Source organism: Nonomuraea sp. NPDC002799, assembly GCF_053592075.1.
The window spans coordinates 282,740-339,771 of record NZ_JBSFVA010000007.1 but is presented as its reverse complement, the minus strand read 5'-3'; the positions used below and the strand labels follow the sequence as shown (position 1 = coordinate 339,771).

Here is a 57,032-nt window from a genome sequence, read left to right as displayed (position 1 = left end):
GCGAGCCGGCGCCGAAGAAATCCCGCAATGGCGCAACGCTACGGCCCGCGTACCGATATATAGCGAGGGGAGAGATTTCGGCGGCCGGCCGTACACCGCTCATGGGGGGACGTCCCACATGGCCAAAGTGCGTCAGAAAAAGCGTGCCCAACGTGCCCGGACCGCAGCCCCGCAGGCCGAGCAGCCGGCCGGGTCCGGGCGAGGGAAGGCGACGTGGACGTGGCTGGCCGGGATCCTCAGCGCCGTGATCATCGCGGCGATCGGGGTCGTGTTCACCACGTGGTTCGGCGCGCGCGGACCGGACACCTTCGACCGGATCGGCGGTGGACCCCCGATCACGGTCGGCTACGTGGCCATCGAGTACGAAGCGCAGGACACCGTCTTGAGGGAGCCGGTGACCGACCCTGGCGAACGCGTGGCTCTGAGGGCCAGCACGGCAGAGAAGGCACGTGAGGCAGTCCTGACCCGCCACCACCAGGCCCTGATCGACACCATGAACGTCATCGTGACTCTCGTCGGTAACCGCAGCAGCCTGCGCATCGTCGACATGAAGCCGCGCATCCTCACCCGAGGGCCGGTGTCGGACGGCGCACTGCTGAGCGCCAGCAGCGCCGGGGAGACCGACACCATCGAACTCGCCGCCGACCTGGATCAGAAGGCTCCCCGCTTCACCACGGACCAGGATCTGAAGGTCCCCTACTTCGCGAAGAAGCAGATCGACCTGAAACGGGACGAGCGGGTCACGCTCAGCATGACGATCAGCGGCAAGAAGGCGTATTACGAGTTCGATCTCCTGGTCACCGTGCTGGCGGAGGCCCGGACCGAGCAGATAGTGATCAACGGGCCGGACAAGAGCCCGTTCCGGCTCACCGGGGCCGCCACGTCCTATCGCTCCTACTACGGCGATTCCTCGTTGGGCGGCTGGGAGCCGCTCTCCGGCGAGCAGGTATGCGAGGTAGACCCGACGGCCAAGGGGTGCTGACGTGCAAGGACTCCGCACGGGTTCCGTCCTGCTGGCGCTCCTGCTGGCCTGCGCCGGCCTGGTCGCCGACGGGCCGCGTCTCCCTCTGGTGCCGGTCGCGTGGCGCCCGGCCTGGTCGACGCCCACCGGCGACGACGCCGCCACGCCGCTCGCCGCGGTGTCCGGCCAGGCCTTGGCCGTGGCGACGCGGCAGGGCACGGTGCGGGTCCACGATCCGCGTACCGGTGAGATCCTGCGGAACGTTCCGATCGACCCCGGCTTCCCCGCTCCCATCACCGGCGTCTGGGTGACGCCCGGAACGCTCGTCGTGTCGAAGGGCGCGGCCGACATACCCGGTCAGGGCCTGTACGGCTACGACCTGGCCACGGGCGCCGCGCTGTGGCAGCGAACGATCGTCATCTCTGCTCAGGAGATGTCTGAGGGTGTCGGTACGTACAACGGGCCGCAGGTCATGGTGACCCGCCGCGGCATCGTCATCGTCGAGCGGACGGCAGAGCCGTTCGACCTGCTCTCACTCGATCCCCGGTCCGGGAGGACGCAGACGCGTGCGGTCCATCCGGGACACTGCGACCTCGTGGGCGCCGCGACCGATCAGTCGCTGATGTTCCTCAGCTACTGCGCCGAAAGCCGCGTTCAGCTCGCCTCCGTGGATCCGCGCACCCTGCGACCGCAATGGACGCGCCCGATGCCGTCGGCCTTCTCGCTGCCGGACGATCCAGAGGTCGGAAACCCGCCACAGCTGGACGTCCAGGCCGGTCCGGAAGGATATGTCTACGCCATCTCAGGAGACGAGGGTTTCTTCTTCGCGCCAGACGGCCGGCGGCTGTCCACCGTCCGCGAAGCCGTCGCGGCCACCGGTCCGACGCAGGGGAACCGGCCGCTGTTCGTCGGCGCTTATCCGACGATCGACGAGTTCGGGGAGCTGAACCTGAGCGGATCCTGGCCCATGCCCGCCTATCTGCTTTCGCTGGACACCGGCACCGGCCGCATCGGCGGACTGCCGCTCGCCCTGCCCTCGTCCACCGCGTCCCTCGTCGGGACGATCCGCGACATGGCCTTCGTCCGTCACCAGGGTCTGATCACCGCCTACCGCCTCGTCCATGGGCTCTCCACCGAACGCGTCCTGTTCGGCGGTGTCCCCGTGAGCGCCTGGCCGGACGCCTGTTCCCTGCTGACCACCGGTGACCTGGGCATCGTGGCGGAAGGCTACCGCGCCGTCCCCGCGGCGAAGACGTTGTCCGGAGTCACGTTGCCGAAACCAGGAGCATGCGATTGGGTGCCGCCCACGGACGACGCGCCCGTCTTCACGCTTTCGGTCGAGTGGGTGTCCTCCTCGGTCGCGGACGCGCGTGGCCTCTTCACCGGGGCGGCCGCCTACGCCAAGGACACCTACGGTTTCGATCCCTTCGACGAGAGCGGCCGGCATTTCTCCTATGCCGAGATGCCGGCGTCCGGGGCCGTCGGCGTGACGGTCGTCAACGTGGGCCCGGTCATCGTCCGGCTGAGCTCTGCCTCGCGGCGGGCGCTCCGGCTCGTCGTCCCGCTGCTGCGGGACAACCTGCTGGCGCGCTACCAGCCGGGCGTCCGCGCACCCCTCCCCCCATGCAGGGCCGGTTGGGGCCACCCCACCGACGGAATCGTCTACACCGAGCCGGTGGTGGCCGAGGGCGTCGTCTACGCCGGCAGCGGCGACGGCACGCTGCGGGCTCTCGATGCCCGCACCGGAGCGGCGCGATGGATCGTCCAGACGGCCGGCCCCTTCTTGAGAAGGCCGGTGCTGGTGAAGGGAACCGTGTACGCCCAGAGCGGCGGCAAGGTCGTCGCCGTGGACGCGGCCTCCGGCCGCAGGCGGTGGAGCCACAGGATCAAGGCGGACTCCGGCCCCGTGGTGGCGGACGATGTGCTCTACACGGTCACCGAGGACTTCGAGGTCGTCGCCCTGGGCACGAGCAGCGGCAAGGAGCTGTGGAGGTTCCGGCCCGACGGCTTCGCGCTCAACACCGAGCCCGTAGTGACCGGCGGCGTCGTTCTCTTCGGCACCGACGACGGCGCCGTGTACGCCTTGGGCGCCTCCTCGGGCGAACAGCGGTGGCGTTTTGCGGCCGGCGGCGGGGAGCGCGTCGAGCTGGTGGTGGCCGACGGGGTCGTGTACGCCGCCGGCGCGAGCGGCCAGGTGCACGCCCTGGACGCGGCCACCGGAAAGGGCCGCTGGGCCTCCCGGGTTGACGGGGCCGTGCACTTTCCTCCGGTGGTGGCCGGCGGGGCCGTCTATGTCCGGGCCGGCGGCGGCGCCACGTACGCGCTGGACGCCGCCACCGGCAGGCGGTCGTGGCGCTTCCTCGCCCCGGGTGACGACCTCGTTTCCGGTCTGGGCCTCTCGGCCGCCGAGGGACTGGTGTACGTCGGCGGCGCCGACGCCCGGGTGCACGCGCTGGACGCGGCCTCCGGGGCGCAACGATGGAGCTTCCCGGTCGGCGAGGGCGTCGGCGCCGGCCCTGCGGTCACCTGGGGGACCGTCTACGTCGGCGGCGTCGACGGGACGCTGCACGCGCTCGACCCCGCCACCGGGGCGGCGCGATGGAGTTTCCGGGTCGGCGGCGACGTGCAGACCACACCCATCGTGGCCGACGGTCTGGTGTACGTCGGCAGCTCGAACGGCAACCTCTCAGCGCTGCCCACCGCTGGCGGCTAGTCACCGGCACCGCCGCCCCTCCTGGTCTCTGTGACCATCCAAAGGTTTCGTGACCACAGATACCGTGAAACCATGGTTACAGTTGCATTCACGGTGGAGGCTTGAGTGACGGAGACGGCGGGGCAGTGGGTGCTGCTGGCGTACCGGATTCCACGTCAGCCCTCGACGCTGCGGATCACGATCTGGCGCAAGCTGGACCGGCTCGGCGTGGCGCGGCTGGGGGACGGGCTGGTGGCGTTGCCCGGCGACGCCCGTACCCGTGAGCAGTTGGAGTGGATCGCTGAGGAGATCGGCGAGATGGAGGGCAGCGCCACGGTGTGGCTGGCCGTCGCCGGCAACGTGGCGCAGGAGAAGGCCATCGCCGCCGAGATGCGCGAAGCGCGGGCGGCCGAGTACCGAGCGGTGGCCGAGCAGGCCGCGGTCGCGGCGCGGGCCCGGCCGGGGGAGCGGAGCCGGACGATCAAGCGGCTGCAGGCCGAGCTGCGCAGGATCGGACGGCGCGACTTCTTCCCGCCTGCGGAGAAGGAGACCGCGCAGCGGGCCGTGCGCGCCTTGACGGAGACAGCCGTCATGGAGGGCGGCCGATGAGGTGGGCGACGCGGGCGGGAGTGCACATCGACCGGGCCGCGTGCGCCTGGTTGATCCGGCGGCACCTCGATCCTGAGCCGGAGTTCGTGTTCGTCGACGATCCCGCCCTGGTGCCCGCTGACGCGACGCCGTTCGACATGCGCGGGGCCGAGTTGTCGCATCACGGGGACGACTGCAGCTTCGAGACGGTTCTGCGCCGCTACGAGCTCGACGATCCGGTTCTGTGGAAGGTCGCCGAGATCGTGCATGAGGCCGACATCGACGACGAGCGGTTCGACGCGCCGGAGGCACGCGGCGTGGACGTGATCTTGCGCGGGTTGTCGATGATCTGCGATGACGAGCGGGTGGTGGAGATCACCGGGCCGATCTTTGACGGCCTGTACGAATTCCACCGGCGCGCGCTGCTGCTGGGGCGGGAACCGGCGTGAGCCCGGCCGTCCGCCTGCCCGCCCACCCGCCCGCCCGCTGAAAGGCCGCCATGACCATGGAAGCGACCCGCGACGTGATCCCGTTCCGGCAGGCCGTGCGGGCCTGGTTCCTGATCTCGCTGCAGACGTTCGGCGGCCCGGCCGGGCAGATCGCCGTCATGCAGCGCACGCTGGTGGAGGAGAAGCGCTGGATCGGCCAGCAGCGCTTCAACCACGCACTCAACTACTGCATGCTGCTGCCCGGACCGGAGGCCCAGCAACTGGCCGTCTATGTCGGCTGGCTGCTGAACGGCACCCGGGGCGGGCTGGTGGCCGGGACCCTGTTCGTGCTGCCCGGCATGCTCGCGCTGCTGATCCTGTCGGCCGTCTACATCCTGTGGCAGGACACCACGGCGGTGACGGCGCTGTTCGCCGGGATCGCCCCGGCCGTGCTGGCCATCGTCGCCCAGGCCGTCATCCGCGTGGCGAAGCGCTCGCTCACCCACCCCTTCTTCGTCGCCCTCGCCGTGGCCGCCTTCGCGGCGCTGGCGCTGTTCGGCGTGCCGTTTCCCGTCGTGGTCGCCGCCGCGGCCTTCATCGGGTGGCAGGTTCACCGGCTGGCCCCGCACGTCTTCCAAGCCGGCAACGGGCACGGTGGTGACGGTGGCCCGGCCCCGCTGATCCCGGACGACGCGCTGCACCACGCCCAGCCCAGCGGGCGGTCGGCAGGCAGAATCTTGGCCGTCGGGCTGGTCGCCTGGTGGCTGCCGGTGGCCGCGGTGGCGCTCATCCTCGGTACGGACAGCGTCTTCACCACCCAGGGGTTGTTCTTCTCCGGCACCGCGGTCGTCACCTTCGGCGGCGCGTACGCGGTGCTGGCGTTCGTCGCCCAGCGGGCCGTGGAGGTCTACGGCTGGCTGAGCCCGGGGGAGATGGTGCGCGGGCTCGCACTGGCCGAGACCACTCCGGGGCCGCTCATCATGGTGGTGCAGTTCGTCGCCTTCCTTGGCGCCTATCGCGACCCCGGAGCCCTGACGCCGTGGGGCGGCGCGCTGCTGGGGGCGTTGCTGACGACCTGGGTGACGTTCGTGCCGTGCTTCCTGTTCATCTTCCTCGGCGCTCCCTACGTGGAGCGGCTGCGGCACAACGCGGCCATCAGCGCGGCGCTGACCGGCATCACCGCCTCGGTGGTCGGCGTCATCGCCAACCTGGCGCTCTACTTCGCCGAGCACACCCTGTTCGCCGAGGTCTTCACCTGGGCATGGGGGCCGTTCAGCATGCGGCTCCCTGACCTCGGCACGGTGAGCCCCGTCGCTCTGACCATCACCGTGGCCGCGCTCGTGATGACGTTCGTCCTGAAGTGGCCGATGCTGCGCATCCTCGGTATCTGCGCGGTGCTCGGCTTGGCCACCGTACTGCTGTGACCGTCACAGGGGGAGCGGGAACGCGGCCGCCCCCCATCGAGGCCGCCACGCCTTCCACCCGTTCCGGCGGCGCTAGGCCACCTGCACCGGATGGGCGACGACCGCCCCGAACAGGTAGCCCAAGTCGTTGAATCGCGTGGTGGCCGGCTGCACGGCCCCGGTCTCGTCGGTGGCCCGGGCCAGCAGCTCCTGACGGCCGGGCCGCGGGTCGGGCCAGGCCGCCCGCCAGCGCGTCCACGCCGTGCCGCGCCCGGCGTCCAGCAGCTTCGCCGGCCGCCAGCGCGCGCCGCCGTCCGTGCTCACCTCCACCCGGGTGATCCGCCCGTGCCCCGACCACGACCTGCCGTGCAACGTGTACGGCGAGCCGGCCGGCACGCTCGCCTCCCACCCCAGCTCGAAGGCGCTCTTGGTGACCTGCTCGGTGAGCGGCGCGCTGCCCGTCTCCGGATATCCGGGGCCGAAGAAGCGGTAGAAGCGGGTGTCCCACGGCGAGGAGAGCGGCTCGGCGGACACCTCGATGTCGCCCACCCACTTGATCGAGGCGATCCCGATCCACGACGGCACCACCACGCGCACGGGAAAGCCGTGATCCGGCGGCAGCGGCTCGCCGTTCATCTCATAGGCCAGCAGCACGTCGTCCAGGGCCTTGCCGATCGGCAGCGGCCGGCGTACCCGGCCCAGGTTCTCGCCCCCGCTGACGAAGTCGGCGTCCAGCCCCGACGGCAGGACGCCCACCGCCTCTCTCGACAGCCCCGCCCGGCGCAGCACCTCCGCCAGCCGCACGCCACGCCAGCGCGCCACCCCGACCGCGCCGAGCCGCCACTGCGTGCCCGACGCCGGCTGTCCCTGCTGCGAGGCGAAGAACGAGCGCCCGTTGCCCGCGCACTCGATCGCGGCGTCCAGGGTCACCGACGGCAGCGACCGCAGGTGCCCGTAGCTGAACTCCTGCGCCTGCCGCACCCCGGACCCGTGCACGCGCAACCGCCAGGTCGCCGCGTCGATCAGTGGCGTGGCCGTGTGGTTGCGCACGAAGAACCGGTCGTTCGGGACGTGGAACCCGACGTCCCGCAGCGCCTCCCACCGGGTCTCCGCGTTCGTCCCGTACGAGATGAACACCTCCGGCGGCAGCGGCTTGACGATCGGCCCGGCCGCGTACCCCGCTCCCGCGTGGCTCGTCCCTGCCCGGCCGGCCCCCGCGTGCACGGCGCGCCGGTCCGTCGCGGCCGCTGCCCGGCCCGCGAGTGGGCCGCCCACGAGCGCGATCCCGCCCAGCGCCGGGATCATGCGCAGCAGCGTACGCCGGTCCGGCCGGTCCTCCCGCCCCGGCTCGTCCGCCCCTGCACGTCCCGAGTTCCCGTACGTCATGCGATCACCATTTCTCAGAGTCTTCCTACCAGTAGACAAGGAAAATCCCCGCCGTCAAGAGGACCGCAGTCTGCAGACTCTTTCGAGAGCTGCGCCGACCGTGACGTCAGCCCGTCGGTGTGGACGAGGAACTGAAGGAGAAGGTTCCGGCGCCCACGGCGTAAATGTCGTACAGGCCGCTGCGGCGCAGGAACGTCGCGCCGGTGGTCAGGGCGGAGCTGGTGCTGCGCTGCCGTGGCCAGGGGCACCCAGACCTCACCGCTGGTGCTGGACGGGACGGTGACCTGGAGATGGAACTGACCGGTGGTGTCCTGCGCCCACCTGACGGCCAGGGATCCGTTCGCCGTCGGTGCCTGTCCCCAGCGGGAACACGCCGGGCCGGGTGCTGGTGTGCTGGCAGAGACCAGCGCCGGCGTTCCAGAGCCGGGCGTTGATCGCGGTCTTGAGCGCGGCGGCCTTGTTGGTGTAGTCGGTGACCCTGGCCGCACTCCTCCTGCCGCCACGGGGGCCGCTACGGCCTGGACGGCGTCGACGGCGGCCAGGGCGAAGCCGTCCGCGTTCCGCTGGCCGACGGAACCCTGGTCAAGCTGCCCGTGGCGGAGGACTCCCCGCTGCTGCCGTCCCTGCTGACCCTGTCGGACGTGCTCGGCACCGGCCACCACGGCGCCGTCACCGCCGGAGTGACCCGCGGCGACCGCGTCCTGGTCATCGACGGCGGCACGATCAGCCGCCTGGGCGGGCCGCAGTACGAGCAGGGCCCGGTCGGTGCCGACCTGATCATGCGGAACATCACCTTGACCGGCGGTGTCTCACCGGCCCGCGCCTACATCGAAGAGCTCATGCCCGACATCCTGGACGGCACCATCGACCCGGGCCGCGTCTTCGACCGCACCGCCGGCCTCGACGACGTCCCCGGTGCCTACCGCGACATGGCCGAACGCCGAGCCCTCAAGGTCCTCATCCGGAACTGACCTGCGACAGCGGCGGGGAACGTGCGGGCGGCCGGGTCACGAACGCCCAGCCGTCCACGAGCCTGCCCCTGCGCTGCCGGCGCACCCCACCTGCGAATGCGGGCCCTTTCCGTCACACGGCGATGTCGGCCGAGGCGCCCCTGGGGAGCCAGCGGAGGCTCTCACGGAGAGTGGACGAGCCACTGGCGAGTTCCTGCTCGATGCCTTCCCGGTTCTCCCGGAAGTGCTGCCAGCCTTCGTAGTGGACGGGCAGGACGGTGCGCGGGGTGATCCCTTCGTGCAGGCGGACGGCCTGCCTGGCGGTCATCGTGTAGCGCAGGGGCCCGGTGATCGGGAAGCCGACGCCGCCCAGGTGGAGCAGGATCGTCCCGGCCCGCAGGCGGGTGGCCGTGTTGCGCAGCGCGCGGTGGTACACGGTGTCTCCGGTGATCCAGAGGGGTCCGTGGACCTGTCCGGGCCAGGTGAGTGCGAAGCCGATGACCTCGCCCACGATCGGCTTGCTGAACGGGGGGCCGTGCCGGCAGGGGGTGGCGGTGATGTCGATGGGCGGGCGTCCGGGGGCTCGCAGACGGGTCGCCTGCCCTGCTCGCAGGCCGCGAGCCGGATACGGCAGGGATCGGGCGCCCGAGGAGGTGGTCACGATCGTGCCGGCGGCCGGCAGCAGGGTCCGGCCGGTGTCATCGAGGTTGTCGCCGTGGTGGACGTGGGTGAGCAGGATCGCGTCGATGGGTAGCAGGTCGTCGGGGGCGATGGCCGGGCCGGTGAGCTTGCGGGAGGAGGCTCCCCAGCCGAAGGCGTAGGTCCGGCCTGGGGGATCGAACGTCGGGTCGGTCAGCAGGCGCCAGCCGTCGAAGTCGATGAGCACGGTCGGGCCGCCGATGTGGGTGAACCGGGCCTTCGTCATGGGGACGCGTCCTTCCGCGGGCCGGCTTCCGGAGGCTCGAGTCCGGAAGCCGGCCCCCGAGGTCAGGAGTGGTTCAGGGCCCAGGTGAGGGCGTGGTCAGCGATCTTCTCCCAGTCGTCCTGCGCGGGCATCAGGTGGGAGCGGCCGGAGTACTCGGCCACTTCGGTGATCGTCTTCGGCGACTTGTAGTGGGCGGCGTTGGAGCGCTGGATCTTGGGCGGCATGAGGTTGTCGTTCTCGCCGGCGATGAACAGCAGCGGCTTGCGCTTGTCGTTGTGGTAGTCGACCCAGTTGTCGTCCTTGCCGGGGTGGATGTTGGCCAGGGCGCTGCCCCAGAAGATGTTGCCGGAGGCGGGGATGTGGTAGCGCTCGTAGGTGGCGCGGGCCTGGTCCTCGGGGAAGGTGTTGGTGAAGGCGTAGCGCCAGTGCTCGTAGTCGAGGCCGACGGCCCTGTGGCGGTTGGCAGGATTCTTGAGTACGGGGAAGGTGGCCTTGATCTGGGACAACGGGATGATCTTGACGCCTTCGGTGGGGGCGGAGTTGATCGCCACCCCGGCGGCGCCGTAGCCGTGGTCGAGCAGGATCTGGGTGAACACGCCGCCGGCGGAGTGACCGATGATGATCGGCGGGGTGTCCAGGCCGCGGATCAGCGTCTCCAGCGACTCGATGATCTGCGGGACGGTGACCTGCTCGATCGGGGTGGGATCGGCGTTGAGGGCCTCCACCTCGACCTCGAAGCCGGGGTAGGCCGGGGCCAGGACCTGGTAGCCCTGGGCCTGGTAGTGGGTGATCCAGTGTTCCCAGCTCCGGGGCGTGACCCAGAAGCCGTGGATCAGGACGATCGTGTCGGGTTTCATGCCGGGCTCCTTATCGAGTGGTGGTGTAGGCGGACAGGACGACCGCGGTGGCGGCGTCCGGGTGGGAGGTCATGACGACGTGCGAGGAGCGGATCTCCTTGACCGTGCTGCCGGCGCGCTTGGCCATGAACCGCTGGGCGGCGGGCGGGATGACCTTGTCCTGGGTGGGGATGAGGTACCAGGACGGGATGGTCTTCCAGGCCGGGTCGCCGCTGCCGCCGGACAGGCCGCCGACGCTGCCGGGCCGCTGGGTGGCGGCCATCAGACGGGTCTGGTGCGCGGGCAGGTCGGCGGCGAAGACCGCGCGGAACTTCTCGGCGGTGATGTAGCCGTCGGTGCCGCCGGGCGTCCCGTCGGGCAGCTTGTAGTCGCGGGCCAGCAGCGCGTGACCCAGCTCGCTGCCGGGGAACTGGCCGGCCAGCTGCAGGGCGCTCTCGCCCTTGTCGGGGGCGAAGGCGCCCAGGTAGACCAGCGCCTTGACGTTGTCATGGCCGCGGGCGGCGTTGGTGATGACGATGCCGCCGTAGGAGTGGCCCACGAGGATGATCGGCCCGGTGACGGTGTCCAGGATGCTGGAGATGTAGGCGGCGTCCCCGGCCACGTCGCGCAGCGGGTTGGCCGGCGCGATCACGGGGAATGCGGCCGCCTGCAGCCGGGCGATCATGTCGTTGAAGCCGGAGGCGTCCGCGAACGCGCCGTGCACAAGGACCACGGTCGGCTTGGCCGTCGTGGCCACGGCCCCGGGCCGCGCGGCAGAGACGGCAGAGGCGGGCGCGACGGTGGCGGTCAGGCCGAGCATCAGGGTCAGGGCGGCGAGGCCAAGTCTCATTCCGCTGCGGGGGACGGTCATGGCGGGTTGCTCCTTCGATTCTGGTGCCGTCGTTGCAGCACGAGCATCCGGTGCCCACCGGGTGCCAGGAATCGGTTAATTGACTACATCTGGGCTGACCCCTTCGAGTGCGTCACGCAGTGCGGCCCGTGACGTGATGCCGAGCTTGGGGAAGATGCGGTACAGGTGGGCGCTCACGGTGCGGGACGACAGGAACAGCCGCTCGCCGATCTCCTTGTTGCTCAGCCCGGACGCGGCCAGCCTGGCCACCTCCAGTTGCTGGGCGGTCAGGCCGTGCGCGGCGTTGAGCCGCCGGGTGAGCGCCACGCCGGTGGCCCGCAGCTCCTGCTCGGCCCGCTGCTGCCAGGCCGTGGCGCCGATGCCGGCGAACAGGTCGGCGGCCCGGCGCAGCTCGGGCCGGGCCTCCCCTGGCTGCAGGCGGCGGCGTTGCAGCTCGCCCAGGGCGAGCCGGACCCGGGCGTGGTCGAACGGCCAGCGCTCGGTCCTCGGCAGCGCGAGCGCCGCCCGGAACAGCGCGACCCCTTCCTGGGGCGGGGCCACCAGCGCCTGCGCGGCCATGACGTGCAGGCGCAGCCGGGGCGCCCGCTCGACCAGGTTCGCGGCCGCGGCGGCATGCGCCTTGGCCTCGGCCGGCCGGCCGGTACGCACCGCCGACTCCACCAGATCGAAGACCGCCCACGGCGCGAACGCCACGTACGAGGGGATGACGCCCGGCGGGCTGATGCTCGTCCAGTACGCATAGGCGCTGTCGTAGTCGCCGTGCGCCATCGCGGCCAGCGCGAGGTTGCGGGCCGACAGGGACAGGTGCAGGCCGCTGCCGCGCGGCCCGGCCCACCGCTCCACGGTCTTGCTGTACTCACGGGCGCTGTCGGCGTCGCCGCGGGCGGCGGCGAGCCAGCCGAGGCTGCAGCGCAGGTCGTGGGCCAGGAGGTCCAGGTCGTGGCGGACGCACAGGTCGAGCCCGGCGTTGGCGGCGCTCTCGGCGTCCTCCCACCGGCCGGCCAGGAAGTGGTCATGCGCGGCGAGCCAGTAACCGCTGGCGGCGTGCGTCACCGCGCCCTGCCCGGTCTCGCCGTCGATCAGGTCCCGGATACGGTCCCGGTAGTCCGGTAGCACGTCCATCCAGGTGGCCGCCCGGCACAGCGCGGCCACCCGGCCCGGCGGGGCGTCGGCGGGCAGCGCGTCGAGCGCCGTGCGCACGAGCGCCGCCGACCCCTGGCCCAGGAAGACGTCGTGCAGCAGGCGGACGAGCTCGTCGTCGCAGCCGGTCACCACGCCGGTCACCTCCTCCCACTCCTGCGGATCCTGAGCGTACGAAGCAGCCGTCACCCTGACCAGGGTCCCCGCCCGGGGTGTGCCGCGCAGCAGGCGGCGCGCGGCGTCCAGGTCGCCGTCGCGCAGCATGAGGATCTGCGCTCTGGTGGCCAGGGCCTTGGCCGGGTCGTCGAGGTGGCGGCGCGCCTGCTCGAGCAGGTTCTGGGCCAGGTCGAGCTGCCCGCACTCGCCCGCCAGCTCGGCGGCCTGCTCCAGCCGCACGGCCCGCGCCGCGGGGTCCGGGGTGAGGTCGGCCGCCCGCCGCAGCGCCTTGACCGCCGGCCCGCTGCCGCCTTTGCGGCTCACCGCGCGGGCGGCCTTCTCGATCTCGGCGGCCACCCGCTCGTCCGGCTCGACGGTGGCCGCCGCCAGGTGCCACATGCGCAGCTCGGGGTCGTCCTGGTGCTGCTCGGCCAGGACGGCGTGCGCCTCGCGCGTCTCCTCCGGCGAGGCCGTCCTGATGATCGCCGATCTGACCAGCGGGTGGCGGAAGCGCAGCCCGGACGGGGTGGAGTCGCGGGTCACCAGGCCGGCCCGCTCGGCCTCCAGCAGCTCGTAGGGCGACAGCTCGGCCCGATGCTCCAGCCGGTCGCCGTCGAGGGCGGCCACCAGCAGCGTGGTACGGATTTTTGGCGGCAGCTCCAGCAGCCGGCCCGCGAAACCGGTCTCCAGCCGGGTGCGCAGGGACGCCCCGATGGGCAGCAACTCCACGCCGACGGAGGTCTGCGGCAGCTCGATGATGGCCAGGGGGTTGCCCGCGGCCTCAGCGAGCACACGTTCGCGCACCGACGGCGGCAGGCCGGGGTGGAGCAGGTCCAGCAGGTGCCCGGCCGCCTCGTCGGCGAGCGGCCCGACCTCCAGCATGTGGATGCCGGGCGTGACGCGCTCGGTGGCGGTCATCGGCCGGCGGGCGAAGACGGCCCGCAGGTCGTACGGCTGCAGCCGCAGCAGCACGAACATCATCACCTCGCGCGTGGGATGGTCCACCCAATGGGCGTCCTCCACGGCGATCAGCACCGGCCCGTCCTCGGCCACGGCCGCCAGCACCGCCAGGGACGCCACCGAGATCGCCAGCCGGTCGGGCGCCGGCCCGTCCCGCAGGCCCAGGGCGCGGCGTAAGGTGTCACGGTGGAAGGGCGCCACCCGATCCAGATACCCCATCACGGGTGCGAAGAGCTGGTGCAGCCCGGCGAAGGCGAGCTGCACCTCGCTCTCGAAGCCGCTGCCGCCCACCACTCTGACGCCCTGCCGCTCGGCGTAGGCGATCGTGGCCTGCAGCAGCACGGACTTGCCCACGCCCGGGTCGCCGTGCAGCACGACATTGGGCTGGACTCCCGGGGCACGGTCGATCGTCCGCCGCAGTGCGCCCAGCTCTGTGGCCCGGCCGATGATGTCCATGTGTTCGTCTCCTCGATGCAGTCAGGTGACCGATTGCCGCGATTCCCGCCGGCGGCATGCTGGGCGGGTGCCGCGACTACAGGTGGGAACGGACGTGAACCTCTTCTACGAGGACGTCGGCCACGGGCCGCCCGTCGTCCTGGTGCACGGCTGGCCCCTGTCGCTCCGGTTCTGGGAGCAACAGATCGGTCCGCTGGCCGAGGCAGGACACCGGGTGGTCTGCTACGACCGCCGCGGCTTCGGCCGTTCCAGCCGGCCCTGGCAGGGCTACGACGCCGGCACCTTCACCGCCGACCTGGCGGCCCTGATCGAGAGCCTTGACCTGACCGGGCTGGCGCTGGTCGGGTTCTCCACCGGCTGCGCCGAGGCGGTCGGCTACGCCGCCGCATCGGGACGGGTGGCCCGGCTGGTGCTGGGCAGCCCGGTGCTGTACCCGGACCCGCTCGCGCACGAGCTCCGGAGCGCCGCGCGGCGGCACCGCATCCCCATGCTCGACGACCTGCTGCTCAGATTCTTCGCCGTCGACGGGCACAACACGCTGGACGAGCCGACACGTCAGTACCTGCTGCGGCAGGCCGCGGACGCCTCCCCCAAGGGCACCGCCGACTCGCTGGTGGCGTGGGGTGACGCCGAGCCCGGCCCGGACCTGACCCACGTCACCGTGCCCACGCTGATCATTCAAGGGGAGAGGGACGCGTTCGTGCCCCTGGAGGACAGCGGGACGCGTGTCGCGCGGGCGATCGCGGGCAGCTCGCTCGTGACCATTCCCGACGCGCCGCACGGTGCTCCGCTCACTCACGTCGAGCAGTGGAATGAGCTCGTGCTGGAGTTCCTGGCGAGATGACGGCACGCGCCGACGGTACGTCGCGCGTGACGGACCGGGGTATCAGTCGCGTGACGTATATCCCAGGGCGTCGCGCAGATGCGTGCGCGAGGTGATACCGAGCTTGGGGAAGGCCCGGTACAGGTGCGTGCTGACGGTGCGGTGCGACAGGTAGAGCTGCTGGCCGATCTCGCGGTTGGACAACCCGGCGGCGGCCAGCCTGGCGATGTGCAGCTCCTGCGCGGTGAGCAGCTCGGCGGCCGGCGCGACGCGCAGGTCGCTGGCCTCGCCCGCGGCCCGCAGCTCCTGGCGGGCCTTCTCCCCCCAGGCGAGCAGCCCGAGCACGTCGAAGGCGTCGCGGGCGGCCCGCAGCGGCACCCGCGCTTCCTGGATCCGCCGCCGGCGACGCAGCCACATGCCGTGAGCGAGCAGCAGGCGCGCCCGGGCGGTGGGCCAGCGCGCCAGGTCGGCGTTCAACGCGGTGCGGTAGAGCGCGTCGGCGTCGGCGTCGTCGGCCAGCAACGCACGCGCGTGCCGCAGTCCCAAGTGCAGCAGCGGAGACGGGGTCCGGGCGGCCACCTGCTCCAGCTCCGCCACCGCCCGCCTGGCCGGCTCCGGCCGGCCGGCCGCGACGGCGGCCTCGGCCAGCTCGCTGATCACCCACTGCCGCCAGATCATGTGGTGGGCGGCGTCGCCCGGCTCGAACAGCCGCCACAGGTGCCCGAACGCGTCGTCGTACCGCCCGGCGCACAACGCGATCACGCCCCTGGCATGCTCGATCACCGCCACGGCCGAGCTGATGGCGACGGTGCCGAGCACCCGCTCCCCTTCGGCGGCCAGCGCCAGGCCGCGCTCCTCCTCACCGCGGAGCCCGGCCAGCAACGCCAGCATCCCCAGAGCCGAGGCCTGCCGGCGCGGCTGCGCGGTCTCGCGGGCCAGACGTTCGGCCTCCTCCGCGACCAGCAGCGCCCCGGCCCAGTCGCCGCAGAAGATCTGCCGCCACACCTGCGTGCTGAGGGCCCGCGTGAGCAGGCCCAGCCTGCCCTGGGTCCGCAGGTCGGCGATCGAGATCTCCATGAAGTCGCCGACCAGGTCGAAGGCGCCGACCGTGCTCGCCGCGAGGCCCAGCAGCCGGGTCACGGCCCCGTCCAGCCGGGTGTCGCGCACCTTGGTCAGGCGCTCGATGACGTCCGCCCCACGTTCCACCGCCCCCGCCGTGGCCAAGGTGACCAGCAGTTCCGGGTCGTCGTCGCCGGCCGCCAGCCGCTCGGCCAGGGCGATGACGCGCCGGCGCTGCTCCCAGCCGGGGTCACTCCACCAGCAGCGGATGGCCGCCGCCCGCACGAAGGTGAGCGCGAGCTCGCGGTCACCCGCCGCCTGCGCCACTTCGGCCGTCATCATCAGCCGCCGGACCCGCGCGAGGCCCTCGTTGCGCCCCTCGCCGAGCACCTCGCCCAGCCAGACGACCCTGGCACGCGGCAGCTCGCCGAAGACCGACGGCTTGGCCAGCGCGAGCAATTCGGCGGCCTGGTCGCCGCGGCCGAGCTCGAAGGCCAGTTCCGCCGCGGTCAGCAGGCGACGGGCACCGGCCGCGGGCTCCTCACTGACCTCCGCCGCACGGCGCAGGGCGGTCACCGCCACCGGGATCGCACCGCGCTGCCGGGCCCGCGCGGCCACCTGCTCCAGCTCGGTGGCGACGGACTCGTCCCGATGGGCGATCGCCGCGGCCCGGTGCCAGGCTCTGCGGTCCGGGTCGCGGCCGTGCACCCGGGCCAGCGCGGCGTGGGCGGCCAGACGATCGGTACGGCCGGCCTTCTGGTAGATCGCCGAGCGCACCAGGGGATGCCGGAAGCGGAGGGCCTGCTCATGGAGCTCCACCAGCCCCGCGTCCACGGCCGGGGCCAGCGCCTCGGCGGTCAGCTCGGTGCGCGTCACGATCCTGCCGCCCGCGAGAGCGTCGGCCAGGTCGTGGCCGTCGTTGGCCGCGGCCACCAGCAGCAGCCCTCTGGTGTGGGGCGGGAGTTCGGCCAGCCGCACGGCGAAGGCCTGCTCCAGGCGCGCGGTGAGCGGCAGTATCCCCACCTCGGCCGTGACCGTCCCGGCATCCAGCGCGAGCGGCAGCTCGACCAGGGCGAGCGGGTTGCCGGCCGCCTCGCTCAGCACGCGCCAGCGGATGCCGACGCTGAGTCCGGCGGCCTGGGCGTCCAGCAGCGCCTCGGCCGCGGCGGGATCCAGGCCGCCCAGTCTCAGCTCGGGCACGTCGCTGCCGTCCAGGCTGGTGGGGTAGCCGTCGCGCAGGGCCATCAGCAGGACGATCCGATCCGATCGCAGGCGCCTGGCCACGAACCCCAGCACCTCGGTGGTGGGCCGGTCCAGCCACTGGACGTCGTCCACCACGATCAGCAGGGGCCGAAGGGCCGCCGCGTCACCCAGCAGGTTGAGGACGGCCAGCGCCACCAGGAAGGGTTCGGGGTCGGCGACCTCGGCCATCCCGAACGCGCCGAGCAGGGCCTGCCGCTGGCGGGCGGGCAGCTGATCGGCGGCGCCGAGCATCGGCCGCAGCAACTGGTGCAGCCCGGCGAAGGGCAGATGCGTCTCGCTCTGAACCCCGGACGCGCCGGCCACCATCACCTCCCGGGCCTCGGCCCGCTCGGTGGCCACGGTCAGCAGGGCCGACTTGCCGATCCCTGGCACACCGCGTACGACCAGGGCGTCTCCGCGCTCGTGCACCCGGTCCACGAGCCCTTCGAGCCGCTCGACCTCGCGTTCGCGCCCGAAGAGCGAGATCACGCGACACCCTCCACCGGAGCCCGCATGATCGAATTGTCACATAAGTACGTCATGTGACGAATGACTGGTGTCTTGACTTCTCCTAGCATCGGCAGCGCTTCGCACCAGCCCTTGGAGCAGTCAATGATCAAACCCGTCCTGGCGCCGGCCGCCCAGGCCTTCGCCGATGCCACAGCCAGTCCTCCGTACCTGCACGGCATGCCACTCGAAGCGGGCCGCCGGGCGCTGGCCGATGTTCAGTCCCCGGACATCCGCGTGCCAGGCGTCATCCGGCAGCCGATCGCCGGGACGAGGCTCATCGTCTTCCGTCCCGAGAACGCCGAGGGCCCGCTGCCTGCCGTGCTCTACCTCCACGACGACTGGGTGTTCGGTGGCGAGCACGCCCACGGGCGGCTGGCTCGTGAGCTGGCCCGCGCGTCGGGGACGGCGACAGTGTTCGTCGACTACAGCCTCTCGCCCGAGGCCCGCTACCCCGTCGCGCTCGGCGAAGGCCAGGCGGCGCTGGACTGGGTGCGCGCGTACGGCGGCGCCTACGGCCTGGACGCCACGAAGATCGCGGTGGCCGGCGGCAATCTCGCCGCCGCGCTGGCCCTGGCCGCCGGTGGGCGCCTGGCCGCGCAGGTGCTGCTGTGCCCGGCCACGGACGCGTCCTGCGGCACCGGCTCCTACCGGACGTTCGCCGAGGGCTACTTCCTGCGCGCCGACGGCATGCGCTGGTGCTGGGACCAGTACACCGCGGACAAGGCCCAGCGCGCCGAGATCACCGCCTCGCCCTCGCGGGCCACGACGCGGGAACTGGCCGGGCTGCCGCCGGCCCTGGTCGTCACCGCCGAGGCCGACGTGCTGCGGGACGAGGGCGAGGCCTACGCCGCCGAGCTGCGCAGGGCGGGCGTGCCCGTCACCGCGGTGCGCTACCAGGGCGTCATCCACGGATTCCTCACGCTCAACGCCCTGCGCGGCACCCATGCCGCCCAGGCGGCGATCGATCAGGCCGGGCGCTTCCTGGCGCGGGTGCTCGGCACCGTCGACGGGAGGCAGCCGTGACAGGCAGACCGGTGACCGAAGCCGCTGTCATCGGCACCGCGCCGGAGCCTCTGCGACCTCTGCGACCTCTGCGTCGTCTCGTGCCGTCCGAGCGGGCATCCTGTTTCCGCGGCCGCACGCATCTTGGGTACACCGGGCCTTCCCCGTAAGCTTTGCGTGATCTCCACCGGCTCGCGGAGAAGGAGCGCTCGATCACCACTCCACCCGGCTTCGCGGAGGTGCTGCGTCGCCATCGGCACGCGGCACGCCTGACGCTGGAGCAGCTCGCCGAGGCCTCAGGGGTGAGCGACCGGACGTTGTCGGACATGGAGCGCGGACGCAGCAAGGGCCCGCAACACCGGACCGTCACCGCGCTGGCCGACGCCCTCGGCCTGGGCGACGCCGACCGCGGACAGCTCGTCGAGCTGGCGCGCGAGGGCCGCCTGCGCGACCGCTGGATCCGTCCGACCGGGCTGTGCGAGTTGCCCCGCTCCGTTGACGACTTCTCCGGCCGAGCCGCGGAACTGGCCTGGATCAACGAGCTGGTGCACGCCGGGGACGCGCCGGGCGCCGCGGGCGTGGGGCTCGTCACCGGCTCTGCCGGGCTGGGCAAGACCACGTTGACCGTCCGCGCCGCGCACACCCTCCGGCCGGACTTCCCCAGCGGGGTGTTCTTCCTCGATCTGTTCGGTATGTCTCCGCAGCCCCTGCCCGCCGACGAGGCCCTGGGCATGCTGCTCCACGCACTCGGCATCGCCGATGAGCAGATCCCGGGCGACGTCGCCGTGCGTGCGTCCTTGTACCGATCCCTGCTGCGTGACCGGCGCACGCTGATCGTGCTCGACAACGCCGCCTCCGAGGAGCAGGTCCGGCCGCTGCTGCCGGGCGGCGGCGCGGGCAAGGCCCTGGTGACCAGCCGCCGCCTGCTGGCCGGTCTGGAAGGGGTGCGCAGGCTCACCCTCGGGCCCTTGCCTCTGATGGAGGCCACCGAACTGCTGACCGGAATCCTGAAAGACCGCGGCGCCTCGGACGATGGACCGGCCGTCTGGCAGCTCGCGCAGATGTGCGGCGGCCTGCCCCTCGCGCTGCGGATCGCCGGAAATCGGCTGGTCAGCCGGCCCGGCTGGAACGCCGCCGACCTCGCCGCTCGGCTGACGAACGAGGAGCGCCGCCTGGACCAGCTCAGCGCGGGCGATCTGAAGATCGCCACCGCGTTCGGGTTGTCCTACGAGCAGCTCGCGGACTCCACGCGACGGGTCTTCCGCCGGCTCGCCCTGGTGCCGGGCCGCACCTTCGACGCCGCTCTCGCCGCCGTGGCGGGCAGCACGTCGATCGAGGGGGCATGGGACGCCCTCGACGAGCTCGTCGACCTCGGTCTGCTGCAGGACAGCACGTCGGGACGCTACCGCTTCCACGACCTGGTCCGGCTGTTCGCCCGCGACCGGCTCCGGGAGGAGGAGCCTGCGGCGGAGCGCGAGGCGCTCACCGCGACGATGACGTCGTGGCTGCTGCGGATGGCCACCACCGCCGGGCGGTGGTTCGAGCCCGGGTACGGCGATCCTGACCGAGCCGGCCCCGATGTCGCTGAGCTGTCCTCCCCGGAGAAGGCCGACCACTGGCTGCGCCTGAACGTGGACAACTGGCTGGGCGCGTTACGTCACATGGCGGGCATCGGCCGGTCCGCCGCCGTCCTCGACTGTGCCGAGTCGATGCACTGGTTCTCCGACCGGTGGATGCACGCGCCGCACTGGTACGAGGTCTTCACCCTTGGCGCCGAGGCGGCTGCCGCCCTGGGGGACGCGGCCCGGCAGGCCGGTCAGGTGAACTTGCTGGCCTGGGTCCATCTGGTGCCACGAGAGGACCTGGAGACCACACTGCGCTACACGGCCCAGGCCCTGGACCTGGCCACCCCCAGCGGCGCCACGGCGCAGATCGCCCTGGCCCACCACACCGCGGCGGGCGCGCTGCGACGGCTCGGGCGGCTCGATGAGGCCATCGCGGCCGAACTCCACGCTGCGCAGACCTTCAAGGCCGGCGGCGACATCGACCGCTACTGCCAGTGTCTCGGCGCCCTCGGCACCTGCCTTCGCGATGCCGGACGCCACACCGAGGCACTGGAGCAGTACCTCGACCTGCTGGCCCTGCTGAACGACGACCGGTCGGGGGTGACGCCGAGCGTCGCGGCGTTCATCCGGCCGATCGCGCTGGCCCGCGTCGGCGAATGCCTGGGATCGCTCGGCCGCAGGTCTGAGGCGATCAGCGAGCTCACCGAGGCGATCAGCCTGATGGAGCAGGCTCAGTTACCCGTCCCGCAGGCCCGCTCCCTGGAGACACTCGCGGCCTTGCTGGCCGAGGAGGGCCGGACCGGCGAGAGCCGCCGCACCTATGCCCGGGCGGCCGAGGTGTACGAGGCCGTCGGCGACGCCGAGGCGAGCAGCCGCTGCCGCGGCCTGGCGACCAACGCTGCGCCCTGACAGTTCCCGCGCTACTTCTGCGTGCTGTTCTGCGTGGCCGGGCCGCGGGCGCGCGACTTGGATGGAGTGCACCGGGACAGGCCCCGGGCCGCCGCTGCCCACCGCGGCGTGTAACGCGACCAGAGCGTCATCCCCGCATTCTCACGCTCAACGCCTGCGCGGCACCCATGCCGTCCATGCGGCGATCGATCAGGCCGGGCGTTTCCGATGCGGGTGCCCGGCCCTGAGGACAGGAGGCAGATGTGACAAGGAGACCGGTGACCAAGGCCGCTGTCATCGGCACCGCGCTCGAGTTCTACGACCACGCCCTCTTCGGCCTGGGCGCGGCGATCGTCTTCGACGAACAGTTCTTCCCATCCGACATGCCCCTCGCGGGCACCCTGGGCTCCTTCGCCGCGTTCGCGGTCGGATTCCTGGCCCGCCCGATCGGTGGTGTCTTCTTCGGCCACTTCGGCGACCGTACCGGGCGCAAGCCCATGCTGGTCGTGACGCTGCTGCTGATGGGGTTGTCCACGACCGGCATCGGGCTGCTGCCCACCTACGACCAGGTGGGCCTGGCGGCGCCGGTCCTGCTGGTGCTGCTCCGGCTGACGCAGGGCTTCGGCGCGGGAGCCGAGTACGCGGGCGCCCTCGTCATGGTGGCCGAGACCAGTGACCCCCGCAGGCGGGGCCTGTGGGCCTCGCTGCCCGGCGCGGGCGTCCAGCTCGGCATCCTGACCGCCACGCTGGTCTTCACCGCGGTCACCGTGCTGCCATCGTTCGAGACCTGGGGCTGGCGGTTGCCGTTCCTGCTCAGCCTGGTGGGCGTGGGCGGGGGACTGTTCCTCAGGTTCCGGCTGCCGGAGTCGGAGCTGTTCGAGCGCGAGCGTGCGCGAGGCGTGAGCCGTTTCCCGGCGCTGGAGGTCGCCAGGAGGCAGCCGCGGATCCTGCTGATCGCCTTCGCGGCCAACGCCCCCTTCGGGGCGATCGCCTACATCCTCAACGTTTTCATGCTGTCGTACGTGACCAGGACGCTCGGCCTGCCGGCCACGGTGGGGCTGTCCGCCAAACTGCTCGCCGCCGCGGTCGCGATCGCGGTCACGCCGCTGTTCGGGCTGCTGTCCGACCGCCTCGGCCGCCGCCCGGTCTTCATCGGAGCCGCGCTCTTCCTGTGCGCCTTCGCCTTCCCGATGTTCTGGATGGTCGACACCGGCCACCCCTGGCTGGTGATCCTCGCGGTCACGGTGGGGTACGGCGTCTGCGTCGCCGGGATGTTCGCCGTGCTGGCCTCCCTGCTCACCGAGCTGTTCGACACCCGCTACCGCTACAGTGGCGTCGCCATCGCCCGCGAGTCGACGGCCGCGCTGACCAGTGGCCCCGCCCCGCTCGTGGCGGCCGCCCTCGTGGCAGGCGCCGGCGGCGCGTCCTGGCCCATCGCCCTCCTGCTGGTGGTCTGCGCGGCGGTCACGGTCATCGCCGTCCTGCTCGCCCCGGAAACCCGCCGCCGCAACCTGACCGAGAACATCAGCGAACGGCCTGTCCGTGCGAGTCCGGTCATCTGACCGATCGCGCCGCCCGCATGTCCTGTGCGCCATGGTGAGCCTTCGGGCATGGCGCGCGCCGGGTCGGCGGTGAAGCCGGCCGCGACCTCAGCGGTACGGGCGGAAGAACAGCGCGGAGACGAGCTCATGGCGGTTACGCGTACCGGTCTTGCCGAAGATCGACTTCACGTAGTCACGGACGGTGTGCGGGGAAAGGTAGAGCTGACCGGCCACCTGACCGGCGGAGTAGCCGGCCAGGAGCAGCCCGGCGATCTGCCCTTCCCGCTCGGAGAGCCCGTAACCGCCCAGCACGTGCGCGGCGGCGTCCTCGGGCCGGCTGCGCTGGATGGACAGGGCCACCTTCGCCGGTGCGGGGAGCCGCCATCCGTGCATCGTCGCCCAGATGCCCGCGTGGGTGGGCAACTGCAGTGACGTCGTCTCGCCCTCGCGAGCCTTGGCGGCCAGGGCGAGCACGGCCGCCGGCAGCGGAGCGGGTGACGGAGCGTCGTCGATCAGGGTCGCCAGCAGTGCTTCGGCGCCCGGCGTCATCGACTCGATCCGGTAGGCGTCGTCGAGAAGCAACACGCCCGGATGGTCGGGGAGCAGGCCGGAGCCCTGTCTCCCGCCGAGCTGGGAGCGCAGCAACGCCCGCCGCACGCCGCGTGCGAGCCGATGACTCAGCTCGGCGACGAACCGGCTGTCCGCGGTGGTGAACGGCGCTGATCGCCGCTCGCGGAGGAACACGAACCCGCCCCATGCCCTGCCGCGATCCAGGAGGACGAGCCGTAGTTCGTGCGCGTACCCGGTCGGCCGGAGTATCTCGCGGAAGCGGGCACTGGACTCGGGTCGCCGCCCGGACGCCTCGGCGAGGATCGCCGCAGGCGACCCGCCGCGTGCCAGGTCGGCGAAGCCGTTGACGTCATCGTGCCGATACTCCAGTTCGAAGAGCCGTCCGAACAGCGTCGGCGAGAGGCCCGATTCGTGCACCCCGGCCGTCTTGACGAGCGTGGCCGGGTCGAGGGTGAATCCACACCAACCCTCCACCGGCAACGCCCTGCGCAGTGCGGCGGCCGTGCCCTTCAGCAGCCCGGTGACGTCTGGCGCGGTATCGGCCACTTCGAACGCGGCGCCCCGAGCCTGGCGCCGGACAGCACTGTTCACTCGTCGAAACTACCCCCTTGTCTGCGGGGTGCCCGTTCCGTCCGGCGCCCACCACACTTACCGGCATGATCTACGCACAGCAACCAGAGGACCTGCACGAGCTGTTCAAGGCCGGTGTCAACAACAAGGACATCGACGGCCTGATGGCACTGTACGAGTCGGACTCGCTCACGATCGACCTCGACGGCAACCGCGTGGAAGGCGTTGAAGCATTGCGCGCCATGCTGACCGGCCTGGTCTCCGCGATCGAGCACATGGAGGGGACCACCCGCAAGGTCATCGTCCACGGAGACTACGCGCTGCTGTCCGCCACGTTCCGGGGCAAGCTGGCCGGCTCGCCCGGGGAAATCACCGGCAGCAGCGGCGAGGTCGCCCGTCGGCAACCCGACGGCACCTGGCGGTTCCTGATCGACGATCCGGCCTTCGCCTAGACCCTGCCCATCAGCCTCAGCGGCGCGTGCGGGTCAGCATGACCAGCCCGGCGATGAACGATCCGAGCAGGGCCGGTGACAGGACCGCGAGGACACCCCACACCATGAGGCCGATATAGCCGAGCGCGGACGAACCGTACGTCGGGTCGGCGTCAGCGGCCACGAACAACCCCAGGCCGAGGACGACGCCGGCCACCGTGAGCGCGATCGGCGTCCACAGGAGCACGCGGGCCCACACGCGGTACGTCCGACTGTAGACACGCCGGGCCGACGGGACGTTCGGCTGGGGGGGATATCCGACGTTTTTCCTCATGTCGCATTTGTATCAGCCGCGTTGCCCCGTACCGCCAGGCTCGGCCGCGGTCTGGTGCTACGGTTGGCGCTTCAATACGCACATAAGGGGACGTATGTTCGGCATTGTCCGCCCGTGTCAGCACGTCCTGTGCAAAGGGCTCTACGCGGACTGGATGGGCCACCTGTGCGGGCTCTGCCTGGCGCTCCGCGACGAGCACGGACACCTGTCCCGTCTGGTGACCAACTACGACGGCCTGCTCGTGTCCGTCCTCACCGAAGCCCAGTCGCCCACGTCCACGTCGCGCCGGAGGGCAGGCGCGTGCGCGCTACGCGGCTTCAAGGGCGCCGACGTGGTGGAGTCCGAGGGGGTACGGCTGGCGGCCTCGGTGTCGCTGCTCCTGGCGGCCGGCAAGGTGAGCGACCACGTGGCGGACGGCGACGGCGTGTACGCCCGCCGCCCGGTGGCCGCCGGCGCCACCCGCCTGGCGGGCCGCTGGTCCTCGGCCGGCACGGCCATGGCCGGCACGCTGGGGTTCGACCCCACCCCGCTGACGGCGGCGGCCGGCCGCCAGGCCCTTCTGGAACGCGCCCCCGCCCAGGCGCCCCCGGGGAGCGGCGCGGCGCCCGGGTTACGAGAGTTGACGGGGCCTGCCGAGGACGCCGTGGCCGCCGCATTCGCGCACACGGCGGTGCTCGCGGGGAAGCCGCACAACCGCGAGGCCCTGGAGGTGGCCGGTCGCGGATTCGGGAGGCTGGCCCACCTGATCGACGCGGTGGAGGACTTGGCCGACGACCGGGCGTCCGGGGCGTACAACCCGCTGGCGGCCACCGGCACCGGCCTGGACGAGGCGCGCCGCCGCTGCGACGCCGCGCACACCGAACTGCGCGCCGCCGTGGACGGGCTGGACCTGCCCCGCCCCGGCCTGACGCGCGCCCTGCTGGTGCGGGAGACCGGCACCGCCGTCTCCCGAGCCTTCGCCGCCGCCGGAACGCCCGGCCCCGGCCACCCGCCCGGCGATCCCGGCGCGCCGCCGGGACGACGGCCGCCGAAGCGGGATCCCGGCGGGCTGCTGTCGATGGCGTGCGCCGCGCTGACCTGCTGCACGTGCGGCCTGTACCGGCCCGCCTGGGACGAGGAGCGCGAGGGCTCCTGCTGCGGGCGCTTCGACTGCTCCGGCTACGACTGCTGCGGCAACTGCGGCAACTGCTCCTCCTGCTGCCCGGGCGAGGACTGTTGCTGCTCCGGCTGCGACGGCTGCGGCTGCGACTGACCGCCGCGGGAGTCACGCCCGCAGGGCCTGGGCGATGAGCCGGATGACCGGTGTGCCCAGGCTTGCGGAGGGTCTGCGGCCGGGCCGGTGTGCGGGCGCCGGTTGGTGAGGCCGGCCGGCCGGCCACGTTCGAGGAGGCCGGTGACCACGTCCAGGGTACGGCGGGCGTCGCCGGAGGTGGCGAGGTCGGGTATCTGCAGGACGTAGCGGACCAGGAGCCGGGCGGCCAGGCCATCGCCGACCACCCCGGCGACGTCGAGAACGCCGCGCCGGCCACGCTGCGCACCCCCGCCTGAACCACGCGGACGTCAACGGAGTGACCAGCGGGCGATGTCCTCATCGAAGAGTTCGGCGTCGTCAATGCGGCGAGTTCTGACAAGATCTGTGCACGTGTTCTCGTTACGATGCGAGCGGCATGTGGCCGTGTGAAGCGCGTAGTCGGAGGACAACGTGTACGGCGTCGCGTGGTTCGGCATTCTCGGCCCGCTGGAGGTGACGGCGGCGGGCCGGCTGATGCGCATATCCGGGCGCAGCCAGCGAGAACTGCTCGCGGTGTTGCTGCTCAGGGCCAACCAGCTGGTCTCGATCGATCTGCTGATCGAGGCCGCCTGGCCGGACGCCGCCGCGCCCGCCAGCGCGAGGCGGCAGGTGCAGAACGCGGTGGGACGGCTGCGCAACACCCTGACCGGCGGCGGGCTTCCCGGCGACCTGATCGAGACCCGCCCCGGTGGATACCTCCTGCGCGCGATGGCCGACGAGCTGGACACGCTCACCTTCGACCGGCACGTGGCGGAGAGCAGGCAGGCGAGCGCGCAACACCAGTGGGACAAGGCGGTCGCCAGGTTACGCGCGGCGCTGGCCCTGTGGCGTGGCCAGCCGCTGCCGGATCTCGACAACCACCTGGTCGTGGCCGAGGCGCGGCGGCTGCAGGAGCGGCGGGTCGAGGTCCTTGAGGAATGCCTGGACTTCGAGCTGAGGCTGGGCCGTCATCACCAGGTGGCAGGGGAGCTGGCGGCACTGGCGGAGGAGCATCCGCTGAGGGAGCGCGTCTGCGCCCTGCTGATGCTGGCGCTCTACCGCAACGGCCGGACGGCGGAGGCGCTGCAGGCCTACCAGCGCACCCGACTGGAGTTCGTCTCCGAGCTGGGCCTGGAGCCCGGCCCGGAGCTGCGGCGCCTGGAGCAGGCGATCCTGACCAACGACGACTCCCTGAAGCCCGAGCCGACCGTGGTGAGCCCGGTCCGTCCGCGCCAGTTGCCGCCGGACATCTCGGATTTCACCGGGCGGGAGGACGTCGCCGACGAGCTGCGGGCGCTGTTAGGCGAGGACGGCACCACCAACGCGGTCGTCGTCGTGTCCATAGCCGGGCAGGGGGGAGCGGGGAAGACCGCGCTGGCCGTCCACGTGGCCCACGGGCTGGCCGGCCGCTATCCGGACGGCCAGCTCTACGTGAACCTTCAGGCGTTCCCGATGGCGCCGGCCGACGTGCTCGCCCGCTTCCTGCGCGCCCTCGGCCTCCCGGAGGCCGACATCCCCGAAGGGCTGGAAGAGCGGGCCGAAGAATACCGATCGCGGCTGGCCGACCGGCGGGTGCTCGTGGTGCTGGACAACGCGGTGGACGAGGCGCAGGTCCGCCCGCTGATCCCCGGAGGACGAGGATGCGGCGTGCTCATCACCAGCCGCCGCAGGCTGGCCGGGCTGCCGGGAGTGCGGCTGATCGAGCTGGGGGTCCTGGACCACGACCAGGCGGTGACCCTGCTGACCCGGATCCTGGGCCAGGAGCGCGTCGCCGCCGAACCGCGGGCCGCCCGCAGACTCGCGCTGCTGTGCGGCGGCCTGCCACTCGCCCTGCGCATCGCGGGGGCGCGGCTCCTCACCCAGAGCTGGCCGCTGGAGCGCCTGGCCGGCATGATGACCGACGAGCGCGGGCGGCTCGACGAGCTCTCCTACAGCGACCTCGAGGTGCGCACCAGCCTCGCCCTCAGCCACCGCGGCCTCAGCGAGCGGGCACAACACCTGCTCCACCCGCTGGCCCACCTGCACGCGCCGGACGTCGCCGCCTGGACCTGCGCGGCGCTGCTCGACATCGAGGTCGCCGAGGTGCGCCCGCTCATCGCCGAGCTGGTGGAAGCGCATCTGCTCGCGGTGTCGGGCACCCGGTACTACCTGCACGACCTGATCCGCCTGTACGCCAAGGAGAGCGGCACGCGGGATCCGGGTCCGGCCCTGGCCAGGGCCCTGGGCGGCTGGCTGGCCCTGGCCGAGCGAGCGCACATCGTGTTGTCCGGAGGCGACTTCGCCACGCTGCACAGCACCGCCGCACGATGGACGCCCGCCGTACGGGAACGGGAGAGAGCCATCGCCGAGGACCCGCTGGCCTGGTACGACACAGAACGGGTCAACCTCGTCATGGCGGTACGGCAGGCCGCGGACGCCGGTCTGGACGAGCTGTGCTGGGATCTCGTGGCGAGCTCCTACACCCTGTTCCTCACCCGGGCGCACAACGACGACTGGGAGGAGACGCTCAGGTGCGCCCTGGCCGCCACCCGCGGGAGCGGCAACCGCAGGGGAGCGGCGGTCATGCTGATGGGCCTGGGACTGCTGGGCGCCTACCGGCATCAGTACGCCGAGGCCGTCGTCGTGCTGGAGGAGGCGGTCGACACCTTCCGCGACCTCGGCGAGCTGCGCGGCCTGGTCTACGCCCTGGGGGTGGCGGCCCACGTCGACGGCATGCTCGGCCGCTACGAGCAGGCCGTCGTCCGCCACGAGGAGGCCCTGCGGACTCATCGCGCCCGGGGTGACCGCGGCGCGGAGATCCTCCTGCTCAGATCACTCGGCCAGCTCCTGGTGGAGATCGGCGCGTTCGACCGCGCCCTGCCGTACCTGGAGCAGGCGCTGGAGGCGGGACGCGCCGGCGACCCGCGCATCCGCGCCGAGGTGCTCTACTGGCTGGGCCAGCTCCGCCTCGGGCGCGCGGAGATCGATCTGGCCGAGGCGGCGTTCAAGGAGATGCTGGGCATCGCCGAAGAGCTGCGCGATCCCCGCGAAGAAGCCGAAGCACGCTACGGTCTCGGCCTGATCCGCCTGGAGACGGGGGCGCTGGGCGCGGCCACCGGGCTCCTGCGGGAGGCCCTGGAGCTGAACAGACCACTCGGCGAGCCGCTGACCGACGGCAGGATCCGGGTCGCGCTGGGCATGGTGCACCATCGGCGCGGGGAGCTCCGCCAGGCGATCGATCACCTGTCGGCGGCGATCAGGACCTTCGCCGACCTCGACACCCCGCTGTGGGAGGCCCGCGCGTGCCGGGCGTTGAGCGAGGTGCACGGCGACCCCGGTGCCGCGCGGGAGCTGCGGGAGCGCGCGCGTGACCTGTTCCGCAAGGTCGGATCACCGGAGGCCGACCAGATCATCCACTTATGGCGGACTTATGACGGCGAAAGTTCAGACTGAGCCTGTTTCGACTTCCCACCCCCCGGAGTCGTCGTGCTCAGCAGAATCCTCATCGTCCTCACCCTGTTATGCAGCGGCCTGACCTGCACCGCGGTCGAGGCCGTGGCCGGCCGCGCGGAGCCGGCGCCGGACTGGCGCACGGCGCTCGAGCGATCGGCGGCCCCGCCGGGCTCGCCACCGGTCAAGACGATCCGGTCGGCGCCCGAGGTGGACAGCACCTCGGCACCCGAGCCGCGACGCACCCGGCTACCCGCCGCGACGTCGGCCGAGGTGAAGCTGGGCGCGGAACCGCAGCGCGTCGGACCGCTGGAGGTGAGCGGGGCCGCCGGCACGACCGCGCGGGTGGAGGTGCTGGCCGAGCAGGCGAGCCTGTCAGGGCTGGTGTTCCGGATCTCCGCGGCCTCCAAGGTCTCCGTCGACTTCGGCGGCTTCGCCGAGCGCTATGGCGCGGGGTACGCCGACCGGCTCAAGCTCGTCCGGCTCCCGGAGTGCGCCCTGACCGCCGGCTGCGACCGCCGGCGCGCGCCCTCGCTCAAGGACGGCACCGACCGCCCGGTCGTGCCGTCGGTGAAGAACGGCACCAAGCTGAGCGCGGACGTTCCCGCCGGACTGTTCGTCGTCACGGCCGGCCCCGAAGGCGAGGAGGGCTCGTTCAAGGCGACGCCGCTGACACTGTCGGGCGACTGGCAGGTCGTCACGGGATCGGGGAACTTCACCTACACCTACGACGTGCCGCTGCAGAAGGCGCCCGCGGGGCCGACCCCGTCGCTGAGCCTCGGCTACTCCTCCGGCACGGTCGACGGCATGGTGTCGGGCAAGAACACCCAGAGCGGCCCGATCGGGCTAGGCGTGGAGTTCCTGGCCACCGACAACCAGGGATCGGTGCAGCTCACCGTGCCCACCGGCGCCGTGACGCCCAGTCACGTCAGGTCCTACCAGCCGTACGGCAAGCCGCGCGGCACCGACAGGACCGGCACCGACCGCGGCTGGATCGGCCAGTTCGAGGACGGCTCCACCGGCCTCAGCTACCTCAACGCCCGCTACTACGACCCCTCGATGGGCCGGTTCGTCTCCCCTGACCCGCTCTTCGACGTCGCCCGGCCACAGACCATCAACCCCTACGCCTACGGGCTCGGCAATCCCACGAGCTTCTCCGACCCCAGCGGCCTGATTCCCGACGCGTGCACCACGGGGGAGATCAAGTGCACGTTCAACGGCAAGGGCTGGATCAACGTCCAGCCCGTTGCAGTCGACCCCCGACCCGCCCCCGGCCGCCCAGGACATGTGCGCCCCAGGCAGTTCCGGGAACACCCATCCCTCCTGCGGGCCCAGGCCCGAGCGCGGCACCATCGCCGGCGGTGAGGACCTCACCGTCGAGGACCTCGCCGAGCGGGTGATCGACGGCGGCGACGCCGCGCTCGACGCCACCGAACTCGGCCTGGAGTTGTGCACCGACTCCCTCGGCTGCGCCCGGATCACCGGGTTCGTCGAGGCGACCAGCGACATCGGGTTCGCCACCGGCGCCATCGGCGTCGTCATCGACTGCGAATCGCAGGGCTGGACCAGCCAGGCGTGCGTCAAGGGCGCGATCCTGGAGGGCGGCCAGCTCATTCCGGGGGTGGGGGGTCGTCTTCCTCACCCTGGACGTGCTGGACCAGTTCGGGCTCGTGGATCCCGTCATCGACTTCCTGCAGCAGATGTTCACCAGCGACGGCCGCAACCCCGTGCGGACGTGTGACTCCGGGTCCATGCCGGAATACGGGTGCACGCACCTGCCCAGCGGCGGGCAGGGCCAGTACACCGGACCGGCCGGGGTGCCGCCGCCCTGCGAGATCTGCGCGGCTCCCCAGGCGGGCCCCTGCCCGGTGAGGGGGTGCGACCACAACGGTTACAACCTGGATGACTGATGACCGGCAGGGGGGACGTCCGACCCGGACGTCCCCCGTGTCGCGTCTCAGCAGTTGCGGATGCGCGCCACCGGTTCCCAGGCCACACCGTTGGGCTGAATGCTGTAAGCCGCGGGCATCAGCCAGCTCGACTGGTTCGTGAAGTAGAGCCGGGGGCGGGTGCCCGCCGTCTGGTTGTTCTCCCACGAACCCACGCTGTAGAACGTGATCGCGTATTCGCCGCACCGCCACATGCCGATGTTGTCGCCGGTCCGGTACTCGAACTCATACGCACAGAACCATCCAGGATCCGCCCGGTAGATGCACTCGAAGGCGTTTTTCTCGAACGTGGTCACTTCTCCGAGCTGACGGGGCCGGCTCTCGCCCGGCACCGTGACGTTCAGGACCGCGCCGTTGAGGTCGATCTGGTTGGGCGACATCTGGACGCCCTTGTCCTTCAGCTTCGCCAGGTAGGCGTCCACCTTCTTCTGCAGGCCGGCGGCCTGCGTCTCGCTCAGCCCTGCCGCGCGGGATTGCGCGATGAACGTCTCGGGGTCGCCGCCGGCGGCGTAGGCCATGCCGGTCCCGGTGACCGTGGCGAGCATCGCCATCAGCGTCGTACAGAGCAGAATGATCAGCTTGGATCTCAACGGATTCCTTCCTCGGTTCACCTGGCCCGGTGAACGGCCGCGATCAGCGCACGCGCTGGTGGCGTGCGCGGCGCACGAGGAACCGCCGGTACGCGGCGCGCCCGCCACAGCGCGGTCCTCCTGCGCTTCATCTCACGAAGAAGGGTGCTCGCTGTGGCCGGGAAAGTCCTTACGGCTGCGCGCACGGTTGTTCAGGCTGCGTGCACTGCCGTGTCGCGGCCCGGATCTCACCGATCGGCGCCGAAGCCGGTCACCCCTCGCGACCGGTCGAACTGGTGGATCCGGGTCAACGGCCATTCCGCGTACGGGAAGGTCCGCAGCGCGTCGCCGTCGAAGGCCTCGGCCACGCCGTCGGAGCGCAGTCGCCCGGCCAGCAGCGCGGTCAGCCGATCGGCGTCCGCCGGCCGCTCCGCCTGCACCGGCTCGACCTCGTGCGGATCGGCCGCGAGATCGAACAGCAGCCGGTGCCCGCCGTTGGCCAGCCAGATCAGCTTCAGGTCGCCGTGCCGGACCATCGCCTTGAACCGCCGGGTGCCGGGCCGCCCGTGGTAGCCGAAGAGCGTCTCGCGGGGCGGCGCCGTACCGGTCAGCAGGCCGAGCAGGTCGCTGCCCTGCCGCAGCTCCGGCTGCCCGGCGGCGGAGGTGGCCAGGCCGAACAGGTCGGTCAGACAGGCCAGCTCCGAGCGATGGCCACCGGCCGCGATCCGCTCCGGCCAGGAGATCAGGAACGGGACCCGGGTGGAGGCCTCGAAGAAGCTCTCCTTCTGCCAGCCGTGATGATCGCCGAGCAGGTCGCCGTGATCGGCGAAGAAACAGATCACGGTGTTGTCCGCGTCCGGTCTCCGCTCCACCGCGTCCAGCAGCTCGCCGATGCAGCCGTCGATGTAGCTGATCTCGCCGTAGTAGCGGGCCTTCAACGTCCGGGCCCGGTGCGGGTCGACGTCCTCGGCGTAGACGAGGTGGTTCATCCAGGGGATCTGCTGATCAAGGTGATCGATGGCGCGATCGCCCAACACCGGGTCGGGCATCTGGTCCGGGTCGTACATCCGGTTGTACGGCAGCGGCGGCGCGAACGGAGGATGCGGGCCGATGTAGGACACGAGCCCGAACCACGGCCGGCCGTCGTCGGCGGCCATCAGCCCGATCGCCTCCCGGGTGGCCCAGGACTCGACCGTGCAGTCCGCCGGCAACGGGCTGAGCTGCGGCATGTAGTACATGTCGGTGCGCTCGCCCATCAGCGCCTCGATCCAGTCGTAGGCCGGATGCTCGGTCGCGATCCACGACGCGTACGCGTCCCCGGCCCGCTGCTCGGGGCTGGCGTAGAACTCCTCGCTGTGCCGCTGCACCTCGTAGCCGACCGGAGCGTCCCAGGGCACGGTGTGGAACTTGCCCACGCCCCAGGTGCGGTATCCGCGGTCGCCCATCGCCTCGGCCAGGTACGGGCCGCAACACTCCCGGATCGCGGCGTGCCCCCCGTCCGGAACGGTGTTGTCGTACACCCCGGTCAGGGTCGGCTCACAGCCGCTGCGCAGCGTGTAGCGGGCCGGAACGCAGACCGGGTTGGTGGAGTAGGCGTTGTCGAAGACGACCCCGCGGGCGGCCAGGCGATCAAGGTTGGGCGTCGCGAGATGGCTGTTGCCGAGCGCCGCGATGGTGTCGAACCGCTGCTGGTCGGTCATCACGAACAGCACGTTCGGGCGAGTGGCCATGAACGGGTCTTTCTCCTTGCGAAGCGGGCTGACGGTCATCGCGACAGCAGCCGGGCCCGGTCGCCCCGCAGGGCGGACTCGCGGGCGTTCCAGTCATCGATCAGGCCCAGTTCGGTCAGCAGCCGGTCGGCCGGCGGGAACGTGTCCCCGGCTTCCGCCAGCAGCGCGGCCAGCCGGGCGTCGGCCGCGCCGACCCGCCCGGCCGACGCCGGGTCGGCGACCAGGTTGTGCGTCTGCCAGGGGTCGGCGCGGTCGTCGAACAGTAGCCACGGCCGGCCGTCGACGGTACGCGCGTAGGTCAGCTTGTCGGTGACCATGCCCCGCCATTCGCCGATCCCCTGGTCGAACCCGTTGTCGAAGCTGACCCAGTTGCCGATCAGCAACTCCGGGCGCAGCGGCCCGCCGGATCGGAGCTCAGCGCTCAGATCACGGCCGTACGTCCCGACCGGGGGCAGCCCGAGCAGTCCGAGCAGGGTCGGAGCGAGATCGACCAGGCCGAGCAGCCCGGCAGGGCGGTACGCCGGCACGCCGGGTCCGCTGATCACCATCGGCACCCGGACGGCCTCCGCGTACGGGCTCTGCTTGGCGCGCAGGCCGTGGGCGCCGAGCATGTCGCCATGATCGGAGGTGACCACGATGATCGTGTTCTGGCGCAGCCCGAGCCGGTCCAGTTCCGCCACGATCCGGCCGATCTGCGTGTCCACCGCGGTGATCGCGCTCCAGTAGAGCCGCTGCACCTCGCGCCGCTCGTCGCCGCCGGAGGTGTTGGGCGGCACCCGCACGCCGTCGATCGGGTAACCGGTGCGCAGGCGCTCCGGCACCGAGTCGTACGGATCGTGCGGCGGGTTGTAGGAGACCGTGAGGAAGAACGGGCCGTTCCGCGCACCGAGGAACTCCAGGGCGAGGTCGGTCTGCACCTCCGGCTCGTATCCGGTGAAGTCGACCCTGGCCGGGCTCTCGGCGCCGGTGTAGTAATGACCGTCGACGTGATCGTGCGAGCAGTCGACCCCGATCCAGTGCTCGATCCCCGGCCGTGCGGCCGGCGGCACCCACTTGTCCCGGGGCAGTCCGGCCAGATGCCACTTGCCGATCCAGCCGGTCCGGTAACCGGCGCCGGACAACCTCGTGCCCAGCGTCTCCAGCCGCGGCGACAGCGGCAGGTCGTTGGCGACCACGCCGTGCTGGTGCGGCAGGCGGCCGGTGAGCAGACTGGCCCGGCTCGGCCCGCAGACCGGCGAGCTGGCGCGGCCACCGGCGACGGCGGCGCCACCGGCCGCCAGCAGGTCCAGGTTCGGGGTGCGGACCTGGGAGGCTCGTCCCCTCGTGTCGTCGAGCCAGCCCTGGTCCTGCCCCCGCCACTGATCGGCCAGCAGCACGACGACGTTCGGCGCCGTCACGCCTGGAACTCCCGCGGGTCGATCTCGCCGCTCTTCACGGCGGCGTCGTAGGCCGCCTGCATGCGCTCCTGCATCGCGGTGAGCGCCGGTCCGAGCGCCGCCGACGGGTCGAGCAACAACTTCTCCACGCTCTGGTCGACGCTCTCGCCGTCCACCTGCAGCAGGCCGCCCGGCGTCTTCGGCCACTGCCGATCGAGCTCGGCCGGCCGGAACTGCTGGAGCAGCACGTTGTCCTTGATCGCGGCCGAGTCCCAGACGGCGTCGTTCAGCGGCGGCGCCGCCTTCGCCGCCAGCGCCTCCTGGACGCCGTCGCCGACCATCACCTCGAACACCGCGGCGGCCTTCTCCGGGTTCTTGCTGGTCGTCGAGATCGCGTACGGGTAGCCGGCGTTCATGGGCGACCGCACCGGCTTCTGGCCGTCCGGCACCGGCAGCGGGACCGCGACCGCCTTGACCTTGCTGCCCAGGGCGGCCAGCGAGGAGACGACCGCGCTGCTGGTGATGTACATCCCGGCCTCGCCCTTGCCGAAGGCGTTGATCGCGACGTCGCCGGTCAGGGTCGCGGCGCCCGGGTAGGCGGTCTCGTCGGTGATCATGGCTCGGTAGAGCTCCAGCATCGGCGCGTACTTGGCCGACTCGTACTTCTGCGTGGCGGCGTTGAACAGCCCGAACTGGGCCACGGCCGGGTCGCCCGCCATCAGCGGGATGTCGACGCTCCATTGCCGGAACCCGGTCGCCTTGATCGGGATCGCCATGCCGAACGCGTCACCCTTGCCGATCTTGGTGATCGCGGCCGCCGCCCGCCGTACCTCGGAGAAGGTCGCCGGCGGCGAGTCCGGGTCCAGGCCGGCCCGCTCGAACAGCTCGGTGTTGATCAGCATCCGGTTGGTGAACGCGGTGGTCGGCACCGCGTACGGCACGCCGTCCCAGACCAGCTCGCCGTTGCGCTGGTGGTACGGCGCGGCCTTGTCCAGCACGGCCTTGCTCACCAGGTCCGGCAGCGGCCGGACCCAGCCGGCCGCGACGAACGCGCCCAGCTGCGCCGAAGGGCTGTGGAACAGGTCGGGCGCCCGCTTGGTCTGGAAGCCGAGCCGGACGATCTCCTCGTACTTGTCCGTCGCCTGCGGCTCGTAGCGCACCTCGATGCCGAGGGACTTGCCCTGCTGCGCGTTCCAGGCGCGGAAGAACTCCTGCCGGGCCTTGGCGTGCGCGCCGGCGCGGTCCCAGATCACGATCGTGGCCGGCTTGCCCGGATCGGCGGAACCGCTCGGCGAGCTGCCGCAGCCCACCAGGGAGGCGGCGGCGCCGGCGGCGAGGGTGCCGAGGAAGCCGCGACGGCTCAAGGAGGAATTACTCATCAGGGGGCCTTTCTCAACCAGAAGTAACGGGACCGGAGCCGATACGGCCGACGGGGATGGCGGCCCGGTCGCGGAGCATGATCAGGAGGCCGGCCAGGGCCGCCGGCAGCGCGATCACCAGCAGCGGGCCGAGGTAGGGCACCTGGGCCGCCAGGAAGGGCACGGCGAGGGCGGCGGCGACCACGGAAGCCATCGCGAGCAGGGCCAGCTCGATCCGGGACAGCGCCAGCACGTAGGCCGTCCGCAGCGCCGCGACGGCGCCGCCTTCGAAGATCACTAGCGACCACGGGGCGACCAGCAGCCAGGTCACTCCGGCCACGACGCTGGTGATCAGCACCAGCCAGCCGTAAGGTCCGCCGGGTGACGGCCCGAGCAGGCCGATGAGCACCAGGCCGGCGATGCCGAGATGACAGCCGGCCAGCCGCAGGGACGGCAGCAGCCTGCGGCGCAGGAAGCGCAGCGTCTCGCCCGGCCCGAGCGCGGCCTCGCCGTCGGCGTGCCGGCGTTGCTGGGCGATCAGCCACAGGGTGGCGGCCGGCGCGGTGATCACGGGGAGGCAGAGCAGCAACCAGCAGCAACTGGTCCAGGCCCAGAACCACCAGCGGGACCAGCCGCGGAGCAGGGCGCCGTCCGGGGCGAACAGGGTCATCCCTTCACCGACCCGTCCGTCCAGCCGCGCACGAAGTGCCGCTGCAGCACGATGAAGATCACCACGATCGGCACCAGCGCCATGTTCGCCCCGGCCAGCACCGTGTTGTACGGCGTCATTCCGTCGGCGGCGTCATACTGCAGCGCGCTCACGCCCACGACCAGCGTGCGCAGGTCGGGCGCGGCGAGGGAGAACACCAGCGGCACCTGGTAGTTGTTCCAGGAGGCCTGGAAACCGAGGATCACCGTGGTGGCGAGGATCGGCCGCATCATCGGGAAGGCGATCCGCCAGTAGGTGCCGAACAGCCCGCAACCGTCGACCCGGGCCGCGTCCTCCATCTCGGTGCCGAGGCCGAGCACGAACGCCTTGATCAGGAAGATGTGCACCAGCATGATCCCGGCCATCTGGACCAGCGCGATGCCGAGCAGGTTGTCCAGGCCCAGCGCCTCGGCGATCACGTACTGCGGGTAGAGCGTCGCCGTGGTCAGGCCGACGAACAGGGTGCCGACGTACACGCCCTCCAGGAATCGCTGGCCGCGCAGCCGGCGCCGGGCCAGCACGTACCCGGTCATGCTGGAGGCGAGCGTGTCCAGCAGCACGACCAGGGCCGTGACGATCACGCTGTTGACGAAGTAGCGGGAGAAGCTGGCCGTGGTCCAGGCCTGGAGGTAGGTGCCCCACTCCCAGACCCGGGGCAGGATGCCGCCGTTCCTGCTGAGGATCTGGTCCAGCGGCGACACCGAGGCGAACAGACCGAAGATCAACGGGGACAACATGATCAACGCTGCCGCGATCAACGCCACGTGCAGCAGCACCGTCAGCGGGCGGACGCGGTGTCCGCGCCGGGCGACCGTCCTGGCCGCGGGTGCGGTGCCGGCGGATGTGCTCATGCCGCGGTCCTCCCGCTTCGGTTGATCCGCAGATAGGCCACGGAGATGATGCCGACGATCACGCTGGCGGTGACGCCGAGCGCGGCGGCGTACCCGATCTGGGGCACCGATTCCGGTTCGAAGAAGAACCGGTAGAGATAGGTGAACATCACCTCTGTGCCACCGGCCGGGCCGCCGTCGGTGAGCGTCTTGACCAGGTCGAAGCTGCGCAGCGTGCCGATGATCGAGATCAGGATCACCACCCGCGTCACCGGGGCCAGCAGCGGCAGCACGATGTGGCGCAGCGTCGGCCAGTGACCGGCGCCTTCCAGCGACGCGCTCTCCAGCAGTTCGTTCGGGATCGTCATCATGCCGGCGAAGAAGAGCAGCAGGTTGATCCCGAGATGGGCCCACACGCCGACCCCGATCAGGCTGGCGAGCGCGCTGCCGGCCTCGCCCAGGAACCGGACCGGCGTCTCCAGCAGGCCCGAGCCGGTGAGCAGCTGGTTGATCGGCCCGCCGTTCTCGCGCAGCAGGAAGACGAAGATGATGCCGATGATCGCCGGCGACAACACGTGCGGCAGGAACAGGATCGTCCGATAGGCGGTGCCGGCGCGCACCCCGCGGAAGAACACGTAGGCCAGCACCAGCGCCAGCGGGATCTCGATGACCAACCGGCCGAACCCGAGCTTCACCGTGTTCAGCACCGCCAGCCACCACTGTCCGTCGCCGATCATGCGCTCGTAGTTGGCCAGACCGGTGAACCGCGGCGCCGAGAACCCGTTCCAGCGCTGGAAGCTGAACCAGACGAGCCAGCCGATCGGCAGCAGCGCGAAGGCCAGATACGGCAGCAGGGCCGGCAGCAACATCAGGCGGCCGACGCCGTCCTCGCGCCGGTGCCACTGCGCGCGCCGTGGCCTGGGTTGCCGTGGAGTGCGCCCGAACGTGGACATCCGTCCCCCCTTCCTCGGTCGAGTCCGCCGGCCTCCCTCACATGGTCAGGGGAGCTTAGATCGATCTAAACAGGCGAGGCCATACTTTACCGATATAAACCTGTAGGTCAACCCTGGAATAGGGAGTTCTCGCCCCGGGCGGGGTCGCTCAGCGGCAACCGCAGGACGCGCGGGCGTGCATCTCGGGCGCCGTAGGGGTACGGCTGCCCGCCACCGGCGTGCCCATCTCGGCCAGCAGCACCCGGCCACAGACCCGGCCCAGCTCGACCGGGTCGGTGGCGATGCTGCTGATCGACGGGTTCCACATCGCCGACTGGTGGAGGTCGTCGATGCCGAGCACCGCGCAGGCCGCCGCGCCGGGCGCGCCCAGCCGCAACGCCTTGGCCAGGCCGTAGGCCACGTTGTCGCTGTGACACAGCACCCCGTCGGGCGGCGGCCCGGCCGCGAGCAGCTCGGCGGCGCGGTGGTAGGCGGCGTCCGCGGTCGCCGCCAGCGGCTCCGACCAGCTCGCGTCCCAGCCGGCACCGGCTTCGGCGACCGCCCGCCGGAAGCTCTCCATCCGGCCGACGCGCGGCGACGCCAGCGGGTCGCCGCCGAAGTAGGCCACCCGGCGGCAGCCGTGCACGGCGATCAGGTGCTCGGCGCCCAGCCGGCCGATGGCCGCCTCGTCGGTGCCGACGAACGGCAGCTCCACACCGTCGATGTGCCGCAGCAGCAGCACCGCCGGCAGACCGCTGCGGCGGATGCCGGCGAAATGCTCCGCGGTCGAGGTCAGCGCGGGGATGCTGACCACGCCGGCCGCCCGGTGCCCGACCAGCGACTGGAGGATCTGTCGTTGCAGGTCCACCTGGTCGACCGTGTTGGCGATCATGACGAAGAAGCCGACCTCGCCGAGCACCTCCTGCACGCCCAGCGACACCTCGGCGACGAACGGGTTCATCACGTCCGGCATCACCAGCCCGACCAGGTCGTTGCGCTGGGTCCGCAGGTTGGCGGCGGCCTGGTTGTAGATGTATCCCAGCCGCTCGGCCTCGGTCAGGACGGCGCTCCGGGTCGCTTCCGACACCAGCGGGCTGTTCCGCATCACGAGGGAGACGGTGGCCCGGGACAGGCCGAGCGAGTTGGCCACGTCGATCATCCGCACCTGGCGCGCTTCGGGCCGGTGACCCTGCTCCTGGTCTTCTCGCATGTCCCACCTCCCGCGCCGGTCTCCGGTGATCATCATGTGGCCAGGCGGCCTCAGGATAGCCGGGTCCGCGCCCCCTCGGCTCGGTGGTCTTGGCCGCGGGTGATGGTCAGGCGCATGCTCCGGTAGTCGAAGGTGATGGCGTACGGCCTGAAGAACTCGTGGGTGAGGTCGGCGATGGTCAAGGCTCCCGAAGAACAACCTCCTGCGCCGTCTCCTCGATTGCGCCTTCGGTCAGAAGGGCGCAGGCCGGACAGGCTCGCGTGGCTGCGGGCAGAAACGGCAGGCACCAACCGAGAGTCGGCAACGGGCGCACTGTCTCGCCGCACAAGCTGACCTCACGGCCGGCCGGTACGGCATGTTGTACGGCAGTCCGTTCGAGGTCGGACAAGCCGAGCCGGTAGCTGCGTGCTTGCGTCGCGCTCGCCTGTTCCGTGCGCACCAAGAGGTCGTCCCAGTGAACCGCCCAGCGCCGCACCCCGCCGGGCATGTCGTGCGGTCGGCCGTCGAGTTCGAGCAAGGCCAGGGTGCCGCCGAGGAGCGCGGCGACCACCGTCCCGTGATGGCCGAGTAGCCGTGCGGCCGACGCTCGTGTCTGTGCCGGGCTGTGCAGCATGGTCACGATCTCAGCATGGCAGCCGACTCGTGGCGACGGGGCGCTCACAGAGCCCGCTCCGCTGCTTCCTGCTTCCTCAGCTGCTCGGCGAGCTGGGCGACGTCGTCGGCATCGATCGTCTGGCAGAGGCCGTGATCTACCTCGTACGGTGACAGGCGCCGGCCGTTCCGAGTTGCCCAGACGCGCCCTGCGGAACTACGCCAAATACACCAACCAGGAAAAGCCTCCTGGAGGTCTTCGAGAATTACCGGTGAAGACATGTGATCAGCGTGCTTACCGAAGAGTGACGAACCCACCGCGTTATCAAGACGTCCAGGACGTTATGGCGTTAAGCTTGAAACGTCCCTGACGTCCTCCATTCCTAGAGGTACCGTGGCCAACGTCGCCCTGCGCAGCGCCATGCTGAACGCCCAGATCACGAATCAGAGCTTGGCCGGCCGGTGTGGTGTGGACGTCAAGACGGTGGAACGCTGGGTGCAGGACGAGGCTCGCGTCCCGCATCTGCGGCACCAGTGGGCCGCCGCAGAGGCACTAGGAGTTGAGACAGCCGTGCTATGGCCCGACGCAATTCGTCATACGGTGAAAACAGGACCGGATAAAGAAGTGCTGGCCGTTTATCCGTATCGTTCCGCATGCCCGAAATCAAGCTGGCGCAATCTCATCAACGCGGCGCGCAACGAGATCGTGTTCGCCGGGTATACGAACTACTTCCTGTGGCTGGAACACCCGAACCTGGCGAAGGTGCTCAAGCGGAAAGCCCAGCAGGGCTGTAAGATCCGGTTCCTCATCGGCGACCCGGAGAGCGACGTCACACGCAGCCGCGAAGAAGTGGAGAACGTCCCGTTGACCGTCTCCACCCGCATCCGGATCACGTTGTCGGAGATCGAGCAGCTCCGAGACGTCCCCGGCATCGAGGCGCGGTACGGCGACGAGCACATCGCCATGAGCGTGTTCCGGTTCGACGCGGAGATGCTCGTCACGCCCCATCTGGCCAAGCTCGTCGGTCACGACTCGCCCATGCTGCACCTGCGGCGATACCAGGACGACGGCCTGTTCGACCGGTTCGCCTACCATGCCTCCGAGCTGTGGAGCCATGGCCGTGACGTGTGGCGGCAGCCCCAAGTCCTGGGTGACTGACCCGCCGCACCGGGTGCGCAGGGCGTACCCGATGGGCGGTCAGGAGTCGCGGGCGTCGGCGAGGACGCGGGCCGCCTCCCGCTCGTACGGACCGCGCGAGCCCAGCACCACCAGGCCGCCGAGGATCATGGGCACGATCAGCGCGTACATGGCCAGGAGGAGGGAGCCGGTCGCATCGGAGGTCAGGCCGACGATGAGGGGGCCGAAGGCGACGCCGATCGTCAGCAGGAGCTGCAGGACGGCGAAGCCGAGGCCGCGTGACCTGGCCGCCACGACGTCGGCGATGCAGGCCGTGCAGGTGGGGATCGCGGTGGAGGAGATCGTGATGGCCAGCAGCACGAGGACCACCAGCGCCACCGGGGAGCTCATCAGCAGGGCGACGCCGAGGAGGACCGAGCCGATGGTGATGCCGGAGCCGCCGATGAGCAGCCGGCCGCCCTTGACCCGGCCGTGCAGACGCTTGCCGAGGTGGGTGCCGATCACGGTGCCGGCCAGTACGCCGACGATGCTGACGCCGCCGCTGATGCTGCTGGCCACGCCGGTCTCCATGCCGAAGACGCGGACCATGAGGGACGGCAACCAGAAGTAGACGCCGCCGAGGCCGAGGGTGAGGATCATCACGCCGAGGGAGACGAGGACCAGGGTGCGGATGGCCAGGACCTGGCGGACCTGCGGCCAGAAGGGCGGCTTGACGGTGACGCCCGCCTGCGGCGGTTCCGTAACGCCGGGCGCCGGCCGAGGCACGCCCGCGGTGGCCATGATCTTGTCCATCTGGCCGCGCTGCGGCTCGCGCAGCCGCCAGGCCAGGATGGCGGTCAGCGCACCCGGGATCGCCATCAGCAGGAAGGCGGCCCGCCAGCCGAACGCCTGGCCGATGACGCCGCCCAGCAGGGTGCCGACGCCCCCTAGGTAGGTGGTCATCCGGGTCCAGCCGTACACCTGCATGCGGGTCGCGGCGGGGTAGAAGTCGGCGAGCAGGCTGCCGACGGCGGGGTTGTCGATGACCTCGGCGGCGGCGAGCAGGACGCGCATGAGGTAGAAGACGGCGAAGCCGGCGGCCAGGCCGGAGCCGAGGGTGGCCAGGGCCCAGCAGAGCACCACCACTGTAATGATCTTGGTGCGGCTGCGCCGGTCGGCGAGGTAACCGGCGGGCAGCGCGACGGCGGCGGCCGCCAGGGCCGCGGCGGTCGGGATGGATCCGGCCGCGGTGTCGCTGAAGCCCCATTCGGCCTGCAGCAGGGGCAGCACGCCGGCCATCAGGTTGGCTTCGATGCGATCGACCATGCCGACGACGAACAGCACGACGAACGGCCCCCACCCGAAGGGGTTCGGATCGGTCGCGCTGATGCCGCCCGGCGGCGGGGATCCAAGTCGGCGGCGTTCGCGGGCAACGGTCTTCACCATGACTTCTCCTCCGCGGTAAGTGCTCCCCGGGGTGGCGCATGGGACGCGGAAACGCCCCAGAACACGGTTCTAGGACAATGTTCTAGGACGAGTGTCGTACATCACACTGCGTTTCACCAGTACGCAGAGGTGCCGGGTGAAACTTCTGACCCAGAGCTGGGGCGCGGGTGTCTCGCGAGGCGCGCGACCAGGTGGTCCTTGACGGCGCTCCACTCCGAGGTGACGACGGAGTACATGGCCGAGTCCCGCAGCCGGCCCTCCTCGCCGGGGGCCCACGACGGCGACCAGCTCCGCAGCACGCCCTCGAACGTGGCGCCGAGGGCCTCGATCGCGCGCCGGGATCGCTCGTTGCGCGCGTCGGTCTTGAGATCGACGCGCGCCACCCCGAGCCGCTCGAAGGCATGGCTCAGCAGCAGCAGCTTGGCCTCGGCGTTGATGCCGCGACCCTGCGCGGACGCGGCGAGCCAGGTGAAGCCGATCTCGACCGCGCGCAGCTCCGTGCGGCCGGGCCAGTACCGGGGGTCCCAGTACGCCGTGCAGCCCACCGCGCGGCCATCGCTCCGCCGGACCTGCGCCAACGGGACGAGTCCTTCCTCGACGCGGGCGAACTGGGCCGCCAGATAGCCGGGCACCTCCCGCGCGCGGGGCACGAGGGTGAAGCCGTAGCTGCTGCGATCCTCCTCCGCCGCCCGGACCAGGTCATCCGCGTGGCCGGCCGACAGCGGCTCCAGCCTGAGCAGGGAACCCTGCAGCGCGGGCACGTCGAACCAGGGGCGCATGGCGACGACTCCTCATCGTTCCTGGCATTGGCACCTTGCCGTGGCAGGTTGCCGGACCGTCGGCGGGCCAGGTCCCTCGGGTCCTCTGGATGAACACCGCCGATCATGGCGGCCGGCGTGCGCGGACGTCAAGCACGGGACGGGGGGAACGTGTCCGCCCAGGTCGAAGGGGCCCGCGGAAGAGCGCCCCCGGCGGCCGCCGAGCCGTTTCAGCGGGGCCGTGCGCCGGTCAGCGGATTTCGGCGCCCAGGCGCGTCAGCACCGTCTCGGCGATGTCGCCGAGTGCGTCGAGCTGCTCCTGGGTGAGCAGGCCGATCAGGTGGGTTCGCACCGATGCGACGTGCTGGGGGGCCGCCGCGACGATCGCGTCCATGCCCCCGTCCGTCAGCGCGATGACGGCGCCGCGCCCGTCGTCGGCGCACTCCTCCCTGGCGACGAGCCCACGCTCCTCCATGCGGCTGACGTGGCGCGACAACCGGCTCTTGGACCACAACATGCGGTCGGCCAGCTCCTGCAGCCGCCAGCGGCGGCTCTGCCGGGACGACAGCGCGGACAGCACGTCGTAGTCGGCATCCGAGAGCCCGGAGTCGCGCTGCATGTCGCGGGAGATCTGGGTGTCGAGCAGCAGGCGCATCCGGCGATAGCCGAGCCAGGCGCGGAACTCGCGCTCGTCAAGCCAGGGGGGATCGGACACTGGTTCGGGCATGGTCGAACGCTAGCACTGGTTGACGTGTAAACGAAATCCTGGCACTCTCTAGTTTACACGTAAACCTGTTGCTGAGGAGACGCACCATGCCCACGCTGAAGGTCATCGTCGCCAGTACCCGCCCGACCCGCATCGGCAGGACGATCGGTGACTGGGCGACGGCGCACGCCGTCGAGCACGGGCACTTCGACGTCGAGCTGATCGACCTGGCCGAGGTGGGCCTGCCGTTCCTCGACGAGCCCGAGGACGCCACCACCGGGCGCTACGTGCACCAGCACACCAAGGACTGGAGCGCGACCATCGGCGCCGCCGACGCTCTGGTGTTCGTGATGCCGGAGTACAACTACGGCTTCAACGCCCCGCTGAAGAACGCGCTGGACTTCCTGCACGACGAGTGGGCGTACAAGCCGGTCGGGCTGGTCGGCTACGGCGGCATGTCGGGTGGCATGCGCGCCGTCGAAATGATCAAGCCGGTGCTGGTCAAGCTGCGCATGGTGCCGGCCGGGGACGCGGTGACCATCTTCCACCGCCAGTCCATGACCGCCGACGGCCGGTTGTCCGTGGACGAGCGCCTCAGTTCCGCCGCCGACGGCATGTTGCGGGAGTTGCGGCACCTGACGGAGGCGATGTCGGTGATGCGCGCCGCCGGGTAGCGCGCCGGCGGATGTCCCACGCAGTGGAGGCGCGGCCGGAAATTGTCCGTGCCCTCCGCCATGATGGCCTCGCTCGTGTCCACGCGCATGATCTCGATGGAGCTGTCATGACCGTTGATGAAATCGCCGGATGGTCCCATGTGAGGGGGCCTCGGTGGGAAGACCTTGCCTTCATTCGCGCCAAGCTCGACGCGGGTGCCGACCCGAACGAGGGGGCCTACGCCTTCGAGCGGCCGCTGCACGCCGCGGCGGAGCAGGGCTCGCCGGAGGTGGTCGCCGAGCTGGCCGCCCGGGTCGATGACGTCGACACGGAGTTCGAGGGCCGCACGGCGCTCTGGGAGGCGATCTTCAACGACCGGCCGGACAACGCCCGAGCCCTGGTCGCCGCCGGAGCGGACCCGTGGCGGCCCATGATGGGCGGCTGGTCGCCCGGCCGGCTCAGCCTGGCGGGCCCCACGCCCGGCCTGTTCTTCCCGTTCCCACGCGGTCACGCCGGCCTGACCGAGGCGGAGGCCGCCTCCGTGACGGAGGCCGGCCGCTTGGCCGGCGCTCTGGAGGGCAGCTTCCCCTATGACGGGTTCAGCCTCACCTGCGTCGGCGGGATCGGCGCCGCCGAGGCGGCACGGCGCCTGGCCGCTGAACCCGCCGACGAGGACGAGCTGGAAGAGGTCATGGACGATCCCTCCGACGATGGGGCCATGCTCTTCATCGGCTTGACCGACGTGCCCGGCGGTTGCGTCGTCAGCCAGGAGTGGGGCTACATGGCCTCGACTCCCGTCCTCATGAAGGCGCTGTCGGCCGGCACGGTCGCCTACGGCATGTACGCCAACCCCAAGAGCGGCAACCAGGGTCACGTCTGCCGCGACGGCGAGGTCGTCGGCTGCGACACCGCCCCGGGCCGCGGCGACGTGTCCCCCGAAGACCCGGCCGAGGAGATCCTCCTCAAATACCTGTACTTCGGCCACGCCGAGGCCTATTGCTTCGCCGGGGCCGGCCTGCGCCCGGCCGATGCCCGCGCGATCACCGACCCGGACGCGTACCTGCGGCTGCCCGAACGGGACTACTGGCACTGATCAGAACGGGACTACCGGGGCAGATCAGAGGGGCATGCGCTGTCGTTGAGCGGCTCTGGCCGGGTGAGTCGTGCAGCCTGGTCGCCGGGCCCGCGCGGATCCGCTGACAAGTCGTTCAGGGCGGCAGATTTGGGCAGATGCAGATGTCATGGATCAGGTTTCCCTGCTGGACTCGACCCCCGGTCTCCTGGTGGACGACAGCGACGACGACGACCCCGTGCTGCTGCGGCCCGACGGCACGCGGGTCGACACCTGGCGTGAGCACTACCCCTATCCCGAACGGCTGGCCCGTCAGGACTACGACTACTGCAAGCGGCTGCTGCAGATCGAGCTGGTGAAGTTGCAGTACTGGGTCAAGGAGCGCGGAGAACGGGTGGTCATCCTGTTCGAGGGCCGGGACGCGGCGGGCAAGGGCGGCACGATCAAGCGTTTCATGGAGCATCTCAACCCGCGCGGCGCCACCGTGGTGGCACTGGAGAAGCCGTCGGAACGCGAACGTACCCAGTGGTACCTGCAGCGCTATTTCGCCCACCTGCCGGCCGCAGGGGAGATCGTCCTGTTCGACCGCTCCTGGTACAACAGGGCCGGGGTGGAGCGGGTGATGGGGTTCTGCACCGAGGCCGAGTGCCGGGAGTTCATGCTGCAGGCGCCGATGTTCGAGCGTGCCCTGGTGCGCGACGGCATCCACCTGATCAAGTTGTGGTTCTCGGTGACGCGGTCGGAGCAGCGCACCCGCTTCATCATCCGCCAGGTGGACCCGGTGCGGCAGTGGAAGCTCTCGGCGATGGACGTGGCCTCCCTCGACAAGTGGGACGAATACACCGCGGGCAAGGAGGAGATGTTCCTCAACACCGACATCCCCGAGGCGCCGTGGACGGTCATCAAGAGCAACGACAAGAAACGGGGCCGGCTGGAGGCGATGCGCCACGTGCTGAGCCAGTTCGACTACGACAACAAGAACCTCGAGGTCGTCGGCGAGCCGGATCCGCTCATCGTCAGATCGGCGTCCGACATCTACGACGAGGACCACACCGCGCCGACCCCCTGAGACGTCACCCGCGAGGAAGCGTGATCACCGGATGCCGGTGATCACGCCGGCGGCGACGGTGGCGTTGCTGGCCTCGTCGATGAGGATGAACGCGCCGGTCACCCGGTTGCGCGCGTAGTCGTCGGCGAAGAGCGGGCGGGTGGTGCGCAGGCGGACGCGGCCGATCTCGTTGAGCGTCAGCGCCGCGACTCCGGTGTCGCGGCGCAGGGTGTTGACGTCCAGCCGGTAGTGCAGGTCCTTGACCAGCACCCGGGCGGTGGCGGTGGTGTGCTTGACGATGAGTTTCGTGCCGGGCGCCAGGGCGCGCTCGCCGGTCATCCAGCACACCATCGCGTCCAGGTCCTGGGCCGGCTCCGGCTGGTTGTGCGGGCGGGCGAGCATGTCGCCCCGCGAGATGTCCAGGTCGTCGGCCAGGCGCAGCGTGACCGACATCGGCGGGAACGCCTCGGTCACCGGGCCGCAGGGCCCCTCGATGCCGGTGATCACGCTGGTCAGCCCGGAGGGCAGATGCACCATCTCGTCGCCGGGCCGCAACACGCCGCTGGCGACCTGGCCCGCGTAGCCGCGGTAGTCGTGCAGCAGCGGGTCGGCCGACTGGCCTGGCCTGATCACGTACTGGACGGGGAAGCGCACGTCGATGAGGTTGCGGTCGGAGGCGATGTGCACGTGCTCCAGGTGCCGCAGCAGCGACGGGCCGTCGTACCAGGGCATGTTGATCGAACGCTCGACCACGTTGTCGCCGTGCAGCGCGGAGATCGGGACGAAGGTCAGGTCGCCGATGTCGAGCTTGGTGGCGAACGCGGTGAACTCGTCCTCGACGCGCGCGTAGGCGGCCTGGTCGTACCCCACCAGATCCATCTTGTTGACCGCGACCACCAGATGGGGGACGCGCAGCAGGCTGGCCAGGAAGGCGTGCCGGCGTGACTGCTCCAGCACGCCCTTGCGCACGTCGACGAGCACGACGGCCAGGTCGGCGGTGGAGGCTCCGGTGACCATGTTCCTGGTGTACTGCAGGTGTCCCGGTGTGTCGGCGATGATGAAGGTGCGCCGCGGCGTCGCGAAATAGCGGTAGGCGACGTCGATCGTGATGCCCTGCTCGCGCTCGGCCTGCAGTCCGTCGGTCAGCAGCGCCAGGTCGGTGTGCTCCTGACCCCGGTCCGCGCTGATCCGCTCCAGCGTCGCGAGCTGATCTTCGAAGATCGCCTTGGAGTCGTACAGCAGCCGGCCGATCAGCGTGGACTTTCCGTCGTCGACGGAACCGGCCGTGACCAGGCGCAGGATGTCGGTGTTCGTCATAGCTAGAAGTAGCCTTCCTTCTTGCGGTCCTCCATCGCGGTCTCCCCGGTGCGGTCATCCGCCCGCGCCTGACCCCGCTCGGTGATCCGGGTCACCTTGATCTCCTCGATCACCTCGTCCACCGTGGCGGCGACCGACTCGATCGCGCCGGTGCAGGAGGCGTCGCCGACGGTGCGGAAACGGACCGTCGCCGTGCGGGCGGGCTCGTCGTCCTGCCGGTGCGCGTACGGGTTGTCGTCGAACAGCAGCCCGTCCCGCTCGAACACCCGGCGCCGGTGGGCGAAGTAGATCGGTGGCAGGTCCAGGGACTCCCTGCGCAGGTAGTTCCACACGTCCAGCTCGGTCCAGTTCGACAGCGGGAAGACCCGTACGTGCTCGCCCCGCCGGACCCGGGTGTTGAACAGGTTCCACAACTCGGGCCGCTGGTTCTTGGGATCCCACTGGCCGAACTCGTCGCGGAAGGACACCACCCGCTCCTTGGCGCGGGCCTTCTCCTCGTCGCGGCGCGCGCCGCCGAACGCCGCCTCGAAGCCGTGCTCCTCGATCGCGTCCAGCAGCGTGACGCTCTGCAGGCGGTTACGCGAGCCCGGCCTGCCGGGCTCCTCGGCCGCCCGGCCCCGGTCGATCGACTTCTGCACCGAGGCGACGATCAGCCGGACGCCCAGCTCGGCCACCGTCCGGTCGCGGAACTCGATCACCTCCGGGAAGTTGTGCCCCGTGTCCACGTGCAGCACCGGGAACGGGATCGGCGCCGGGCGCGCCGCCTTCGCCGCCAGCCGCAGCAGGACCACGCTGTCCTTGCCGCCGGAGAACAGCAGGACGGGCCGCTCGAACTCGGCCGCGATCTCACGGATGATCTGGATCGACTCGGCCTCCAGCGCGTCGAGCTGCGAGAGGAGATGGGTCGTAGGCAAGGTCGGCTCCCGTCATCGGGTCACAGGTGAAGGTGGCGGTCCAGGAAGGGGTTGCCGAACTTGCCGGCGGGGTCGTACGCCCGCACGAGATCGGCGAAGTCGGGCAGGCGGGGGAAGCGCGACCGCAGCGCCGCCGGCGCAATGGCGAAGATCTTGCCCCAGTGCGGCCTGGCCCCGAAGGGCGCCAGCCGCTCCTCGACCGACCGCACCACGGGCAGCACGGCCTCGGTGTCGGCGATCCAGGTGAAGTGGATGCTCACCGAGTCCTCGCCGTAGAAGGGGCTCATCCACAGCCGGTCCGCGGCGATCGTGCGTACCTCGCAGATCTGCAGCACCGGGTGGATGCGGTCGCGGACCCGATCGAGGGCCCGCAGCGCGGGGACCGCTTCGCGGGCGGCGACCATGTACTCCGAGTGCAGCTCGTCCCCGGCGCTGCTCGGCTCGGCGCCGGGCCTGAAGTGCGGCAGCCGCTCGTGCCACCGGCCGGGCACACCGAGTTGCTCGGTGCAGCTCACGGCGGACATCGAGGCCACGGGATGGCGTGGCCCGGCGGCGGCCAGGGCGGTGAACCAGGGTCGCTTGACCACCTCGCAGGCCGGCTCGTCCAGCCGCTCGTTGATCCAGACCCGGGTCAGCCGGGGCGCGCGCCAGTCGGTGAACAGGCACACGCTGTAGGCGCTGGACACCAGCTCGTCGAAGTGCTCGTCCAGCGCGTCGAGCGGCAGGTCCTCGTACACCTGCTGGCGCAGCTCGAAGGCGGGCACCAGATCGAGGGTCAGGCTCGTCACCACGCCGAGCGCGCCCAGCGCGACGACCATGCCGTCGAAGTGCTCGTCGCCGCGGGTCACGCGGGCCAGGTCGCCGTCGGCGGTGACCAGTTCGAGGGCGGACACGGAGGTGGCCAGGCAGCCGGTGCGCACGCCTGAGCCGTGGGTGGCGGTCGCGCAGGCGCCGGCGACGGAGATGTGCGGGAGCGAGGCCAGGTTCGGCAGCGCGAATCCGCGCTCGTCCAGGTGCCGGGTCAGCTCGGCGTAACGCACTCCCGCGGCCACCTTGGCGGTGGCCCCGGCCGTGTCCACCTCCACGGACGCGGGCAGGCCCGTCAGGGACACCAGCGCGCCGGGGGAGTCGGCCAGGTCGTTGAAGGAGTGCCGGGTGCCGAGCGCGCGGAGGTTGCCGTTGCGGGCCACCAGCGCCCGCAACTCGGCGAGGGTGGCCGGCCGGTGGATCCGCTCTGCCCGGTAGGTGACGTTGCCCGCCCAGTTGGTGGTCATGCCGGGCCCTCGATCCTGATGATCACGCCCTCGTCGGGGCCCAGGGACAGCGGGCGCAGGTCCGCCGCCGAGCCGGTCTCCCTGGCACCGGTGGCGGCCTCGACCCGGCCCGTGGCGGGCAGTTCCGGCAGGACCACCGAGACCGGTCGCGGCGTGAAGTTCAGCGCGACGAGCAGCCGCTCCTCCGGCGCGGTGCGCAGGTAGGCGAAGACGTCCTCGCCGGTCTCCAGTGACCGGTAGCCGCCCCTCCTCAGCGCGGGCGAGGCGCGGCGCAAGGAGATGAGCCGCCGGTACAGGCTCAACAGCGAGCCCGGATCGTGCCGCTGGGCGGCGACGTCGACGTTCGGCCGGCCGGGCGCGAAAGGCAGCCAGGGCGTGCCCTCGGTGAAGCCGCGGCCGCCCGCCTCCCACCGCATGGGGGCGCGCTGGCCGTCTCGGCCGTCGATGTCCAGCGCCTGCGGCGGAGGGGCGTCGGCCATGCCGATCTCCTCGCCGTAGTAGACGCACGGCAGGCCGCGCAGGGTGAGCAGCATCATCGCCGCCACCCGCAGCCGTGGGCCGGGACCGAAGCGGCTGGCGGCGCGGGAGATGTCGTGCGTGGCCAGCGCGTACGTCGGCAGCGCGCCGCCCGCGGCCAGCTCGGCCAGCCCGTCCACCCGCTCGCGGAAGGCGGCGGCCCGCCACGGCTCCTCCCAGAAGGCGGTGTGGAAGACGGTGTGCATGCCGTCGCCGCCGAAGTAGGCGGCCAGCCGCCGGTCGTCGCTGATGGGCACCTCGCCCAGGGCGAGCCGGCCGCCGTAGGCGTCGAGCGTGCCGCGCAGCTCGCGCAGCACGTCGAGCGTCTCGGGCAGATCCAGGTTGCGCATCCGCACCTCGGGATGGGGGACGTGCCGCCTGGCGTGTGCGAGCTCGGCCGGGTTGTCGCGCAGCCCGGCGTCCTTGACCAGCCGGTGCGCCACGTCCACCCGGAACCCGTCGACCCCCCGGTCCAGCCAGAACCGCCACACCTTGCCCATCGCGGCGCGCACCTCCGGGTTGCGCCAGTTCAGATCGGGCTGGCCGGGCGTGAAGCTGTGCAGGTAGCACTGGCCGGTCCGCTCGTCGTACGTCCACGCGGGCCCGCACCGCTCGAACGAGCTGAGCCAGTTGTTCGGCGGCCCGCCGGACTCGCCGGGATCGGCCCAGATGTACCAGTCCCGCCGGGGATCGGACCGGCTGGAGCGGGACGCGGCGAACCAGGGGTGCTCGGCCGAGGTGTGGTTCATGACCAGGTCGACCACCACCCGGATGCCCCGCTCGTGCGCGCCGGCGAGCAGCTCGTCGAAGTCGCCGAGCGTGCCGAGGACCGGGTCCACCGCCTCGTGGTCGCTGATGTCGTAACCGAAGTCGGCCAGCGGGGAGGGGTAGAACGGCGACAACCAGACGGCGTCGACGCCCAGCTCCCGCAGGTGATCGAGCCTGCCGGTCACCCCTGGCAGGTCGCCGACCCCGTCCCCGCCGCTGTCGGCGAAGCTGCGCACGTACACCTGGTACAGGACGGCTTCGCGCCACCATTGCTCTTGGGTCATCTCGTTCTCCCGCTCATCTGTTCACTCCGGACATGTCCGGATAGCGGTCCCCGGCTGCGCAGCCGGGCGGGGCGATCTCCGCCAGCAGGTCCCGTTCTTCCGCGGAGAGCTCCAGGTCCGCGGCGGCGGCGTTCTCCTCCAGCCGGGACCGGTTCTTGGCGCCGGGGATGGCGACGACGTCGTCGCCCTGGGCGAGCACCCAGGCCAGCGCGAGCTGCGCGGAGGTGACGGCGCGCGCCCGGGCGAGCCGCGCGATCCGCGCCACCACCTCGGTGTTGCGGGCGAGGTTGCCCGGCTGGAAACGGGGCAGCGTACGGCGGAAGTCGTCACCGGACAAGTCGTCCGTCGCCGCGATCCTGCCGGTCAGCAAGCCCCGGCCCAGCGGCGCGTAGGCGATGAACCCGATGCCGAGCGAGCGCAGCGTCGCCAGCAGCTCCTGCTCGGGATCACGGCTGACCAGCGAGTACTCGGTCTGCACGGCGGCCACGGGATGCACGGCGTGGGCCCGCCTGACCGTCTCGGGAGCCGCCTCGGAGATCGCCAGATGCCGCACCTTGCCCTGACCCACCAGCTCCGCCAGGGCGCCCCAGGTGTCCTCGATCGGGACCGACGGGTCGACGCGGTGCTGGCAGTAGAGGTCGATGACGTCCACGCCCAGCCGCTTCAGCGAGCCCTCGCAACTGGCGCGCACGTACTCGGGCCGGCCGTTGACGCCGATCACCCGGCCGTCGGGGCCCTTGACGTTGCCGAACTTGGTGGCGATCACCACCTCGTCGCGGCGGCGCCGCACGGCCCGGCCGATCAGCTCCTCGTTGGTGTAGGGGCCGTACATGTCGGCGGTGTCGAGCAGGTTCACGCCGAGATCCAGGGCGCGGTGGATGGTACGGATCGACTCGTCGTCGTCCCACGCGCCGTAGAACTGCGACATGCCCATGCAGCCCAGGCCGAGTGCGGACACCAGCGGTCCTTCGCTTCCCAATCTACGCATCACGCCGCCCTCGTCGTCGTCAGGCACTCCATCAGCCGTGTCCAGTCGAGCAACTGCCGGTCCGGCAGGTAACGCTCGCGTACCCGGAGGTGCGCGCCTTCGCCCAGCCTGCGCGCGAACGGGGGGTCGTGGAGCAGGCGCCGCAGGTGCGCGGCGGCGGTGGCGAGGTCGTACGGGTCGGCCAGCAGCAGGCCGCTCTCGCCGTTGCGCACCTGGTCGCGCAGGCCGCCGACCGCGCCGGCCAGCAGCGGTCTGGACTTCCACATGGCTTCGGTCGCGGTGAGACCGAAGCCTTCGGCCAGGCTCTTCTGCACGACCACGCGCGCGTGCCGCTGCAGCGCGTTGACCATGACGGCGTTCTCGCGCAGATCGTCCATGGGCAGGCAGACGAGCTGGCAGCGGCGGCGGTCCCGGTCCGGCAGCGCCTCCCAGGCGCGCCGGCACTCCTCGTACACCTCGATCGCCCCGGGATCGTCGGCCACGCCGGCCGGATCCGCGCCGGCCAGCGTCAGGTAGCCGTCCACGCCTGAGGCGGTGAACGCCGCCAGCACGCCTGTCATGTCCTTGAGCCGGTCCCAGCGCGACACCTGCACCACCATCGGCAGCTCCGCCGGCGGGGGCGGGCCCTCGCGCAGCACGGTCGCCGGCCGGTGCACCCGCACGGCGGGACCGATCGGGACCCGCACGGTGACGGGCGCGCGGTCGCCGTGGTCGCCGCCGCCGGCGATGATCCCGGCGGCGCCGAGCACGGCGAGCACCACGTCGCCGGCGAGCTCCACGTTCTTCGGCCCGCAGGGGTCGATCGAGGGCGGGATGATCCGCGGCAGCGGCGCCCAGCCGGGCACGTGCCCCGGTGTGGAGAACACGCTGGCGTCGGCGTGGGCCACGAACTCGCGCACGAACCGGCCGCCCTCGCCGGTGTGTTCATTGGGCCGGTCGTTGCCGATGTGACAGCGCCACACCACGGTCGCGCCGCGCCGGCGGGCCGTCTCGATCAGGCCGGCGGGCTGCGGGTCGTGCACAATCACGACGTCGCCCGGCTGGACGAGCGCGGCCAGCCGGCCGGCCTCGCCGGCGATCGACCGGCGGTAGCGGAGCAGCTCGGCGGGACCGAGCGGGCCGCCGTCGCCGGCGGCGCCGTACAGGCGGGAGACCAGTCGCTTGGCGACGACGTGGAACCCCGCGTCGCCGTCGAGCACCAGCCACCGCACGTCCAAGCCCATCGCGCGGGACAGCGGGCCGAGCACGTGCAGCAGCTCGGCGACGCCGCCGCCGGCCGAGGTGGAGTTGACGTTCCAGACGGTACGGCCGGCCAGCAGCCCCGCCATCCGGCCGACGGCCCGGCGGAGCCGCTCCATCCGCTCCTCGCCGAGGACGTCCTGGTAGGGCCCCAGCGGGGCCTGACCCAAGGGGACCTCACGCATCTCTCAGCCCCACCGTCATCGGCTCCTGCCCGGAGCGATCCGGTACGGTCGCTGGCCGCTCGGACTCCTGGCCGGTCCGGTCCCGCTCGGGCTCCTGGCCGGTCCGGTCCCGCTCGGGCTCCTGGCCGGTCCGGTCCTGCTCGGGCTCCTGGCCGGCTCGGTCCCCGTCCGGCGGTTCGGGGCCGGAGGGCAGGACCAGCTCGACGAGGGCCGGCCCGGGGTGGGCGGCCATGGTCCGCAGTGTGGCGGCGAACGTCTCCAGTTGCGCCGCCACGTGGTCGCGGTCCAGCCGGTCGCCCAGGTCCACGCGCCGGCTCCGCACCCCCAGCGCGCCGGCGACCTCGGTGTACCCCAGGGCGTCACCTGGGCCCTGGTCGCCGGGGGAACCGGCCGGGCGTCGCGACGGCACGCCGCCGTGGCAGGCCACGAACGTCACCGGCGCCGCCTCCCGCACGGCGGCGACCAGCCCCTGCACGAGAAAGCCCCATTCCTCGCCGCCCACGGCGCACAACACCTTGACGGACGGCTCGCCCAGGGCCAGGCCGGTGGCCAGGGCCACGCCGCCGCTGGTGAGACCGCTCGCGACGCGCACCTTCGGCCCGCCGTCCTCCTCGGGGAGCGCGCCGCCGAGCAGCCGGCCATCGTCCACCACCACCACCTGCCGAGCCGCCCGCCCGGCCACCTGACCGATCGCCCGCGCGATCCCGGAGGCGCTGGTCTCTGAGGCGCTGGTCTCTGGGACGGGGTCGCTGGAGCTGTGAGGCGCGGCATTCATCGGCCGGTTCAGGGCCGACAGCGCGGTCAGCGGCACCCACGCGGCCTCCGCCACGTCCTGCGGGACGGCGACGATCACCGGCCCGTAAGGCGGGCGCCTGCTGTCGTCCAACGCCTGCTGCAACACGGCGATCAGGGCGTCCACGGCCGCGCGGCGGCCTTCGGCGTCGCCCGGCACACCCTTCAGCTCGTGCCAGGACTTGGCGAAGGCGCCGGAGACCGGAAGCAGATCGGGCTCGCCGTCCTGTGGCGACGTCGGAGACCCGATGGCGGGCCGCCCGACCACAACGATCGTGCCGATCCCGTCACGCCGGAGATCGGCGAGCGCGCCGAGCACGCCCGCCAGACCGCGGGCACCTGCCAGGACGGCCACGCCGTTGCCCGGCCGCAGCAGGCACGCGCCGCCCGCCTGAACCAGGGCCTCGCGGTCTCCGCCCGCGCCGACGAACCGCCCCAGCCGCGCCATCGCCTCACCCACAGCAGCAGCACCCGCACCGGCGGTGCCGCTATCCGGGAGGGAGGTGTCGCCATCCGGGAGGGAGGTGTCGCCGTTCGGGAGGGAGGTGTCGCCGTTCGGGACAGGGGGGCCGCCAGGCGGGCGGGCGATGCCGGCGCCTGCGAAGGCGATGCCGGCGCCGGCGCGGTGCAGCGCCAGTGCGATGGCCTCCGCGCCGGTCAGCAGCACGTCGCCGGACGCGGGCACGGCCTGGGCGACGGCGTGTTCCAGGGCCGGCTCCGCGGCGTTCAGCACCGTGGCCAGCGTCTTGACGAACGCCGGACGCCCGGCGTCCTCGACCAGCCCCACACTGAGCCCGTTGACACCGCCCCCCGGCCGGGTCAGCAGCGCGCGGATCATGTCGTGCACGGTGCTGCCCGCCGTCCGCGCGGCCCGTACCTCCTCCGGGCGCAGGCCGAAGGCGGCCAGCGCTTCGGCGGCCGGCCCATCGGCGACCACCCGCACGGGCACGTCCGCGCCCGCCGACGGGTCCAGCTCGTCGAACGGCACGCCGCCGTCCTGAGTGAGCGTGATCCGCAGCCGGTAGTCGCCCGGTTCGCCTGGTGCACGCGCCCTGACCGGCACGTTGACGATGCCTCCCGGCGGCAACGAGCGCGGCAGCGCCGCCGCGATCGGCCGCACGGCCAGCTCCCGCCCGTCCGCGTCGTACCAGCGGTGCAGCACTCTGACCGGGTACGGCGGCGCCGGCGTGAGCAGTCCCGCGCCGGTGTTGCCGATCCGGCAGGGAACGGTCATCAGGCTGCCCGTCTCGGCCTGCCCCTCGACCGGCCCGGCGAGGGTGATCTCCGCCCGGCAGTCCTCATCGGGCAGCCGGTCGCCGATCGCCCACAGCCTGCCCGGCTTGCGGCCCAGCCGCTCGAACATCTGCCGCTGGCCCTGCTCGTGCGCCCTGGTGTGGTTGACGTCGAACCCTCGCCTGGCTCCACCGGCCAGCGACGAGGGCACCAGCGCCAGCGCGTACACCTCGCGGGCGGGCAGGTCCACCAGCCCGGTCACCCGCCACTCCCGGCGGTCCACCACCGCCAGGGCCGCCGTCTCGACCGAGTCGGTGAGGTAGCGGTGCGGGCTGACCCCGACGAACAGGTAGTCGTCGGTCACGGCCAGGCCGCGTGGCCAGCCGGGCAGGCCGAGCCGCCCGATCTCCCGCCGGGTCTCGCCGGAGATCCGCACCAGGTCTCCGGCGGCGGAATCGCAGACGAGCCAGGTCCCGTCGCT

The 57,032-nt window shown here is 71.7% G+C and carries 51 protein-coding genes and 1 riboswitch (2 of these 52 running past the window's edge); of the genes, 22 read left to right on the top strand and 29 right to left on the bottom strand.

The genetic code is table 11. The features are described 5' to 3' along the window. From ACWD0F_RS16940 to chrA, 5 genes are all read left to right on the top strand, one after another. Positions 1-982: the 3' portion of a hypothetical protein gene (locus ACWD0F_RS16940; RefSeq protein ID WP_449876297.1), read on the top strand. The gene continues 128 nt to the left of window position 1, outside the view; the window shows 982 of its 1,110 coding nt (coding positions 129-1,110); the start codon falls outside the window, past its left edge; the stop codon is at positions 980-982. A 1-nt stretch (position 983) separates the two neighbouring features. Beyond that, positions 984-3,674, top strand: a complete 2,691-nt coding sequence (locus ACWD0F_RS16935; RefSeq protein WP_449876295.1) for an outer membrane protein assembly factor BamB family protein — start codon at positions 984-986, stop codon at positions 3,672-3,674. Positions 3,675-3,779: 105 nt separating this feature from the next. Beyond that, on the top strand, positions 3,780-4,262 hold the full coding sequence (locus tag ACWD0F_RS16930) for a Chromate resistance protein ChrB (RefSeq protein ID WP_449876293.1): 483 nt from the start codon (positions 3,780-3,782) through the stop codon (positions 4,260-4,262). Beyond that, complete coding sequence (locus tag ACWD0F_RS16925; RefSeq protein ID WP_449876291.1) at positions 4,259-4,690, top strand: chromate resistance protein ChrB domain-containing protein; 432 nt, start codon at positions 4,259-4,261, stop codon at positions 4,688-4,690. The genes ACWD0F_RS16930 and ACWD0F_RS16925 overlap by 4 nt, the downstream gene beginning before the upstream one ends. Positions 4,691-4,740: 50 nt before the next feature. Next, a complete protein-coding gene (gene chrA / locus ACWD0F_RS16920) occupies positions 4,741-6,093 on the top strand; it encodes a chromate efflux transporter (RefSeq protein ID WP_449876289.1) in 1,353 nt (450 codons plus the stop codon). Positions 6,094-6,165: 72 nt separating this feature from the next. On the opposite strand, the gene ACWD0F_RS16915 is transcribed toward chrA, so the two are convergent. Both ACWD0F_RS16915 and ACWD0F_RS16910 read right to left on the bottom strand, forming a co-directional pair. Beyond that, a complete protein-coding gene (locus ACWD0F_RS16915) occupies positions 6,166-7,458 on the bottom strand; it encodes a sulfite oxidase (RefSeq protein ID WP_449876287.1) in 1,293 nt (430 codons plus the stop codon). A 14-nt stretch (positions 7,459-7,472) separates the two neighbouring features. Beyond that, positions 7,473-7,946 (bottom strand): alpha-L-rhamnosidase C-terminal domain-containing protein, encoded by a 474-nt coding sequence (locus tag ACWD0F_RS16910; protein ID WP_449876285.1) that lies wholly within the window; start codon positions 7,944-7,946, stop codon positions 7,473-7,475. 105 nt (positions 7,947-8,051) lie between these two features. On the opposite strand from ACWD0F_RS16910, the gene ACWD0F_RS16905 reads away from it, so the two are divergent. Beyond that, positions 8,052-8,429 (top strand): hypothetical protein, encoded by a 378-nt coding sequence (locus ACWD0F_RS16905; RefSeq protein WP_449876283.1) that lies wholly within the window; start codon positions 8,052-8,054, stop codon positions 8,427-8,429. A 112-nt stretch (positions 8,430-8,541) separates the two neighbouring features. Here the strand turns inward: ACWD0F_RS16905 and ACWD0F_RS16900 are convergent, their stop codons facing one another. The 4 genes from ACWD0F_RS16900 to ACWD0F_RS16885 all read right to left on the bottom strand — a co-directional run bounded on the left by ACWD0F_RS16900 (position 8,542) and on the right by ACWD0F_RS16885 (position 13,752). Further along, positions 8,542-9,333: an MBL fold metallo-hydrolase gene (locus tag ACWD0F_RS16900; RefSeq protein ID WP_449876281.1), complete on the bottom strand. Its 792-nt coding sequence runs from the start codon at positions 9,331-9,333 to the stop codon at positions 8,542-8,544. Between the two features lie 62 nt (positions 9,334-9,395). Continuing rightward, positions 9,396-10,190 (bottom strand): alpha/beta hydrolase, encoded by a 795-nt coding sequence (locus tag ACWD0F_RS16895; protein ID WP_449876279.1) that lies wholly within the window; start codon positions 10,188-10,190, stop codon positions 9,396-9,398. A gap of 10 nt (positions 10,191-10,200) precedes the next feature. Then, entirely contained in the window at positions 10,201-11,040 is an 840-nt protein-coding gene (locus ACWD0F_RS16890; protein ID WP_449876277.1) for an alpha/beta fold hydrolase, read from the bottom strand. 75 nt (positions 11,041-11,115) lie between these two features. Then, complete coding sequence (locus ACWD0F_RS16885) at positions 11,116-13,752, bottom strand: AAA family ATPase (RefSeq protein ID WP_449876275.1); 2,637 nt, start codon at positions 13,750-13,752, stop codon at positions 11,116-11,118. 67 nt (positions 13,753-13,819) lie between these two features. On the opposite strand from ACWD0F_RS16885, the gene ACWD0F_RS16880 reads away from it, so the two are divergent. Next, positions 13,820-14,596, top strand: a complete 777-nt coding sequence (locus tag ACWD0F_RS16880; protein WP_449876273.1) for an alpha/beta fold hydrolase — start codon at positions 13,820-13,822, stop codon at positions 14,594-14,596. A gap of 42 nt (positions 14,597-14,638) precedes the next feature. Here ACWD0F_RS16880 and ACWD0F_RS16875 read toward each other — a convergent pair whose 3' ends face one another. Beyond that, complete coding sequence (locus ACWD0F_RS16875) at positions 14,639-17,365, bottom strand: AAA family ATPase (RefSeq protein WP_449876271.1); 2,727 nt, start codon at positions 17,363-17,365, stop codon at positions 14,639-14,641. A 123-nt stretch (positions 17,366-17,488) separates the two neighbouring features. Here ACWD0F_RS16875 and ACWD0F_RS16870 point away from each other — a divergent pair, with 123 nt between their 5' ends. The 3 genes from ACWD0F_RS16870 to ACWD0F_RS16860 all read left to right on the top strand — a co-directional run bounded on the left by ACWD0F_RS16870 (position 17,489) and on the right by ACWD0F_RS16860 (position 22,403). Next, complete coding sequence (locus ACWD0F_RS16870) at positions 17,489-18,409, top strand: alpha/beta hydrolase (protein ID WP_449876269.1); 921 nt, start codon at positions 17,489-17,491, stop codon at positions 18,407-18,409. 152 nt (positions 18,410-18,561) lie between these two features. After that, entirely contained in the window at positions 18,562-20,862 is a 2,301-nt protein-coding gene (locus tag ACWD0F_RS16865) for a helix-turn-helix domain-containing protein (protein ID WP_449876267.1), read from the top strand. Between the two features lie 257 nt (positions 20,863-21,119). Beyond that, complete coding sequence (locus tag ACWD0F_RS16860; protein ID WP_449876265.1) at positions 21,120-22,403, top strand: MFS transporter; 1,284 nt, start codon at positions 21,120-21,122, stop codon at positions 22,401-22,403. Positions 22,404-22,490: 87 nt separating this feature from the next. Here ACWD0F_RS16860 and ACWD0F_RS16855 read toward each other — a convergent pair whose 3' ends face one another. Next, positions 22,491-23,543 carry a response regulator transcription factor gene (locus ACWD0F_RS16855; protein WP_449876263.1) on the bottom strand — a complete coding sequence of 351 codons (1,053 nt, stop codon included), beginning with the start codon at positions 23,541-23,543 and terminating at the stop codon, positions 22,491-22,493. Positions 23,544-23,608: 65 nt separating this feature from the next. On the opposite strand from ACWD0F_RS16855, the gene ACWD0F_RS16850 reads away from it, so the two are divergent. Then, positions 23,609-23,974, top strand: a complete 366-nt coding sequence (locus tag ACWD0F_RS16850; RefSeq protein WP_449876261.1) for a YybH family protein — start codon at positions 23,609-23,611, stop codon at positions 23,972-23,974. A gap of 16 nt (positions 23,975-23,990) precedes the next feature. On the opposite strand, the gene ACWD0F_RS16845 is transcribed toward ACWD0F_RS16850, so the two are convergent. Next, the gene (locus ACWD0F_RS16845; protein WP_449876259.1) at positions 23,991-24,287 is read right to left on the bottom strand and encodes a hypothetical protein; all 297 of its coding nucleotides are present in this window, start codon (positions 24,285-24,287) and stop codon (positions 23,991-23,993) included. 94 nt (positions 24,288-24,381) lie between these two features. Here ACWD0F_RS16845 and ACWD0F_RS16840 point away from each other — a divergent pair, with 94 nt between their 5' ends. The 6 genes from ACWD0F_RS16840 to ACWD0F_RS16815 all read left to right on the top strand — a co-directional run bounded on the left by ACWD0F_RS16840 (position 24,382) and on the right by ACWD0F_RS16815 (position 30,896). Then, on the top strand, positions 24,382-25,539 hold the full coding sequence (locus ACWD0F_RS16840; protein WP_449876257.1) for a DUF5685 family protein: 1,158 nt from the start codon (positions 24,382-24,384) through the stop codon (positions 25,537-25,539). 62 nt (positions 25,540-25,601) lie between these two features. Further along, entirely contained in the window at positions 25,602-25,835 is a 234-nt protein-coding gene (locus ACWD0F_RS16835; protein ID WP_449876255.1) for a hypothetical protein, read from the top strand. A 154-nt stretch (positions 25,836-25,989) separates the two neighbouring features. Beyond that, positions 25,990-28,989, top strand: a complete 3,000-nt coding sequence (locus tag ACWD0F_RS16830; RefSeq protein WP_449876253.1) for an AfsR/SARP family transcriptional regulator — start codon at positions 25,990-25,992, stop codon at positions 28,987-28,989. Positions 28,990-29,022: 33 nt separating this feature from the next. Continuing rightward, complete coding sequence (locus ACWD0F_RS16825) at positions 29,023-30,351, top strand: RHS repeat-associated core domain-containing protein (RefSeq protein WP_449876251.1); 1,329 nt, start codon at positions 29,023-29,025, stop codon at positions 30,349-30,351. Beyond that, positions 30,233-30,727, top strand: a complete 495-nt coding sequence (locus tag ACWD0F_RS16820) for a hypothetical protein (protein WP_449876333.1) — start codon at positions 30,233-30,235, stop codon at positions 30,725-30,727. Before ACWD0F_RS16825 ends, ACWD0F_RS16820 begins: the two co-directional genes overlap by 119 nt. Continuing rightward, positions 30,636-30,896, top strand: coding sequence for a hypothetical protein (locus ACWD0F_RS16815; protein WP_449876249.1), 261 nt, complete (start codon positions 30,636-30,638; stop codon positions 30,894-30,896). The genes ACWD0F_RS16820 and ACWD0F_RS16815 overlap by 92 nt, the downstream gene beginning before the upstream one ends. Before the next feature lie 47 nt (positions 30,897-30,943). Here the strand turns inward: ACWD0F_RS16815 and ACWD0F_RS16810 are convergent, their stop codons facing one another. The 10 genes from ACWD0F_RS16810 to ACWD0F_RS16765 form a co-directional block, all read right to left on the bottom strand. Further along, complete coding sequence (locus tag ACWD0F_RS16810) at positions 30,944-31,525, bottom strand: hypothetical protein (RefSeq protein ID WP_449876247.1); 582 nt, start codon at positions 31,523-31,525, stop codon at positions 30,944-30,946. A 227-nt stretch (positions 31,526-31,752) separates the two neighbouring features. Beyond that, positions 31,753-33,234 (bottom strand): sulfatase family protein, encoded by a 1,482-nt coding sequence (locus ACWD0F_RS16805; RefSeq protein ID WP_449876245.1) that lies wholly within the window; start codon positions 33,232-33,234, stop codon positions 31,753-31,755. Positions 33,235-33,269: 35 nt separating this feature from the next. Then, positions 33,270-34,631: a sulfatase-like hydrolase/transferase gene (locus ACWD0F_RS16800; protein ID WP_449876243.1), complete on the bottom strand. Its 1,362-nt coding sequence runs from the start codon at positions 34,629-34,631 to the stop codon at positions 33,270-33,272. Beyond that, positions 34,628-35,974, bottom strand: a complete 1,347-nt coding sequence (locus tag ACWD0F_RS16795; protein ID WP_449876241.1) for an ABC transporter substrate-binding protein — start codon at positions 35,972-35,974, stop codon at positions 34,628-34,630. Before ACWD0F_RS16795 ends, ACWD0F_RS16800 begins: the two co-directional genes overlap by 4 nt. A gap of 28 nt (positions 35,975-36,002) precedes the next feature. Further along, positions 36,003-36,638, bottom strand: a complete 636-nt coding sequence (locus ACWD0F_RS16790) for a hypothetical protein (RefSeq protein WP_449876239.1) — start codon at positions 36,636-36,638, stop codon at positions 36,003-36,005. Then, on the bottom strand, positions 36,635-37,528 hold the full coding sequence (locus ACWD0F_RS16785; RefSeq protein WP_449876237.1) for a carbohydrate ABC transporter permease: 894 nt from the start codon (positions 37,526-37,528) through the stop codon (positions 36,635-36,637). Before ACWD0F_RS16785 ends, ACWD0F_RS16790 begins: the two co-directional genes overlap by 4 nt. Further along, a complete protein-coding gene (locus ACWD0F_RS16780) occupies positions 37,525-38,460 on the bottom strand; it encodes a carbohydrate ABC transporter permease (RefSeq protein ID WP_449876236.1) in 936 nt (311 codons plus the stop codon). The genes ACWD0F_RS16785 and ACWD0F_RS16780 overlap by 4 nt, the downstream gene beginning before the upstream one ends. A 148-nt stretch (positions 38,461-38,608) precedes the next feature. Beyond that, positions 38,609-39,649: a LacI family DNA-binding transcriptional regulator gene (locus tag ACWD0F_RS16775; RefSeq protein WP_449876235.1), complete on the bottom strand. Its 1,041-nt coding sequence runs from the start codon at positions 39,647-39,649 to the stop codon at positions 38,609-38,611. 50 nt (positions 39,650-39,699) lie between these two features. Next, positions 39,700-39,831, bottom strand: coding sequence for a hypothetical protein (locus tag ACWD0F_RS16770; RefSeq protein WP_449876234.1), 132 nt, complete (start codon positions 39,829-39,831; stop codon positions 39,700-39,702). Then, on the bottom strand, positions 39,828-40,268 hold the full coding sequence (locus ACWD0F_RS16765) for a hypothetical protein (RefSeq protein ID WP_449876233.1): 441 nt from the start codon (positions 40,266-40,268) through the stop codon (positions 39,828-39,830). Before ACWD0F_RS16765 ends, ACWD0F_RS16770 begins: the two co-directional genes overlap by 4 nt. Positions 40,269-40,291: 23 nt before the next feature. On the opposite strand from ACWD0F_RS16765, the gene ACWD0F_RS16760 reads away from it, so the two are divergent. Together ACWD0F_RS16760 and ACWD0F_RS16755 are read left to right on the top strand one after the other, a co-directional pair. Next, positions 40,292-40,414, top strand: coding sequence for a hypothetical protein (locus ACWD0F_RS16760; RefSeq protein ID WP_449876231.1), 123 nt, complete (start codon positions 40,292-40,294; stop codon positions 40,412-40,414). A gap of 220 nt (positions 40,415-40,634) precedes the next feature. Beyond that, the gene (locus tag ACWD0F_RS16755) at positions 40,635-41,399 is read left to right on the top strand and encodes a hypothetical protein (RefSeq protein WP_449876229.1); all 765 of its coding nucleotides are present in this window, start codon (positions 40,635-40,637) and stop codon (positions 41,397-41,399) included. Between the two features lie 39 nt (positions 41,400-41,438). Here the strand turns inward: ACWD0F_RS16755 and ACWD0F_RS16750 are convergent, their stop codons facing one another. From ACWD0F_RS16750 to ACWD0F_RS16740, 3 genes are all read right to left on the bottom strand, one after another. Beyond that, positions 41,439-42,803, bottom strand: coding sequence for an MFS transporter (locus ACWD0F_RS16750; protein ID WP_449876227.1), 1,365 nt, complete (start codon positions 42,801-42,803; stop codon positions 41,439-41,441). Positions 42,804-42,916: 113 nt separating this feature from the next. Then, positions 42,917-43,582: a GNAT family N-acetyltransferase gene (locus ACWD0F_RS16745; RefSeq protein WP_449876225.1), complete on the bottom strand. Its 666-nt coding sequence runs from the start codon at positions 43,580-43,582 to the stop codon at positions 42,917-42,919. Positions 43,583-43,591: 9 nt separating this feature from the next. Next, a riboswitch (SAM riboswitch) is annotated at positions 43,592-43,678 on the bottom strand. A 133-nt stretch (positions 43,679-43,811) separates the two neighbouring features. Beyond that, a complete protein-coding gene (locus tag ACWD0F_RS16740; protein WP_449876223.1) occupies positions 43,812-44,288 on the bottom strand; it encodes a MarR family winged helix-turn-helix transcriptional regulator in 477 nt (158 codons plus the stop codon). 86 nt (positions 44,289-44,374) lie between these two features. Here ACWD0F_RS16740 and ACWD0F_RS16735 point away from each other — a divergent pair, with 86 nt between their 5' ends. From ACWD0F_RS16735 to ppk2, 3 genes are all read left to right on the top strand, one after another. Continuing rightward, on the top strand, positions 44,375-44,941 hold the full coding sequence (locus ACWD0F_RS16735) for an NADPH-dependent FMN reductase (RefSeq protein WP_449876221.1): 567 nt from the start codon (positions 44,375-44,377) through the stop codon (positions 44,939-44,941). Positions 44,942-45,048: 107 nt separating this feature from the next. After that, positions 45,049-46,014 (top strand): ankyrin repeat domain-containing protein, encoded by a 966-nt coding sequence (locus tag ACWD0F_RS16730; protein WP_449876219.1) that lies wholly within the window; start codon positions 45,049-45,051, stop codon positions 46,012-46,014. Between the two features lie 148 nt (positions 46,015-46,162). After that, positions 46,163-47,062 (top strand): polyphosphate kinase 2, encoded by a 900-nt coding sequence (ppk2, locus tag ACWD0F_RS16725; protein ID WP_449876217.1) that lies wholly within the window; start codon positions 46,163-46,165, stop codon positions 47,060-47,062. Between the two features lie 24 nt (positions 47,063-47,086). Here ppk2 and ACWD0F_RS16720 read toward each other — a convergent pair whose 3' ends face one another. The 7 genes in view from ACWD0F_RS16720 to ACWD0F_RS16690 are tightly spaced (at most 29 nt apart) and all read right to left on the bottom strand, a layout consistent with a single transcriptional unit that may run on beyond the window. Further along, positions 47,087-48,358, bottom strand: coding sequence for a sulfate adenylyltransferase subunit 1 (locus ACWD0F_RS16720; protein ID WP_449876215.1), 1,272 nt, complete (start codon positions 48,356-48,358; stop codon positions 47,087-47,089). Between the two features lie 2 nt (positions 48,359-48,360). Further along, entirely contained in the window at positions 48,361-49,272 is a 912-nt protein-coding gene (cysD, locus tag ACWD0F_RS16715) for a sulfate adenylyltransferase subunit CysD (RefSeq protein ID WP_449876213.1), read from the bottom strand. 20 nt (positions 49,273-49,292) lie between these two features. Next, on the bottom strand, positions 49,293-50,546 hold the full coding sequence (locus ACWD0F_RS16710) for an FAD-binding protein (RefSeq protein ID WP_449876211.1): 1,254 nt from the start codon (positions 50,544-50,546) through the stop codon (positions 49,293-49,295). Further along, positions 50,543-52,114: an alpha-amylase family glycosyl hydrolase gene (locus tag ACWD0F_RS16705; RefSeq protein ID WP_449876209.1), complete on the bottom strand. Its 1,572-nt coding sequence runs from the start codon at positions 52,112-52,114 to the stop codon at positions 50,543-50,545. Before ACWD0F_RS16705 ends, ACWD0F_RS16710 begins: the two co-directional genes overlap by 4 nt. A 13-nt stretch (positions 52,115-52,127) precedes the next feature. Then, positions 52,128-53,072 carry an aldo/keto reductase gene (locus ACWD0F_RS16700; RefSeq protein ID WP_449876207.1) on the bottom strand — a complete coding sequence of 315 codons (945 nt, stop codon included), beginning with the start codon at positions 53,070-53,072 and terminating at the stop codon, positions 52,128-52,130. A 29-nt stretch (positions 53,073-53,101) separates the two neighbouring features. Then, positions 53,102-54,526 carry a glycosyltransferase gene (locus tag ACWD0F_RS16695; RefSeq protein WP_449876205.1) on the bottom strand — a complete coding sequence of 475 codons (1,425 nt, stop codon included), beginning with the start codon at positions 54,524-54,526 and terminating at the stop codon, positions 53,102-53,104. Then, a protein-coding gene (locus ACWD0F_RS16690; RefSeq protein WP_449876203.1) for a DUF4915 domain-containing protein crosses the window boundary here: on the bottom strand, positions 54,519-57,032 show its 3' portion. 579 nt of this gene lie beyond the right edge of the window; only the last 2,514 of its 3,093 coding nucleotides appear in the window; the start codon falls outside the window, past its right edge; it ends in the stop codon at positions 54,519-54,521. Before ACWD0F_RS16690 ends, ACWD0F_RS16695 begins: the two co-directional genes overlap by 8 nt.

Bases quoted from the DNA above. Each gene is read 5' to 3' on its own strand.
- ACWD0F_RS16740 (WP_449876223.1), bottom strand. From the start codon at position 44,288: ATGCCCGAACCAGTGTCCGATCCCCCCTGGCTTGACGAGCGCGAGTTC.
- ACWD0F_RS16705 (WP_449876209.1), bottom strand. From the start codon at position 52,114: ATGACCCAAGAGCAATGGTGGCGCGAAGCCGTCCTGTACCAGGTGTAC.
- ACWD0F_RS16695 (WP_449876205.1), bottom strand. From the start codon at position 54,526: ATGCGTGAGGTCCCCTTGGGTCAGGCCCCGCTGGGGCCCTACCAGGAC.
- ACWD0F_RS16730 (WP_449876219.1), top strand. From the start codon at position 45,049: ATGACCGTTGATGAAATCGCCGGATGGTCCCATGTGAGGGGGCCTCGG.
- ACWD0F_RS16750 (WP_449876227.1), bottom strand. From the start codon at position 42,803: ATGGTGAAGACCGTTGCCCGCGAACGCCGCCGACTTGGATCCCCGCCG.
- ACWD0F_RS16775 (WP_449876235.1), bottom strand. From the start codon at position 39,649: ATGCGAGAAGACCAGGAGCAGGGTCACCGGCCCGAAGCGCGCCAGGTG.
- ACWD0F_RS16805 (WP_449876245.1), bottom strand. From the start codon at position 33,234: ATGGCCACTCGCCCGAACGTGCTGTTCGTGATGACCGACCAGCAGCGG.
- ACWD0F_RS16845 (WP_449876259.1), bottom strand. From the start codon at position 24,287: ATGAGGAAAAACGTCGGATATCCCCCCCAGCCGAACGTCCCGTCGGCC.
- ACWD0F_RS16900 (WP_449876281.1), bottom strand. From the start codon at position 9,333: ATGACGAAGGCCCGGTTCACCCACATCGGCGGCCCGACCGTGCTCATC.
- ACWD0F_RS16915 (WP_449876287.1), bottom strand. From the start codon at position 7,458: ATGACGTACGGGAACTCGGGACGTGCAGGGGCGGACGAGCCGGGGCGG.
- ACWD0F_RS16895 (WP_449876279.1), bottom strand. From the start codon at position 10,190: ATGAAACCCGACACGATCGTCCTGATCCACGGCTTCTGGGTCACGCCC.
- ACWD0F_RS16870 (WP_449876269.1), top strand. From the start codon at position 17,489: ATGATCAAACCCGTCCTGGCGCCGGCCGCCCAGGCCTTCGCCGATGCC.
- ACWD0F_RS16785 (WP_449876237.1), bottom strand. From the start codon at position 37,528: ATGAGCACATCCGCCGGCACCGCACCCGCGGCCAGGACGGTCGCCCGG.
- ACWD0F_RS16720 (WP_449876215.1), bottom strand. From the start codon at position 48,358: ATGACGAACACCGACATCCTGCGCCTGGTCACGGCCGGTTCCGTCGAC.
- ACWD0F_RS16745 (WP_449876225.1), bottom strand. From the start codon at position 43,582: ATGCGCCCCTGGTTCGACGTGCCCGCGCTGCAGGGTTCCCTGCTCAGG.
- ACWD0F_RS16840 (WP_449876257.1), top strand. From the start codon at position 24,382: ATGTTCGGCATTGTCCGCCCGTGTCAGCACGTCCTGTGCAAAGGGCTC.
- ACWD0F_RS16735 (WP_449876221.1), top strand. From the start codon at position 44,375: ATGCCCACGCTGAAGGTCATCGTCGCCAGTACCCGCCCGACCCGCATC.
- ACWD0F_RS16850 (WP_449876261.1), top strand. From the start codon at position 23,609: ATGATCTACGCACAGCAACCAGAGGACCTGCACGAGCTGTTCAAGGCC.
- ACWD0F_RS16710 (WP_449876211.1), bottom strand. From the start codon at position 50,546: ATGACCACCAACTGGGCGGGCAACGTCACCTACCGGGCAGAGCGGATC.
- ACWD0F_RS16925 (WP_449876291.1), top strand. From the start codon at position 4,259: ATGAGGTGGGCGACGCGGGCGGGAGTGCACATCGACCGGGCCGCGTGC.
- ACWD0F_RS16780 (WP_449876236.1), bottom strand. From the start codon at position 38,460: ATGTCCACGTTCGGGCGCACTCCACGGCAACCCAGGCCACGGCGCGCG.
- chrA (WP_449876289.1), top strand. From the start codon at position 4,741: ATGACCATGGAAGCGACCCGCGACGTGATCCCGTTCCGGCAGGCCGTG.
- ACWD0F_RS16885 (WP_449876275.1), bottom strand. From the start codon at position 13,752: ATGGACATCATCGGCCGGGCCACAGAGCTGGGCGCACTGCGGCGGACG.
- ppk2 (WP_449876217.1), top strand. From the start codon at position 46,163: ATGGATCAGGTTTCCCTGCTGGACTCGACCCCCGGTCTCCTGGTGGAC.
- ACWD0F_RS16890 (WP_449876277.1), bottom strand. From the start codon at position 11,040: ATGACCGTCCCCCGCAGCGGAATGAGACTTGGCCTCGCCGCCCTGACC.
- ACWD0F_RS16790 (WP_449876239.1), bottom strand. From the start codon at position 36,638: ATGACCCTGTTCGCCCCGGACGGCGCCCTGCTCCGCGGCTGGTCCCGC.